We start from the raw sequence: 43,540 nt of genomic DNA on the forward strand, positions 1-43,540 counted from the left end.
GCCGAGGATCGCCCCGACCGAGCGCGACTTGACGAAGCGGGCTAGGTCCTCGATGGCCGCGATGAAGGTCAGACCCACCACCGCACCGACGCCCGGCACCGTCATCAGGCGGCGACAGACCGCGTGCTCGCGGGCGATCCCCAGCATCATGCGGTTGAGACGATTGAGCGAGGGCAGCATCGCCGCGTACGCCTGTAACAGCACGTCGAGGATGGCGGCGACGCGCGGCAGGTCGGCCGTCAGTTCGCGCACCCGTTCCGCGAACGTCCGGCGCTTGGCCGTGCCGAGCTTGATCCCGAACGGGTGCAGGGAGCCCCTGATCTGGTTCTCCACGTCGCCAATCTTCAGCACCAGCGTCTTACGGCTGGTCAGCAGGGTCCGCAGATCCATTGTCGGCGCGCCTTCACATGGACCTGCCGGAACCAGCCGGTGCGCAGCATCTGTGTGAGGCCGCGCGCATCGTTGCGGTCGGTCTTTTGGGTCATCGCGACCATTGCCGCGCGGGCGTGCCGCGCGTCCATGCACACGACGTTGGGCATGCCGAGTTCGAGCATCGCCTTGCACAGCTAACCCGCCAGCGCGCCGGTCTCCAGGCCGACGCGGGCCAGCGGCAGACCGAGAGCGCCGAGCCACGTCGCCAGTGCCTCCGGCTCGCTCGCGACCTTGGCCTCGCGGACGATCTTCCCGTCCTCATCGACAACGCACATGGAGGTCTCGGCCAGCGAGACATCGAGACCGGCATATAGCGCATGAGCCTGCTCCCGGATGACCGGTCGTGGGCTGATCCCCGGCAGACCGGATGGCAGCTCGGGCAGCTTGCCACGATCCGCGAGGCGGGGAAGGCTGGCGACGGCCCGATTACCCGATCTGTCGGATCGCCCCGAGGCGATGCGCCGTGACGGGGGGACATTACCCCTCCGCCACCTCCTCCAGTGCCAGCCTCAGATGGCACGGCCCCCTCAGCGAGGCGCCCGGCCGGTAGGGCGGGGGATTCTCGGTCAGGGACAGGCCCTTCAGCCGCCGCACCAGGGAGACCAGTGCCACCTCCGCCTCGATCCGGGCCAGCGGGGCGCCGACGCAGTAATGCAGGCCCCCGCCGAAGCCGAGATGGCGGTTGTCGGGCCGATCCGGGTCGAAGCGGTCGGGGTCGGAAAAGCGCAGCGGATCGCGGTTGGCCGCCGCGAGCAGGAGAATCACCGGCGCGTCCTTCGGGATGGTGATCCCGGCGACCGGGATGTCGGCCAGCGCCAGCCGGGTGCGGTAATGGACCGGCGGCTCGTAGCGCAGCAGCTCCTCGATCAGGCGCGGGGCCGTCTCCGGCTCGGCCCGCAGACGCTCCAGATGTTCAGGGAAGCGCAGCAGCGTCAGCATGCCGTTGGTGATCAGGTTCACCGTGGTCTCGTGGCCCGCCACCAGCAGCAGCACGGCGGTGGCGATCAGGTCGAAATCGTTCATCCCGTCCGTATCGGTCGCGAGATCGGAGAGGATGTCCTCCTGCGGGTTCTTGCGCTTCTCCTTGATCAGGCCTTGGATGTAGTCGGCGATCTCGTTGAAGCAGACCTCGTTCTTGGCCTGCGTCTCCTCGTCGCCGCGCTGATTCGGCTCCAGGGCCGTCGCGAGCTGCGTCGCCCAGCCGTGGAACTGCGCCTCGTCCTCCGGCGGCACGCCGAGCAATTCGCAGATCACCGTGACCGGCAGCGGGTAGGAGAAGTCGTCGACGAGATCGATCCGCGTCTTGCCCGCCATCTTGGCGATCAGGTCGTCGGTGATGCGTTGCGTCTTCTCGCGCATGCCGCGCACCCGCTGAGGCGTGAAGCAGCGCATCACCTGCCCCCTCAGACGGTCGTGGTCGGGCGGGTCGCGGAAGATGAAGGGCCGGTGCCGCTTGCGGATCTCGGCCCGGACCGGGCGCACCAGCAGATCGGTGATCGGATGGCCGGTCCAGCGGAATTTCTGCGGATCGGGCAGGTCGTCGGAGCTGATCCGGGGGTCGGAGATTAGCCGCGCCAGCTCGGCATGGGTGCTGACGACATAGGTGCCGTCCTCCTGCCGGGAGACCGGGATTTTCCGCAGTTCCGCGTAGAGCGGGTAGGGGTTCGCCCGGTTGGCCGGGTCGAGGATCTGTTCGAACAGCGTGCTTCCGGTCACGGGATCACGGCTCCTGCACACGGAGGCGGGGCTGGTCGAGGGCCTCCTCGATCGGCGGGAACGGGGCGCGTTCCCGGATCGCGGCCTTGTAGGCGGGCAGCCAGCGGGCGCTGTCGATGGAGGCCGCGGCGACGGTTCGGCCCTCCTTGCCGAACACGGCCACGAGCCGACGCTCCTCCAGGGAGCCATGCCTCACCGCGAAGGCGTCGGCGCCGTCGGTGAGCCCCACGAGCTTGATGGTCAGGCCGAATTGCTGCGACCAGAAATCGGGCAGGTGATCGTGCCGGCGCATCGCCGAGGCGTCGCCCGCCAGCATGTTGCCGGCGGCGGTCTCGGCCTGTGCGCGGGCATTGCCCCAATGCTCCACCGCCACCAGGGCGTCGTCGTCATGCGGGTTCGGCCAGCGGGCGACATCGCCTGCGGCGAACACGCCTCGGACCACGCTCCCGTCCCGGCGCAGGGCACGGCAGAAGGCGTCGCAGCGCAGGCCCTTGGCATCCGCCGCGAGGCCCGAGCCATCGAGCCACTCGACATTGCGCAGGGTGCCGATGGCCGCGACGAGGCAATCGGTTTCGATCCGTTCGCCGTCCTTCAGCGTCACGGCGGTCAAACGCCCGCCTTCCGCTTCCATCCGCTCGATTTCCGATGCGAGGCGCAGATCGACGCCCTTCTCGCGCGCCACTTCGCCGATCAGGCCGCCGAGGTGGGCGCCGAGGGCGGCGGCCAGGGGAGTGGCGTCGCGCACCAGCAGCGTGACCGGGATGTCGAGGTCGCGACAGGTCGAGGCGACCTCGAAGCCGATGAAGCCGCCGCCGACGAGAACGACGCGCCGTGGCTTCGCCTGAAGCCGCTGCCCGAGCCGCTGCGCGTCGTCCCGGCCGCGCAAGGTATAGAGCCCGTCGAGGGCGGCCTCCTCGGGCTTCGGCCAGGGCCGGGCCCTTGTGCCGGTGGCGATCAGCAGGCGATCGTAGGGCAGGCGGCTGCCATCGCCGAGTTCGACGAAGCGCTCCTCGGGATCGAGCCGGGTCGCGGGCAGGCCGAGGCGGAACTCGGCCTCCAAATCCGGGTGGCGGGGCAGGGTGGTGTCGGCGGAGTAGAGGCCGCGCAGCACCTGCTTGGAGAGCGGCGGCCGGTCATAGGGCAGGTGGGGTTCGTCGCCGATCAGGGTGAGACGGCCGGCAAAGCCCCGTTCGCGCAGGCCGTGGGCGGCGGCGAGACCTGCCAGGGAGGCGCCGGCGATGACGATGCGCTCGGGCGATGTCGTCACCGCGCGGCTCCGGTCTCGTCGGGAGCATCGCTGACGGCGGTGATCGCCCGGACCGGGCAGGCATGGACGGCGCGCTCGATCTCACCCCGTGCCGACTCATCCGGGGCGGGATCGTAGACCAGGGCTTCCTTGCCGTGCAGGGCGAAATGGCCGGGCGCGGCGTAGAGGCATTGCGCGTAGGCCTGACAGCGATTGAGATCCACGACGACCTTCATGGGCGCTTTCGGTCAGCCTTTGCCACGGGGAGAACAGCCACCGGAGAGGCGGCCCGACGATAGCTAGGGCAGGGCCGTCCGCGCACCACGGCGGCGGCCTGACGCTCCCGGCCGCTTGAGGAACTGCTCAAACGCCGTGTCGGATCAATCGCGGGGTCAGGGAGCGGCGGGCTCGATGGTGCCCAGGGTCCGCCGCCCGAGCGCCCGCGCCTTGAGGCGCAGGGCCGGCTTCTCGATGCCGTACCAGGAGAGAGCGGCCACGAGCAGGGCGAGCAGAAGGGCCGGCGTCAGCAGCGCGAGGGCGGAGGCCGAGGGGAACAGGGCGTGCAGGCTCTGCTGGATCGGCCAGCCGTAGAGATAGACACCGTAGGACAGGTCGGCGGGCGGATCGAGGGCGGGGCGGCTCAGGACCGGCAGGAAGGCGAGCCAGATCGCGGCGTAGCTCTCGGACAGGAACAGCAGGGTGCGGCCGGGCGGGTGCCCCTGCAGCCAGATCGCCGCGGCGAGGCCGAGCAGCGGCCAGGGCCCGAGCCGCACGCGGTCGCGCCAGAGATAGAGGCAGGCACCGGCGGCGAAGATCAGCGGCAGCCGCAGGGCGGTCTCGGTGCCCTTCGGCATGTCGGGCCGGGCGGCCTCCAATCCCGCCAGGGCCAGCGCCAGGGCGAGGGTGAGGGCCGGCACGGCCCAGCGCCGCCGCAGCAGGCCGACCAGCCCGGCGGCGAGGACTCCGACGTAGCAGATCGTCTCGTATTTCAGGGTCCAGACCGTGCCGAGCGGGCTGCGATAGGGGTTGGCCTCGAACAGGCCGGGCAGGCTCGTGTTGCTCTTGAAGGACAGCAGCGTGCCGCGCACGAAGCGCCACAGCTCCGGGCTCGCGAGGTAATCGGTGAGCGGCAGCCGGGTGAGGGCGGTGCCGAGGCCGAGGCCCACCAGCAGCACCGCCGCGACGAGGCCGGGCAGGATGCGCAGGGAACGGGCGATGACATAATCGCGCCAGCCGCGCCGGTCGTAGCTCATGGTCACGAGGAAGCCGGAGACGGCGAAGAAGCCGTTCACCGCGTGCTCGCCGAGGGAGAAGCCGGTGGCGCGGGTCAGCGGCTCGTCGAGGGGATTGCCGGAGACGACGCTGAAGGCGTGGGAGAGCACGACCATCAGGGCCAGCACCAGCCGCAGGCCGGAAAAGGCGTTGTGCGGGCGCGCCAGCGCCTCCGCCACGGTCGGGCCGGAGAACAGGGCGCTCACGGGGCGAGTTCCTCGGCCGAGACTTCCTCCGCCAAGCCTTCCTCCACCAAGCCTTCGCGGGCGAGGGCGCTCACGCCGCGCAGGGCCGCCCAGGCCCCGGCGGCGGAGCCGCCATAGCGCTCCAGGCCGGAGCGGCGGAGGACAAGGGCGGAGAGCGCCGCCTTCGGGGCGTTCGTCGTGAGCATGCCGGGGCTCGGATCGGGCAGGCCGTATTTGCGCGACACGTAGGCGCGCGACCAAGCTTGGTGCCAGCGGGTGCGGAACACCCGGCCCGGCTCCGGCGCCGAGGAGCGCCCGCGCCCGTGCAGGGCTACGGCGCCATGGACATGGACCAGGGCCCGCCCCGCATCGGCCACCCGGCGGCAGAGGTCGTCATCCTCGTAGAACAGGAAGATGTTCGGGTCGAAACCGCCGAGTTCGAGGAAGAAGGCCCGCTCGGTCATCAGGCAGGCGCCGGAGAGGAACGGCGCGCAGGCATCGCCCTCTGGAGGCGCGCGCAGGCCCTTCGGATTGGTGAGGTAGGGCGCGAGCAGCGAGCGCGGCTGGTAGAAGAAGCGCCCGTCCGGCTCGTGGATGCGCGGCGCCAGCAGCCCGGCATCGGGCCAGTCCCGCGCGGCGGTGCGGAGGGCGGCGGCGGCGCCCGGTTGCAGGACGAGGTCCGGGTTCAGGATGAGGACGTGGCGCGCCCCCTCGGCGGCCCGCACGCCGATATTGTTGGCGCGGCCATAGCCCTCGTTGCGGGCATTGCGGATCACCCGCGCCCCGTGGCGGCGCGCCACCGCCACCGAGTCGTCGCGGCTCGCATTGTCGACGACGAGGGCCGGAACGTTGTCGCGGGCAAGCGCGCCGAGGCAGGCGGGCAGAACCGCGGCGCTGTCGTGGGTGACGACGATGGCGGTCAGCGACATGCCGTGATCCGCAGGCACCCTCCCCCGCATGGGGGGGAGGGTTCAACGCTGTCCCTCACCCCTTCTTCTCGGGCAGGTTCAGGCGGATATGCAGCTCGCGCAGCTGCTTCGGCGTCGCCTCGGCGGGGGCGCCCATCATCAGATCCTCGGCGCGCTGGTTCATCGGGAACAGCACGACCTCGCGGATGTTCGGCTCGTGGCAGAGCAGCATGACGATGCGGTCCACCCCCGGTGCGATGCCGCCGTGCGGCGGGGCGCCGAGGCGGAGCGCGTTCAGCATGCCGCCGAACTTCTCTTCCAGCACATCCTTGCCGTAGCCGGCGATGCTGAACGCCTTCTCCATCACGTCGGGGCGATGGTTGCGGATCGCGCCGGAGGACAGCTCGATGCCGTTGCAGACGATGTCGTACTGGAACGCCTTGATCCCGAGGATCTTCTCCGCATCGCCCTCACCCAGGGCCAGGAACTCGTCCCGGTCGAAGTTCGGCATCGAGAACGGGTTGTGGGAGAAGTCGATCCGCTTCTCCTCCTCGTTCCACTCGTACATCGGGAAGTCGACGACCCAGCAGAAGGCGAACTGATCCGTGTCGGAGAGCTTGAGCTCGTCGCCGATGCGGATGCGGGCCTTGCCGGCGAGGGCCGCCGCCTTGGCCTCGGGGCCGGCGGAGAGGAACACCGCATCGCCCGCCTTGGCTCCGGCCTTCTCGGCGATCCGCGCCTGGATGGCGGCGGGGATGAACTTGGCGATCGGTCCCTTGCCGGTGAGCTGGCCGCCCTCCTCCTCGAACACGATGTAGCCGAGGCCCGGCGCGCCTTCCGAGCGGGCCCATTCGTTGAGCTTGTCGAAGAACGAGCGCGGCTGGCCCGCCGCGCCGGTGGCGGGAATGGCGCGGACCACGCCGCCCGCCTTGATCACGCCCTTGAACGCCTTGAACTCCACCGCGTCGTCGGCGAACTCGTCGGTCACGTCGGCGATGATCAGCGGGTTGCGCAGGTCCGGCTTGTCGACGCCGTATTTCAGCATCGCGTCGGCATAGGTGATGCGCGGGAAGACCGGCGTCACCCGCTTACCCTCGGCGAATTCCTCGAACACGCCGCGCAGCACCGGCTCGACCGCCTGGAACACGTCCTCCTGCGTGACGAAGCTCATCTCGATATCGAGCTGGTAGAACTCGCCCGGAGAGCGGTCGGCGCGGGCATCCTCGTCGCGGAAGCAGGGCGCGATCTGGAAGTAGCGGTCGAAGCCGGCGATCATCGTCAGCTGCTTGAACTGCTGCGGCGCCTGCGGCAGCGCGTAGAATTTTCCGGGGTGGACGCGAGAGGGGACCAGATAGTCGCGCGCGCCCTCGGGGCTCGACGCGGTCAGGATCGGCGTCTGGAACTCGAAGAAGCCGCCCTCGCGCATGCGGCGGCGGAGCGAATCGATGATCGCGCCGCGCTTCATGATGTTGGCGTGCAGCTTCTCCCGGCGGAGATCGAGGAAGCGGTACTTGAGCCGCGTCTCCTCCGGATATTCCTGGTCGCCGAAGACGGGCAGGGGCAGCTCGCCCGCCGGGCCCAGCACTTCGAGATCGTCGATATAGACCTCGACCGCGCCGGTCGGCAGCTCGGCGTTCTCGGTGCCGGCGGGGCGGGTGCGCACGCGGCCGTCGATGCGGATCACCCATTCGGAGCGGACGGCTTCAGCCTCCTTGAAGGCCTTCGAGTCGGAATCGATCACGCATTGCGTGAGGCCGTAATGGTCGCGCAGGTCGATGAAGAGCACGCCGCCGTGGTCGCGGATGCGGTGGCACCAGCCGGACAGGCGGACCTCGCCGCCGACATCGGACGGGCGGAGCGCCCCGCAGGTATGGGTACGGTAACGGTGCATGGCGGGCTCTTGAGAATGAGGCCGGCACCATTCACGGGAGGCGGGTGAAGTCAAGGCGAGGGAGGACCGCGCGCGGTCGCAAGAGCGATCGCGGGCGTGATTGCCCCGTCCCAGCTCGGCCGCCGGCGCATGACGCCGGGTAGGGGAAAGGGGGCCCCGCCGAGCGCGCTCGGAGCGGGGCTTGCGGCAGGGCCTACTCGGCGGCGGCGAGCGTCACCTCGGGCACCGGCACGCCGATGTCGCGCAGCAGCTCGGCATCCGCGTCGGCCTCGTTGTTGGCGGTGGTGAGCAGGCGCTCGCCGTAGAAGATCGAGTTGGCACCGGCCAGGAAGCACAGGATCTGCGCCTCGCGGGTCAGGCTCTTGCGGCCGGCGCTGAGCCGCACCCGCGCCTTCGGCATGACGATGCGGGCGGTGGCGCACATCCGCACGAGGTCGAGGGGATCGATCGGCGGCCGGTCCTCCAGCGGGGTGCCCTCGACCGCCACCAGGGCGTTGATCGGCACGCTCTCGGGATGCGGCGCATGGTTGGCGAGCACGAGCAGCATCTCGGCCCGGTCACGCACCCGCTCACCCATGCCGACGATGCCGCCGCAGCAGACGCCGATGCCGGCCTGCCGGACATGCTCCAGGGTCTGGAGCCGGTCGTCGTAGGTGCGGGTCGAGATGATGTCGCCGTAGAATTCCGGGCCGGTATCGAGATTGTGGTTGTAGGAGGTGAGCCCCGCTTCCGCGAGGCGCTGCGCCTGGCTCTGGGTCAGCATGCCCAGCGTCACGCAGGCCTCCATGCCGAGCCCGCGCACGCCGCGCACCATCTCCAGCACGGCGTCGAAGTCCGGTCCGTCCTTCGGCTTGCGCCACGCCGCGCCCATGCAGAAGCGGTGCGCGCCGTTGGCCTTGGCGGCGGCCGCCTCCTTCAGCACCGCCTCCACCGGCATCAGCCGCTCGCGGGGCAGGTTCGCGCCCTTGTGGTGGGCCGATTGCGGGCAATAGGCGCAATCCTCGGGGCAGCCGCCGGTCTTGATCGAGAGAAGGGCCGCCCGCTGGATGTCGGCCGGGTCGTTATGGGCCCGATGCACGCTGCCGGCCCGATGCACGAGATCGAGCAGCGGCATGTCGTGGATCGTCTGGATCTCGGCCAGCGTCCAGTCGTGACGGATGGCGGCGGGCGCCGGTGAAGAGGCCGAGGAGGCGAGGGGGACCACGGTATCGCTCATGCGCCTCTTTGAGAGCGAAGGCGGGGAAAAAATCAAGCCTGACCATGTGGGCGAGCCCGCCGGCTCCTCCCCGCAGCGAGCGGCCGCCGGTCAGTGGGTCGGCTCGCCGGCGGCGACCTTCGCGGTCCAGTCGTCGAAGGCGACGACCCGCTGGCGCTGCTCGCCGAGGCCGTCGATGCGCAGCACCATCTCGTCGTCGCTCCTGAGGAAGCGCGGCGGCTTCATGCCGAGCCCGACGCCGGGCGGCGTGCCGGTGGTGATGACGTCGCCGGGCTCCAGCATCATGAAGTGCGAGACGTAGGCCACGATCTGGGGCACATCGAAGATCATCGTCGCCGTCGATCCGGTCTGCATCCGCTTGCCGTTGAGATCGAGGCTCATCGAGAGGTTCTTCAGGTCGGGGATCTCGTCGAGGGTAGCGAGCCAGGGCCCGAGGGGGCCGAAGGTCGGGCAGCCCTTGCCCTTCGTCCAGGTGCCGCCGCGCTCCATCTGGAATTCGCGCTCGGACAGGTCGTTGCAGATGCATACGCCCGCCACGTAGCGCAGGGCCTCGTTGGCGTGGACGTAGGAGGCGCGGGCGCCGATCACGATGGCGAGTTCGATCTCCCAATCGGTCTTGGCCGAACCCTTGGGCAGGATCACCGTGTCGTTGGGGCCGACGATGCAGGACGGCGCCTTGTTGAAGAGGATCGGCTCGGCGGGAAGCGCGGCGCCGGTCTCGGCGGCGTGGTCGGCATAGTTCAGGCCGACCGCCACGAAGTTGCGGGTGCCGCCGACGCAGGGGCCGAGGCGGGTGCCGGGGGGCAGCAGCGGCAGGCTCTCTGGATCGATCCGTGCGAGCCGGTCGAGGGAGTCCCGTGACAGCCCCGCCCCCGCGATGTCGCGCAGGATTCCCGACAGGTCCCGCAGGCCGCCCCGGGCATCCACCAGGCCCGGCTTCTCATCTCCGCTCGCACCGTGCCGAATCAGTTTCATCGTCGGTGTCCCCGTTCTGTCGACTCATTCCCGAGGGCCTTGCCGCAGGGCCATGAGCCCGAGGCCGCGCGCCCCTCCGGCATCGACGGAGCAGGGGGCGGAGGCGAAGCCCTTCAAGACACGAAGTCCCAGCTTCGCGACCGGTTTCACCGTTCCGTGACAAAAATTCCTCTACTGACATATAATTCAGGAAACCACCTTGCGGCCTCTAGACGAGGCGCGGGCGATACCTTTCCCTGGCCGGCATAACTTGGATTCGCCAAGACGGTTCGGAGAGGAAACATGACGAGGGGGACGATCCGCGCGCTGGGCATCGCAGGGGCCTTCGCGGCCGCTTCGCTGACAGTGTCGTCGGGGGCGCAGGCCGGTGCTTTCGGCTTGCGTGAGCAGAGCGCACAGGGCCTGGGCCTGGCCTTCGCCGGCGCGGCATCGGGCGGGGCGGGCGTCTCGTCGATGTTCTGGAACCCGGCGACCGTGACGATGCGGCCGGGCTTCGCCAGCGAGCAGAGCCTGAGCTTCATCAACCTGTCGGCCAAGATCACCCCGACCGTCGGCACCGCGCCGGGGCTGCTCCCCTTCGGCTCCTCCGGCGAGATCGGCCAGGGCGCCGTGGTGCCGGCCGGCGCGACCTCCTACCAGCTCACCGACCGGCTCTGGATCGGTCTCCAGACCGGCGCGCCCTACGGGCTCGTCACCAAGCCGCGGCAGGATTGGGCCGGCTCGCCCTATGCCCGCTCCTCCCGGATCTTCTCCCTCTCCTTCAACCCGGTGATCGGGTTCAAGGTCAACGAGTGGCTCTCCGTCGCCGCCGGCCCGAACATCGAGTATTTCCGCCTCACCCTGCGCCAGGCGGTGCCGGTCCCCGGCCTGTTCCCGGCCCTCTACCCGTCGGGCTCGCTCAAGGGCGAGTCCTGGAGCGTCGGCTTCACGGCGGGTGCCACGATCACCCCCGCGGCCGGCACGGTGCTCGGCATCGGCTACCGCTCCTCGGTCCACCACGACATCGAGGGCGCCATCGGCTTCCCCGATCCGCGGCAGGCCCTGGCCTTCGGCGCGGTGCGGGCCAAGCTCAACACGCCGGAGAAGGTCAGCGTCGGCCTGTCTCAGGAGATCAACCCCGTCACCCGGATCAATCTGGGCTTCGAATGGGACAACTGGTCGAGGCTCGGCGATATCGGCATCGTCTCGACCGCCCTCGGCGTGCCGGTGAGCCAATTGCCGCTCCGGTACAAGGATTCCTTCTTCTACTCGGTTGGCGCCGAGTACGACTGGTCGCCGAACCTGACGCTGCGCGCGGGCCTCGCCTACGAGGACGGGCCGATCGATGTTTCGAACCGTTCCGCGCGCCTGCCCGACAACGACCGCTTCATCGTCTCGGTCGGCGGCAGCTATCGCTGGAGCGAGAAGCTGCTCCTGACGGCGAGCTACGCGCATCTGTTCCTGGAGCGGAGCCGCCTCCTGGCGGGGCCGGGACGCGACTACAATGTCGGCAACATTCCGCTCGCGGCCTATACCGATGCCAGTGCCGACGTCGTCTCCGTCGGGTTCCGCTATCAGTGGGACGCTCCGGCCGCCGTGGCTCCGGCCCCGCTGGTGCGCAAGTATTGAAGCGGCCGCGACGGCGAGGGGGCGGCCCGGACGATCCCGCTCGCGCCGCGCCGCGAAGGAACGCTCGATCTCTGCCTCGACAGCCCTTCTCAAGGAGGGGGTCGGGAAGGTCGAGCGCGACGGGTGGCGAAGACGAGCGATGGTAGAGCGTCGTGACCGGCGCCGCTGCATCTGTTGGAACAGGCCATCAAATATTTGGCGTCATCTCGGCACAAAAATGTGCTGACGGTACTCTGCCTAAAAACATAAGAAAAATATTTCAATGGCAACTTAAAGACGTAATTGTTGCCATAATGGATCGTTGAAGGAAGAGTTCGGAGGCGATTTCAGGAAAATCCGGCAACGGCGCTTTAATCGATCCGGCCCTAGAGCATCGATCGTTCGCCGGACGGCTCAACAATCATGTTCAAAATCATCGCCTGTCTCACCGAGGCGCACGATCTCGGGCTGGTCGCGATTTCGGCCGGCATCTGCCTGCTGGGTTGCTTCTCGACCGTGACGCTGATGGCGGAGGAGAGGCGGCTCCATCCGCAGCGCAACGGGCAGGGTTTCTGGCTGCCGCTTGCCGCCGCCGTATTCGGATGCAGCGTCTGGTCGCTCCACTTCGTCGCCATGCTCGCCTTCCGGCCCGGTGCGCAGGCCGCCTACGGCCTCGCTCCTACGGCGGCCTCGATCGGGATCGCGGTGGCCGGGACGCTGGCTGCGCTCCTGCTGTGGCGGCGCGCGGGCCAGAACGCTCTCGGCCTGACCGCCGCCGGCACGGTGCTGGGGGCAGCCATCGCCGGCATGCACTATGTCGGCGTCGGTGCGATGGCGGTGAGCGGCCTGCTCTTCTTCGATCAGACCTTCGTCCAAGCCTCCCTCGGTCTCTGCGCGACCCTGGCGGTGATCGCCCTGGCCCGGGCCGGCGACCTCACGGGGCTCCGGCGGCGCATCGAGGTGACTCTCTGGCTCACCCTGGCGATCTGCGGCCTGCACTTCACCGGCATGACCGCCCTCACCATCGCGCCTACCGCGCTGCGGGAGGGGGAGGGCGCCGTCCTCGGCTCGACGCAACTCGGACTGGCCGTGGGACTGGTCAGTCTCGCCGTCCTCGCCGCCGGGCTCGTCGCGCTGATGACGCAGCGGCACCTGATGCGGCGGCGTTTGGACGAATTGAGCCGCGTGCGCCTGCTCTGCAACCTCGCCTACGAGGCCCTGCTCATCCATCGCGAGGGCCGGGTGATGGAGATCAACCAAGCGGGCCTGCGCCTGTTCGAGACCACGGAGCGGGAGATCATCGGCCGGCCGCTGCTCAGCCTGTTCGCCGAGGCCGCCGCCCCCGCCCTGCTGCGGCGCAGCCGCTGTCACCCCGATGAGCTTTACCCGGAGGAGTTCGAGATCCGTACCGCCGCCGGCATGCCGGTGCCGGTGGAGTTCTCCTGCCGCGCCATCGAGTATCTCGGCGCGCCCGCCGTCGCGGTCGCCCTGCGCGACCTGCGGCAGCACCGCCGCGACGAGGCGCGCATCCGGCATCTCGCCCTGCACGACGCGCTCACCGATTTGCCCAACCGCACCCTGCTGGGGGAGCGCCTGAACCTAGCCCTTGAGGCGGCGGGGGAAAACAGGGCGCGGGTGGCGCTGGTCTATCTCGACCTCGACCGCTTCAAGCCCGTCAACGACTTTCACGGCCATGCGGTGGGCGATGCCCTGCTGGTGCAGGTGGCCAAGCGCATGCTGGCCGAATTGCGGCCGACCGATACCCTCGCCCGGATCGGCGGCGACGAGTTCGTGATCGTGCTCGCCCATTCCCGGACACCGGAGCAAGTCGCCGAAACCGTGGAGCGTCTGATCGTGGCACTCGCCCGCCCGTTCCAGATCGAGGCGCGGCGCATCGAGATCGGCGCCTCGGCCGGCATCGCCCTCTACCCGACCGATGGCGGCACGGCGGAGAGCCTGATGCGCGCGGCCGACCTCGCCCTCTACCGGGTCAAGGACGAGGGGCGCGGCACCCTGCGCTTCTTCGAGGCCGCGATGGACGAGCAGCTCCAGGCCCGCCGCCGGATCGAGCACGAGCTGAGCGGGGCGATTCCCCGGGGCGAGCTGCAGCTCCATTGCCAGCCGATCGTCAACGGCCGCACCGGCGTGATCGAGACCTTCGAGGCGCTGATCCGCTGGCATCACCCGGAGCGCGGCTGCGTGCCGCCGGCCGAGTTCATTCCGCTCGCCGAGCAGAGCGAGCAGATCCTGCGCATCGGGGCCTGGGTGCTCGACACGGCCTGCGCCGCGGCCGCCACCTGGCCGCAGCCGTGGCGGGTCGCGGTCAACGTGTCGCCGAAGCAGTTCCGGCAGCCGGGCTTCGCGGTCAGCGTGGCGGCCGCCCTCACCCGCCACGGGCTTCCGCCGAGACGATTGGTGCTGGAGATCACCGAAGGGGTGTTCATCCAGGATGCGGCCATGGCGGTGGAGGTGCTCACCGCCCTGCGCAGCCTCGGCGTGCGCCTCGCCCTCGACGATTTCGGGACGGGCTATTCGTCCCTGAGCTACCTGCAGCGGTTCAAGTTCGACAAGATCAAGATCGACCAGTCCTTCGTGCGCCGGCTCGGGCAGCACGCGGACACGCTGACCATCCTGCGCGCGATCACCCATCTCGGGCACAATCTCGGCCTTCAGGTCACCGTCGAGGGAGTGGAGACGCCCGAGCAGCTCGCCATCCTTCGAGAACTCGGCTGCGACCAGATGCAGGGCTACCTGTTCGCGCGGCCGGGTCCGATGGCGGCCCTGTCCGAGCTGGAGCCGGAGCGGCTGCGGGCGCTGTTCGACCCGGAGTCGCTCCAGGCCTGCGCCTGAAGGGCGGCCCGGCTCCCGCGGCCTCGAGGACGTCCGCTCAGGCGGCTTCCCGCTCCGGCACGAACCGGCGGCGGGTATTCTCCCACCAGCTCCGCTCCCGCTGCGCCTCGGCCTCCGCCGCCTTGGCGGCATAGAAGGAGGCGTTGTGCTCGCCGCGCAGGGCCTCGCGGGTGAAGCGGATCAGGTGGTGGGCGACGAAGCCCATGTTGAACACCGCCTCGATCTGCCCTCGCTTCAGGGCGTGACCCGCCGCCCGCCAGAACGGCCGGCGGTAGTCGGAGAGAAGGCCGACCCGGGTGATGATGTTGAAGCCGAGGATCAGGCCGCGGCGCAGGTTGGTGAAGGTGAGCTTGCCCGCCGTCGGCGTGACGATGCGGTTGCCGTAGGTCACGTCGCACTGGTGCTTGAAGCGCTCGAAGAGATGCTCGGGGGCGTAGGCATGGGCGATGGCCCGGCGCCAGGAGTTCACCACCGTATCGTGCGGGCGCTTGAACAGCACGTTGGATTCGAGGCTCGCATCGTGGACGAGCCGGCCCTCGCGCTCCAGCCGGTCCCAGAGCGGCGTCTTCGGCAGGGCCTGAAGCAGGTTGATCGTCAGCACGGGAATGGCCGAGCGGTCGATGAAGTCGATCAGGTTCTGTTCGGATGTGTCCGTGTCCGAGTCGAGCCCGAGGATGATGCCGGAGGTCACCTCCAGGCCGTAGGAATTGAGGGTCTCGATCGCCTCGTACATCGGCACGGCGGCGTTGTGGGTCTTGTCGATGCCCTTCAGTGCGTCCGCCTCCGGCGTCTCGATGCCGACGAACACCGTCATGAAGTTGGCCTGCCGCATCAGCTCGAGGATCTCGGGCTGCTTGGCCATGTTCAGCGTCGCTTCGCAGGCGAACTGGAGCGGGTAGTTGTTCTTCTTCTGCCACGCGACGAGATGCGGCAGCATCTCCCGCGTCGCCTTGCGATTGCCGATGAAGTTGTCATCGACGAAGTAGACCACCGCCGGATGGCCGGGCTGACTGATGATGGCATCGAGTTCGGCGCACATCTGCTCCGGGCTCTTCAGGCGCGGCTGGCGGCCATAGAGCTGAGGGATGTCGCAGAACTCGCAGCGATAGGGGCAGCCCGAGGAGAATTGCAGCGAGCCGATCAGGTAGCGCTTGAGCGGCACGGCCTCGTAGGCCGGAGCCGGGAACTCGCTGAGCGCCAGCCGGTCCTTGGTATCGAGCACCACCTGGGACGCGGGGCGGGCGAGGTCACGGTCGAGGATCTCGACGAGGCGGTCGGTGGCGTCGCCGATCTCGCCGACATGGAGATAGTCGAAATCCGGATACTTTTCCGGCGCGCCCGAGACCGAGGGGCCGCCGAGCACCGCGACCTTGCCGGCCTCGTGCGCCCGCCGGCCGATATCGTGGATCTGGCCCTCCTGGATATGCATGCCTGAGACGAAGACGGCATCGGCCCAGGCGAAGTCCCGCGCCGAGGCCGGCCGGATGTTCTCGTCAACGAAGCGGCATTCCCAGCTCTCGGGCATGTAGGCCGCGATCACCAGGAGACCCTGGGGCGGCATGAAGGCCTTCACCCCGCCCATCAGCGGATAGGCGTGGGAGAAGGTGCCAAAGGACGGCGTGTAGGCCGGGAAGACGCACAGGATGCGCCGGCGGGACGAGACGGGGAGGGAGCATCGCATGACCTCCAATCTAGCACAGCCCCGCGCGTTGGCGTCCCCTCTTTCCGCGACATCGTGATCCGAGAGCGGCCGGAACGCCGCAGGGCCGGGGCGCGGTGCGGCGTTCCGGACACAGCCGGGGCCGGAGATCGTGCCGGGGATGGCGGTATGCGGCCCGTGCATGGAGCGGCGCCCCGAACACCACCGCTGGCCGCGCGGCGCGGGGCGCCTCAACCGATCTGCCGGCGCGCGGGCGCCCATTTCCGGCGAGGGGATCTCTTCGGCAATGAAGCTGAAGACTGCAGTAAAGCATTTTTAAGCGTCAGTTTTATGACGAATTAAATTAGTAATCCAACGGATTATGCGCCGGTCCTGCACGTTAGTATAGTAATGAGATCAGAATATACTCAAATTTTATTCAGGATTACTTTTAATGATGCTGGCCCAATGCTATCGCCGCTGCCGGGATGCGGGGCGCACCGGGCCGCTAAGCGACTGAGCCGACTAACGACTTTTCCGGATGCGCCGGTCGCGCGGCGCAGGGCGGCAAGGCGTCGTTCGGCGGCCCGGGAGGCGCGCTGCTTTCGATCATCCGCAGCCCGAAAGGGCACGCGTCCAGCACAACACGGCGAGCGTCATCACGCCGGCCTGGAACGCGGCAAAGGGGGTTTGGGAGATGAAACGACGTCTTCTGGCCGCGCTGCTCGTGTCGAGCGCGCTGGTGCTGCCGGCGGCTTCGGCGCGGGCGCAGACGGTGGCGGAGCTGCAGCGGCAAATCAACGAGCTCAAGGCCATGATCAAGGCTCAGGCGGAGGCTCAGGCGAGGGGCCCGCGGCGCGCGGTCCCGGTCGCCACCCGGCCGGCCCATGCCCGCGCCACCGATGCCGGCACCTTCCCGGCGGCCGGCCGGCCGATCGAGTCGGCGGTGGGCCGGCCGGCGGCGCCCGCCCCGGTTCCGCACCGCTTCGCCCTCGACGAGCCGGACACGTGGTACGACGCGCTGGTGCCGCCCGCGCCGCAGCTCCTCGCCGACGGGCCCGGCCACGATGCCCGGCCCAAGACCTGGTTCGAGCGGCTGTCCCTGCGCGGCTACACGCAGCTGCGCGGCAACGAATTCCTGTCCGGCGACGACACCGCCCCGTCCGGCGTCTCGCGCCTGCGCTCCGTCCACGACAGCGGCATCACCGACCGCAACAACTTCACCTTCCGCCGGGTGCGCCTGGTCCTCCAGGGCGACATCCACGAGCGGGTGTTCATCTACATCCAGCCCGATTTCGCGGTGAACGTCTCCAACCAAGCGGGGACCGAGTCACGCCAGCACTACACGCAGCTGCGCGACGCCTATGCCGACGTGTTCCTCGACGACGAGCGCCGCACCAAGCTGCGCTTCGGCCAGCAGAAGGTGCCTTACGGCTGGGAGAACCTGCAATCCTCGCAGAACCGTCTGGCCCTCGACCGCTCCGACGCGATCAACAGCGGCGTTCCCGGCGAGCGCGATATCGGCATCAGCCTCTACTACACGCCCTGGCACGTGCAGCGCATCTGGGACCGGCTGGCCAAGGGCGGGCAGAAGCTGTTCGGCAATTATGGGGCCTTCGGCGTCGGCATCTATAACGGCCAGACCATCAACCGGATCGAGGCCAACAACGACCTGATGACGGTGATGATGGCGACCTGGCCCTTCGAGCTCGACGGGCTCGGCGAGATCTTCAGGGGCCAGGTGCTGGAGGTCGGCGGCTCCGCCTATCGCAACCGGTTCCGGCCCGAGGCGACCTTCGGCTCCACCACCACCCTGGCCCAGGGCTACAACGACGAGCGCGTCGGCCTACACGCGATCCTCTATCCGCAACCCTTCGGCCTGCAGGCGGAGTGGAACTGGGGCCGCGGCCCCGAATACGACCCCGTCACCCGGTCGATCCAGACCAGGCCGCTCCAGGGCGGCTACGTCCAGGCGATGGTCAAGGTCGATCATTCCCCGGTCGGCCCGTTCATGCCCTATATCCGCTGGCAGACCTATGACGGCGGCTGGAAGGTCGGGAACGGAGCGCCGCGCCTCGACACCGACGAGGTGGAGTTCGGCATCGAATTCCAGCCGATCAAGTCGGTCGAGCTGACCCTGGCCTATGCCACTATGCGCCGCCGCGAGGCCAGCATCAGCCGCTTCGGCCGGGCCGAGGGCGACCTGTTCCGCGGGCAGTTGCAGATCAACTACTGATAGGGCGCCCGCTCGATAGAGGCGGTTGCCGTATCGGCCAGCCCGCGCGGCCCCTGGGCGGAGGCCACATCCGCCCTCCCGAAGGGATCACCCGAATTAAGGTATGACCCCTTTCCGGCTCGGGACGATCATCGGCCGGGCCGGGGCTCACGCCTCGGCCCGCTTCGACAGGAGCAGGATCCGCCCTCCACCGGGGCCGCCCTCGGCATCCGGGTTGCGCAGTTCGCGCGTCTTCGGCAGGTGGCCGCCCGCGACGAACAGGAGCACGGCCAGCACCAGCAACACCTTCGAGGCCATCGCCCGACGAACCTTCACGCTCGGCTTCACGCTTGAGCGTGGCGGTGTAGGCTCGCCGCGGCCTGTCCTCAGATGCGCTGGCGCACAGGGAGGGGCCGGCGGAGCCCGCGACGGCGACAGGGTGAACGACCAGTTGCTGCCGGCGAGGCGGTCGCGCCGAAAGGGATGCGCTGAGGGAGCTTGCCTGCGACGGAAAAGTCGCGGTCCGGGTCTTGGCAGGCGGCTTGCACGCCGCTATAGACCGCGCTCCACGAATTCACCCAATTGGAAGGGATCGGCCGATCGGTCGGTTTCCATTCGAGATACCGCTCGGGCAACCGGGCGGTGACGGCCGGAAGGGTCTCGGGGCAGCCGCTCCGAGCACCGTTTCCGGCTATGTCCTGTCCGAGACTGCAGGCGCCGGGCAACCGGCTTAATCGGAGACAGCCTGCACAGACGGGGAAGACCGAATTTTTTACACCTCGCTTCGGGGCCGGTCGGCACCGGAGGGAGGCATCGGTTTGAACCAATCTCACCCGCGGGGGCCGCATGCGGCCCTTCAAGGGGACAGGGCCGTGAGACGTCGCCCAGGCGGCGGATCCGGCTTCTCAGCCGAGATCCGTTCCGGGCGGCAAGTGCAACCGGCGGACCTGCTCCAGGTTCCGCCAACCGGAGAGAGCACCAGTGGACAGGACAGCTAAAGCTGATCTCGTCTCGACGCTCAACGGCGTGTTCGATACGAGCGCCGTCGTCGTCGTGGCCCACTACAAGGGCCTCACGGTCGCCGACATGCAGAAGCTGCGTTCGCAGATGAAGCAGGCCGGCGCCACCGTGAAGGTCGCCAAGAACCGGCTCGCCAGCATCGCTCTCGATGGCACGGACGTCGCCTCCATCAAGCCCCTCCTGAAGGGCCCGACCCTGCTCGCCTATTCGAGCGATCCGGTCGCGGCCGCCAAGGTTGCGGTGGATTTCGCCAAGACCAACGACAAGCTCGTGATTCTTGGCGGCGCCATGGGAACGACCGCCCTGAACCCGGACGGCGTGAAGGCGCTCGCCTCGCTCCCGTCCCTCGACGAACTGCGCGCCAAGCTCGTGGGCCTCATCCAGGCTCCCGCGACCAAGGTCGCCCAGGTCGTCAACGCGCCGGCGGCCAAGCTCGCCCGCGTGTTCGGGGCCTATGCCAAGAAGGACGAGGCGGCCTGAGCCGTTTCCCCCTTACAAACCGACCCGTTCAAACCGATATACTGAAGGAACACACACATGGCTGATCTCGCCAAGATCGTCGAGGACCTCTCCTCGCTGACCGTTCTCGAGGCCGCCGAGCTCGCCAAGCTCCTCGAGGAGAAGTGGGGCGTCTCGGCTGCTGCCGCCGTCGCCGTCGCCGCTGGCCCGGCCGCGGGTGGTGGCGCCGCTGCCGCCGCCGAGGAGCAGACCGAGTTCACGGTCGTGCTCGCCTCCGCCGGCGACAAGAAGATCGAGGTCATCAAGGAGGTCCGCGCGATCACCGGCCTCGGCCTCAAGGAGGCCAAGGACCTCGTCGAGGGCGCCCCGAAGCCTGTCAAGGAGGCGGTTGCCAAGGACGAGGCCGAGAAGATCAAGGCCCAGCTCGAGAAGGCTGGCGGCAAGGTCGAGCTCAAGTAATTTGTCGGTGGGCCGCATCCGGCCCATCGCATCCGGCGCGCGCCTCTCGGGGCCGCGCCGGCCAGACGCCCGCGGGCTCCGGCTCGCGGGCTAACGCCGCTTCGGGCGGCCGTGCATCCGAAGGCGGGTGCGGCGGCGAACAGAAGACGAATTCGGTTCGGGTGGGCTGATCGTCCGGCGGGACGGCCCTGCAGGCCCGGTGGCGGGAGGCTTGTCGCGAGCCTTCCCCGGGCACCCTACGCTGAGGTGGTGGAGCGAGGTCTCATGGCCAACACGCTGGTCGGTCGCAAGCGCATTCGCAAGTTCTTCGGCAAGATCCGGGAAGTCGCCGAGATGCCGAACCTCATCGAGGTTCAGAAGGCGTCCTACGACCAGTTCCTGATGGTGGACGAACCTGAGGGCGGCCGTGCCGACGAAGGGCTCCAGAGCGTCTTCAAGTCGGTGTTCCCGATCTCGGACTTCGCCTCGACGGCGCTGCTCGAATTCGTGCGCTACACCTTCGAGGCGCCGAAATACGACGTCGACGAGTGCCGCCAGCGCGGCATCACCTTCGCCGCCCCGCTGAAGGTGACGCTGCGCCTGATCGTGTTCGATGTGGATCCCGACACCGGCGCCAAGTCCGTCAAGGACATCAAGGAGCAGGATGTCTACATGGGCGACATGCCGCTCATGACGGATAACGGCACCTTCATCGTCAACGGCACCGAGCGCGTCATCGTCTCGCAGATGCACCGCTCCCCGGGCGTGTTCTTCGACCACGACAAGGGCAAGACCCACTCCTCCGGCAAGCTGCTCTTCGCCGCCCGCATCATCCCCTACCGAGGCTCCTGGCTCGACGTGGAGTTCGACGCCAAGGACATCGTGCACGTGCGCATCGACCGCAAGCGCAAGCTGCCGGTCACCTCGCTGCTGTTCGCGCTGGGCCTGGACGGCGAGGAAATCCTCTCGACCTTCTACAACCGCGTCACCTACGAGCGGGACGGGGCGGATTGGCGCGTGCCGTTCGATGCCGAGCGGCTCAAGGGCTTCAAGGCCTCCGTCGACCTCATCGACGCCGATTCCGGCGAGGTGGTGCTCGAGGCCGGCAAGAAGCTCAATGCCCGCAATGCCCGCCTGATCGGCGAGAAGGGCACCAAGTTCCTCAAGGCGACTGACGAGGATCTCGTCGGCCAGTACATCGCCGAGGATCTGGTCAACGTTCAGACCGGCGAGATCTGGGCCGAGGCCGGCGACGAGATTTCCGAGAAGCTCCTCAAGAGCCTCGACGAGGTCGGCGTCACCGAGATCCCGGTGCTCGACATCGACCACGTCAATGTCGGCCCCTACATCCGCAACACCCTCGCCGTGGACAAGAACTCGGGCCGCGAGGGCGCGCTGTTCGACATCTACCGCGTCATGCGTCCCGGCGAGCCGCCGACGCTCGACACCGCCGAGGCGATGTTCCACTCGCTGTTCTTCGACGCCGAGCGTTACGACCTCTCCGCGGTCGGCCGCGTGAAGATGAACATGCGCCTCGACCTCGATGCCGCCGACACCGTGCGCACGCTGCGCCGCGAGGACATGCTCGCGGTGGTCAAGGCGCTCGTGGACCTGCGCGACGGCAAGGGCGAGATCGACGACATCGACCATCTCGGCAACCGCCGCGTCCGCTCGGTCGGCGAGCTGATGGAGAACCAGTACCGTCTGGGTCTCCTGCGGATGGAGCGCGCCATCAAGGAGCGCATGTCCTCGGTCGACATCGACACGGTGATGCCGCAGGACCTGATCAACGCGAAGCCCGCCGCGGCGGCAGTGCGCGAGTTCTTCGGCTCGTCGCAGCTGTCGCAGTTCATGGACCAGACCAACCCGCTGTCGGAAGTGACGCACAAGCGCCGTCTCTCGGCGCTTGGCCCGGGCGGTCTGACCCGCGAGCGCGCCGGCTTCGAGGTGCGCGACGTGCACCCGACCCATTACGGCCGCATCTGCCCGATCGAGACGCCGGAAGGCCCGAATATCGGTCTGATCAATTCGCTGGCGACCTTCGCCCGCGTGAACAAGTACGGCTTCATCGAGACGCCGTTCCGCCGGGTGAAGGACGGCGTGGTCACCGACGAGGTCGCCTACCTCTCCGCCATGGAGGAGGCGAAGTACTATGTCGCCCAGGCCAATGCCGGCATGGATGCCGACCGCAAGCTGACGGACGACCTCGTGGTCTGCCGCCGCGCGGGTGAGGTCATCGTGGTCGCCCCCGACCGCGTCGATCTCATGGACGTGTCGCCGAAGCAGCTCGTCTCGGTCGCCGCGGCGCTGATCCCGTTCCTCGAGAACGACGACGCCAACCGTGCGCTGATGGGCTCGAACATGCAGCGCCAGGCGGTGCCGCTGGTTCGCGCCGACGCGCCCTTCGTCGGCACCGGCATGGAGGCCGTGGTCGCCCGCGATTCCGGCGCCGCCATCGCCGCCCGCCGCTCCGGCATCGTCGATCAGGTGGACGCCACCCGTATCGTCATCAGGGCCACGGAAGAAACCGACCCGACGAAGCCGGGCGTCGACATCTACCGTCTCCAGAAGTTCCAGCGCTCGAACCAGTCGACCTGCATCACGCAGAAGCCGCTGGTGCGCGTCGGCGAGCCGGTGAAGAAGGGCGAGATCATCGCCGACGGTCCCTCGACCGAGTTCGGTGAGCTCGCGCTCGGCCGCAACGTGCTCGTCGCGTTCATGCCCTGGAACGGCTACAACTTCGAGGACTCGATCCTGCTCTCCGAGCGGATCGTGAAGGATGACGTGTTCACCTCGATCCACATCGAGGAATTCGAGGTGATGGCCCGCGACACCAAGCTGGGTCCGGAGGAGATCACCCGCGACATCCCGAACGTCTCGGAAGAGGCGCTCAAGAACCTCGACGAGGCCGGCATCGTCTATATCGGTGCCGAGGTCCACGCCGGCGACATCCTGGTCGGCAAGATCACCCCGAAGGGCGAGAGCCCGATGACGCCGGAGGAGAAGCTCCTGCGCGCCATCTTCGGCGAGAAGGCCTCGGACGTGCGCGACACCTCGCTGCGGGTGCCGCCGGGCGTCACCGGCACGATCGTCGAGGTCCGGGTGTTCAACCGCCACGGCGTCGACAAGGACGAGCGCGCCCAGGCGATCGAGCGCGAGGAGATCGAGCGTCTCGCCAAGGACCGCGACGACGAGCAGACCATCCTCGACCGCAACACCTATGCCCGTCTCGCCGACGTGCTGGTCGGTCAGTCGCCGATCGCCGGTCCGCGCGGCTTCAAGAAGGACACCACCCTCACCCGGGAGATCATCAACGATTATCCCCGTTCGCAATGGTGGCAGTTCGCCGTCGTCGACGACCGTCTGATGACGGAGATCGAGGCGATGCAGAAGCAGTACGACGAGTCGAAGAAGCGCCTTGAGCAGCGCTTCCTCGACAAGGTCGAGAAGCTGCAGCGCGGCGACGAGCTTCCGCCCGGCGTCATGAAGATGGTCAAGGTCTTCGTGGCGGTGAAGCGCAAGATCCAGCCCGGCGACAAGATGGCCGGCCGCCACGGCAACAAGGGTGTCGTGTCGCGCATCGTGCCGATCGAGGACATGCCGTTCCTCGAGGACGGCACGCATGCCGACATCGTGCTCAACCCGCTCGGCGTGCCCTCGCGCATGAATGTCGGCCAGATCCTGGAGACGCATCTCGGCTGGGCGGCTGCGGGCTTGGGTCGCAAGGTCTCGAAGGCGGTCGATGCCTATCTGAAGACGCAGGATATCGGCCCGCTGAAGGAGGAGATGAAGGCGATCTACTCCCCCGCGGAGCTGGAAGGCCTGTCGGACGAGGATCTGGCGGAAGCCGGCAACAACGTTCGGCGCGGCGTGCCGATGGCCACGCCGGTGTTCAACGGCGCCAAGGAAGCCGACATCGAGACGATGCTGGAGATGGCCGGGCTCGACCGCTCGGCGCAGTCGACCCTCTATGACGGTCGCACCGGCGAGCCCTTCGACCGCAAGGTGACGATGGGCTACATCTACATGCTCAAGCTGCACCACCTCGTGGACGACAAGATCCACGCGCGCTCGATCGGTCCGTACTCCCTGGTCACCCAGCAGCCCCTGGGCGGCAAGGCGCAGTTCGGCGGTCAGCGCTTCGGTGAGATGGAGGTCTGGGCGCTGGAGGCCTACGGCGCGGCCTACACGCTGCAGGAGATGCTGACGGTGAAGTCGGACGACGTGGCCGGCCGCACCAAGGTCTACGAGGCGATCGTCCGCGGCGACGACACCTTCGAGGCCGGCATCCCTGAGTCCTTCAACGTGCTCGTGAAGGAGATGCGCTCGCTCGGCCTCAACGTCGAGCTGACGAACTCCAAGCAGCAGGCGGCCAACGACCAGCTCGAGCCGCCGGCCGACGCCGCCGAGTAACGGCAACGATCACCTCCCGCGGCGGCGCATCTTCGGATGTGCCGCCGCGGTCGAGCGGGAGGGGGCGGGGCCTTCCGGACCTTGACGACGGCCAGCGGCGCTTCGCGGAGCGCGGCGCCGGATCTGAGTTTCAGTCACGTCAGCCCAGGCGCGGGGCGTCGTGCAGCTAAGGAGCGGATCATGAACCAAGAGGTCATGAACCTTTTCAATCAGCAGGCCCAGCCGCAGAATTTCGACCAGATCAAGATCTCGATTTCTTCGCCCGAGAAGATCCTTTCGTGGTCCTACGGCGAGATCAAGAAGCCCGAGACGATCAACTACCGGACCTTCAAGCCCGAGCGCGACGGCCTGTTCTGCGCGCGCATCTTCGGGCCGATCAAGGACTATGAGTGCTTGTGCGGCAAGTACAAGCGCATGAAGTACAAGGGCGTCATCTGCGAGAAGTGCGGCGTCGAGGTCACCCTCGCGCGCGTGCGGCGCGACCGCATGGGCCATATCGAACTGGCCGCCCCCGTCGCCCATATCTGGTTCCTGAAGTCGCTGCCGAGCCGCATCGGCCTCTTGCTCGACATGGCGCTCAAGGATCTCGAGCGGATCCTCTACTTCGAATCCTACGTCGTCATCGAGCCGGGTCTCACCCCCCTGAAGGAGCGTCAGCTCCTGTCGGAGGAGGAGTATCTGCGCGCGCAGGAGGAATATGGCGAGGACAGCTTCACGGCGATGATTGGCGCCGAGGCGATCCGGCGCATCCTGCAGGAGCTCGACCTCGAAGGCATCGCGACCTCGCTCAAGGAGGAAATCGCGACGACGACCTCCGAGCTGAAGCCCAAGAAGCTGATGAAGCGTCTCAAGATCATCGAGGCGTTCCAGCAATCCGGCAACCGCCCCGAATGGATGATCCTGACGGTCGTTCCCGTCATCCCGCCGGACCTGCGCCCGCTGGTTCCGCTGGATGGCGGCCGCTTCGCCACGTCGGATCTCAACGACCTGTATCGCCGCGTCATCAACCGCAACAACCGCCTCAAGCGGCTGATCGAGCTGCGCGCGCCGGACATCATCATCCGCAACGAGAAGCGCATGCTTCAGGAAGCGGTCGATGCGCTGTTCGACAACGGCCGCCGCGGCCGCGTCATCACCGGTGCCAACAAGCGCCCGCTCAAGTCGCTCGCCGACATGCTGAAGGGCAAGCAGGGCCGTTTCCGCCAGAACCTGCTCGGCAAGCGCGTCGACTATTCCGGCCGTTCGGTCATCGTGGTCGGTCCGGAGCTGAAGCTGCACCAGTGCGGCCTGCCGAAGAAGATGGCCCTGGAGCTGTTCAAGCCGTTCATCTACGCGCGCCTCGACGCCAAGGGATTCTCGGCCACCGTCAAGCAGGCCAAGAAGCTCGTCGAGAAGGAGAAGCCCGAGGTCTGGGACATCCTGGACGAGGTCATCCGTGAGCATCCCGTCATGCTCAACCGCGCCCCGACGCTGCACCGCCTCGGCATCCAGGCCTTCGAGCCGAAGCTGATCGAGGGCAAGGCGATCCAGCTGCACCCGCTGGTCTGCGCCGCGTTCAACGCCGACTTCGACGGCGACCAGATGGCCGTGCACGTGCCTCTGAGCCTCGAGGCTCAGCTGGAAGCGCGCGTCCTGATGATGTCGACCAACAACATCCTGCACCCGGCCAACGGTCAGCCGATCATCGTGCCGTCGCAGGACATCGTTCTCGGCCTCTACTACCTCTCGATCGTCGCCGACGGCGCGGTCGGCGAGCACAAGGCCGACGACAAGAACAACCCGATGCAGGGCGTGTTCGGCGATATCGGTCAGCTCGAGCACGCGCTCGCGGCCAAGACCGTGTCGCTGCACTCGAAGATCAAGTGGCGCTGGCGCGGCCTCGGGCCGGACGGCGAGCCCGTGTCGCGGATCTACGACACGACCCCGGGCCGCGTGATCCTGTCCGGCGTGCTGCCGCTGCACCCGAAGGTGCCCTTCGACGTCGTCAACAAGCTGATGACCAAGAAGGAAATCTCGGCGATGATCGACACCGTCTACCGCCATTGCGGTCAGAAGGAGTCGGTGATCTTCTGCGACCGGATCATGGCGCTCGGCTTCAGCCACGCCTTCCGCGCCGGCATCTCGTTCGGCAAGGACGACATGGTCGTGCCGGAGAACAAGTGGCAGATCGTCGACGACACCCGCGCGCTCGTGAAGGATTACGAGCAGCAGTACAACGACGGCCTGATCACCCAGGGTGAGAAGTACAACAAGGTCGTCGATGCCTGGGCGAAGTGCTCCGACAAGCTCGCCGCCGAGATGATGGGCCGGATCTCCGCCGTCCAGAAGGACGACAAGGGAGCCGACAAGCAGGTCAACTCGATCTACATGATGAGCCATTCGGGCGCCCGTGGTTCGCCCGCGCAGATGAAGCAGCTCGCGGCGATGCGCGGCCTCATGGCCAAGCCTTCGGGCGAGATCATCGAGACCCCGATCATCTCGAACTTCAAGGAAGGCCTCGACGTTCTCGAGTACTTCAACTCCACCCACGGCGCCCGTAAGGGCCTCGCGGACACGGCGCTGAAGACCGCGAACTCGGGTTACCTGACCCGCCGCCTCGTCGACGTGGCGCAGGACGCCGTCATCCGCGAGACGGATTGCGGCACCACCAACGGCATCAAGATGCGCGCCATCATCGATGCCGGCCAGGTCGTCGCCCCGCTCGCCATCCGCATCCTGGGACGCGCCACGGCCGAGGATCTGGTGGCGCAGGACGGCAGCGTCATCGTCAAGACCGGCGAGACGATCGAGGAGAAGCATCTCCCGGCCATCGCGGCCGCGGGCATCCAAGAGGTGAAGATCCGCTCGGTGCTGGTCTGCCAGACCAAGAGCGGCGTCTGCGCCACCTGCTACGGGCGCGACCTCGCCCGCGGCACGCCCGTCAACATGGGCGAGGCCGTCGGCGTCATCGCGGCGCAGTCGATCGGCGAGCCGGGCACCCAGCTCACCATGCGCACCTTCCACATCGGCGGCGCGGCGCAGATCGCGGATTCGTCCTTCGTCGAGTCGAGCTTCGAGGGCACGATCCGTATCCGCAACCGCTCGCTTGCCAAGAATTCCGATGGCGATCTCATCGCCACCGGCCGCTCGGTCGCGGTGGTGATCGTCGGCTCGGACGGCACCGAGCGAGCGGTCCACCGCCTGCAATACGGTGCCAAGGTCCGCGTGGACGAAGGTGACACGATCAAGCGCGGGCAGCGGATCGCCGAGTGGGATCCCTACACCCGTCCGATCGTCGCCGAGGTGGACGGCATCGTCGGCTACGAGGATCTCTACGATGGCCAGTCCATCACCGAGACCACCGACGAGTCGACCGGTATCGCCAAGCGCGTCGTCATCGACTGGCGCGGCTCGGCCCGCACCTCCGACCTGAAGCCGGCCATGCTGGTGCTGGATCAGGACGGCAAGCCGGTGAAGCTGCCGCGCGGCTCGGATGCCCGCTACTACCTGCCGGTCGATGCCATCATCGGTCTCGATCCGGGGGCGAAGGTGCGGGCCGGCGACGTGCTCGCCCGTGTCTCCACGGATTCGGCCAAGACCCGCGACATCACCGGCGGTCTGCCGCGGGTGGCGGAGCTGTTCGAGGCGCGGCGTCCGAAGGATGCGGCGATCATTGCCGAGAAGTCGGGCTCGATCCAGTTCGGCCGCGACTACAAGAACAAGCGCCGGCTGACGCTGACGCCGCACGACGGTTCGGAGCCGGTCGAGTACCTGATCCCGAAGGGCAAGCACATCCACCTGCAGGACGGGGACGTGGTCGAACTCGGCGACTACATCGTCGACGGCAACCCGGCGCCGCACGACATCCTGGCGATCAAGGGCGTGGAGGAGCTTGCCGCTTACCTCGTCAACGAGATCCAGGAGGTCTACCGGCTTCAGGGCGTGTCGATCAACGACAAGCACATCGAGGTCATCGTCCGTCAGATGCTGCAGAAGGTGGAGATCACCGATGGCGGCGACTCAGACATCCTGACCGGTGACCAGATCGACCGCACCGAACTGGCCGACTTCAACGAGAAGCTGCTTGCCGAGGGCAAGAAGCCGATCCAGGGCGTTCCGGTCCTGCTCGGCATCACCAAGGCCAGCTTGCAGACGAAGTCGTTCATCTCGGCGGCCTCGTTCCAGGAGACCACCCGCGTCCTCACGGAAGCTGCGGTCAACGGCAAGGTCGACACCCTGGAGGGTCTCAAGGAGAACGTCATCGTCGGTTCGCTCATCCCGGCCGGCACCGGCTCGCTCGCGGCGGATATCCGCTCCATCGCGCGCCGCCGCGACAGCCTGATCCTGCAGCAGCGCTCCGCCGAGAACGCGGCCAACGCCGCGGAACTCAGCGAGCTGCCCCCGGCCGCGGCCGAGTAAGCCGACTCCTGAAAAGTCTCCCCGTCCGCTACGCGGGCGGGGAGGGACGAACGAAAAGGCCCCGGCTCTCTGAGCCGGGGCCTTTTCGTTCGGCGAGAGGCCGAAGCGAGACGGGATCCGCTTGATCGGAGCGGTTCCCGTCTCGGCAAGCCCGCGCGGCGCCTGAGCCAAGCCCAGATCCGCCATCCCGAAGCGCTCAAACGGCTCTGGTATGAGAACTCAGCGTCCCGTGCGCACCCGCGTCCAGGCCCGGGTGACGAAGCGCTGGGTCGAGTCGTTCCAGGCGGTGTTGACGGAGAGCCGCTGCATCGTCGCCTCGTCCGGGTAGATGCCGGGATTGTTGCGGATCTCCGGCTTCACCAGCTTCTGCGAAGCGAGGTTGCCGTTGGCGTAAGACACGAAGTTGGTGTTGGCCGCCGCCACCTCGGGCCGCATCATGTAGTCGATGAAGGCGTGCGCCTCCGCCGGATGGGCCGCATCCTTCGGGATCGCGAAGGCGTCGAACCACATCAGCGCCCCTTCCTTGGGAATGAAGTAGGCGATCTCGATCCCGTTCTTCGATTCCTCGGCCCGCTTCTTCGCCTGCATCACGTCGCCCGAATAGCCGACCGCGAGGCAGACATCGCCGTTGGCAAGCCCGTTGATGTATTCCGAGGAGTGGAACTTCCTGACCGATCCGCGCACCTTGTAGAGGGCGTCGGTCACCGTGGTGATGTCGTCCCAGCGCTTGGTATCGGCCTTGTAGCCGTAGAAGGGCAGGATCGAGGGGATCAGATCCTCGGGCGAGTCGAGCAGCATCACGCCGCAATCCTTCAGCTTGGCCATCGAGCCGGGATTGAGCACGAGACTCCAGCTGTTGAGGACGGCATTCGCGCCCAGACGCTCCCGCACGGCCCCGACATTCACGCCGATGCCGGTGGTGCCCCACATGTAATCGACGGCGAAGGTGTTGCCGGGGTCGTAGGTCTGGAGGCGATTGGCGATCTCCGGCCAAGCATGTTTGAGGTTCGGCAGCTTGCCCTTGTCGAGGGCCAGGAACACCCCCGCCTTGATCAGGCGTTGCAGGAAGGGACCCGAGGGCACGACGATGTCGTAGCCGGACTTGCCGGCCAGAAGCTTCGTCTCGAGGATCTCGTTATTGTCGTAGGTGTCGTAGACGACCTTGATGCCCGTCTCCTTGGTGAAGTCGTCGAGCACCTTCGGGTCGATATAATCCGACCAGTTGTAGATGTTGACGACCCGCTCCTCGGCCCGCAGCCCTCCCGCCGCTCCGAGGAGAAGGGGGAGGGCGGCGAGCCCTCCCAGGAGGAGCCGCCGGATCACGGCTTGGTCCGCGCCGCGGTCACGGCGATCTCGACCCGGTATTCGGGGGCGACCAGCCGTGCTTCGACGGTGGCGCGGGCGGGCGGGTTGCTCCGGTCGACCCAGGCGTCCCAGGCGGCGTTCATCTCGGCGAAGCCGGCGATATCGGCGAGGTAGATCGTCGCCGAGAGGATGCGGGACTTGTCGCTGCCCGCGGCCTGCAGCAGGCGGTCGATCTGCTCCAGGATCTGCTGCGTCTGCGCCGTGACGCCGGTGCCGACCACGTCGGCGGCCACTTGGCCCGCCAGGAAGACGAGGTCGCCATGGGCAACCGCCTGGCTCATGCGGGGGCCGGTCTCGTAGCGTTCGATGGTCATTGGGTCGGGTGCCGGTCTCGTAGGGTGAAAGGACGGCCCCTTCTGCCGCTGCGGACGGTTGCCCGTAAAGGGGTTCGGCGATGGCCGCCGTTCGAGAACGGTGGTCATCGCCCGCTTCCGGCGGGGACCGGCCCGGATTTTTTGGCCGCTCCGGCGACTCAAGAGGCAACCGGCATCGTCGCTCGCGCGTTTGTCATCCGAATACGGCCAAGTCTTCGCGCGATCCTTCACGGCGGAGGATCACGCCGAAGACGCATCGCGAGGTTGGGACGACTATGGAAATCCTCTGGACCATCATCATCGGCTTCGTGGCCGGCGTCATCGCCAAGTTCATCATGCCCGGCGACAAGGAGCCCGCCGGCTTCATCATGACGACGATCCTCGGCATCGTCGGTGCCTTCGTCGCCACCTTCATCGGTCAGGCTGTCGGCTGGTACGGGCCGAACGAGGGCGCGCGTTTCATCGGCTCCATCGTCGGCGCCTGCATCGTGCTGGCGATCTACGGCTTCATCGCCGGCCGGACCAGCAGCCGCTCGCTCTGACGCGGTTCAGGCCTTTCGAGATTGAGACAGGGGCGCTCCTTGGGGAGCGCCCCTTTTCACGTTCGGGCTGCCGCCTTCCCGGCAGGGGCGAGGTGGGTCCCGATTCGGAGGAGGGTTCCTCAGCCGCGGGCGAGCGCCTCGGCAATCGTGCTGCGGTAGGGGGTCGTCGACCGTCCGATCAGCCGGCTCAGCTGGCCCCCGGTCTCATCGAGGGCGCCCCGCGCCGCTCCGGCATCGGAATCGGCGAGCAGGGCCGCGAAGGCCTCCGGGAGGCCCGCTCCGACCAGGGCCGCCTTGAAATCGGCCTCCGGCAGGTTCCGGTAGGCGACCGCTGTGCCGGCGGCCGCGCTCACCGCTTCGGCGAACGCGGTCAGGGTGTAGGCCTCGTCGCCGGCCAGTTCGTAGACCTGCCCGGCATGGGACTCTCCCGTCAGCACGGCGGCGGCGGCCTTGGCGTAATCCGCCCGCGCGGCGGACGCGATCCGGCCTTCCCCGGCGCTGCCCAGAAACACGCCATGCGCCAGGGCCGGCGGAATCGAAGCGGTGTAGTTCTCGGTGTACCAGCCGTTGCGCAGCAGAACGTAGGGAATGCCGGAGGCTTTCAGGGCGGCTTCCGTCTGCCGGTGCTCCTTGGCCAGGGCCAGAGGCGACGTCTCGGCGTGCAAGAGACTGGTATAGGCGATCAGGCCGATGCCGGCCCGCTCGGCGGCGTCGATGACATTGCGATGCTGGACGACGCGCCGGCCGATCTCGCTGGACGAGATCAGCAGAAGCCGGTCGATGCCGCGCAAGGCTGCCTCCAGCGTCTCGGGACGGTCGTAATCGAAGTGCCGCAGCGCGACGCCCCGGGCTTGCAGGCCGCGCGCCGCCTCGCTGTCCGGGGAGCGGACGCCCGCGATAATGGAGTCTGCCGGCACTTGCCTCAGCAGGGCGTCGATCACCAAGCGGCCGAGCTGGCCGGTGGCGCCGGTCACGAAAAGGCGCGGAGAGGCGGAGATGGTCATGGCTTTCCTCGATGCCGGTCTCACTGTGGTAGAAGGTCACTAAGTGAGACCGTCGAGGCCGTGAAGGAGGCACTTTCTTGGGACAAGGTGACGTGGAGGAAACCTCCGGCCTGCCAGGGCAGGCGGAGCTGGCGCGCCGTTTCGCCCGCTGGCAATCCGCCGGCCTCGACGCCTCCGGCTGTCCGGTGCGGAATGTGCTGGACCGGGTCGGCGACAAATGGTCGATGCTGATCCTGACCGCTCTGGCCCCCGGGCCGTCCCGCTTCAGCGCGCTCGCGCGCGGGATCCCGGACATCTCCAAGCGCATGCTGACCCAGACGCTGCGCGATCTCGAGCGGGACGGCTTCGTCGCGCGCAGGGTATTCCCGACCAAGCCGCCCAGCGTCGAGTATCGTCTGACGGCTTTGGGGATCGCGCTGCTCGATCCGCTCGCCCGCCTCATCCGCTGGGCCGAGGCGAGCCATCCGGCGATTCAGGAGGCGCGGGCGCGCTTCGATGCCGGCACCGCCAGCGAGGGCGGGCCGGCCTCGGCCTGAAGGGGACGTCAGGCGGTCAGGTCGCGCCCGCCTCCAGCCGCCGCCTTGACGGCGCAATGGCCGGTGGCGCCCCGCACCGCGAGGCCGACACCGATCACCAGGGCGGCGAGGCTCAGGAACTTGTTCGGCCGCGGCTGAGCGGCCGCGGCGGCGATGCCGAGGCCGAGGGCAACGGACACCGCCCGCTCGGTCATGCTCAGGTTCTGTTCGCCGGAAAAAATGTCCTCGATCATCGCGTTCACGGTCATCCGCTCCTTTTCACGCATCTGCGGTTCGCGGGGCGAACGCGGGGCGGCCGGTGCCGTTCCGCGCGCGCTGCCATGAAGCGGAGGATCACGCGCCGAGCCTCAGAACCGGGCCATCAGCTGGAAGCGCACGGTCCTGGGCGCACCGGGGAGGATGTTGTTGTTGTTGTGCGCGGAGACGATGTAGCGGCGGTCGAACAGGTTCTCGATGTTCACCTGCGCTCGCACCGCCTCGCTGAACTCGTAGAACAGCCCGAGATCGAAGCGCGAATAGCTCGGCAGGCGCACGGTGTTGTCGGAGGCGGCGAAGCTGTGGGCCTGGTTGAGGTAGCCCACTCCCACCGAGACACCCTCGCCGATCTCGAACTTGTTCCACAGGCTGAAGGTGTTGAGGGGCACGAGGCCGACCACGTTGCCGGCCACGACGGAATCGCTGAGATCGGCGCTGATGCGCGCATCGGTGAAGGCATAGCCGCCGGCGACGGCCCACCAATCGGTGACGTAGCCGTTCAGGCCGATCTCCGCCCCCTGCGTGCGGGTACGGCCGGCGCCGAGGACGAAGCCCGGATTGTTGGGATCGGGGATCGGTTGATTGGTGCGGTCGAGGTTGAACAGGGCCGCCGTCAGCTGCAGCTCGGGGGTAACCTCGTATTTCACGCCGATCTCGGCATTCACGAATGTCTCCGGCTCGGCCAGGGCGAGGCCCGGTGTCAGAACCCGGAACTGGTCGCCGGCACTCGGCAGGTAGGACACGCCGTAGCTGCCGTAGACGGCGAGGGTGTCGAGCGGTTTGACGACGACGCCGGCGCGGGGCGAGACGAGGTTGTCGATACGGGCATTGAGGCTGCCGTCACGCCGATCCCGCGACGCGAAGTTGAAGTGATCGTAGCGAAGCCCGGCGATGAACTGCAGGTGCTCGTCGATCTCGATCTGGTCCTGAACGAAGGCCGCCGCGAGCCCGAGGGCATAGGTGTTGTTGTTGCCGGAGGCGATGTTGCGATAGGTGGCGCCGACCGCAGTCACCGGCGAGTAGGGGTTCACCACGAGATCGCGGTTCCCGGTCGTGTTCCAGAAGCCGTCGCGCCGGAAGTCGATGCCTTGCTGATAGCCGAGCTCGAACCCTCCGACGAGGGTATGCGCCACCGGCCCGGTGGCGAATGTGTAGGTGAAGTCGGTCTGGTTGAAGAGGTTGGTGCGGTCGGTCTGGCTGTTATAGGTGCGCAGCACCACCGCCGTGTCGTCGGCATTGACCGGCCCGTTCGGAAACGCGTTCTGGTGGAACTTCCGGTAATCGGCGATCCGCGACTGGCTGCGCATGACGACGCCGTTCTCGAAGACATGGTCGAGCTGGGCAGTGCCGATCTGAGCATCGAGAGAGCCGCGTGAGATCGGCGGCGCACCGAACAGGGTCGCCGTGTTGTCGCGGTAGCGCCAGGCCCGGCCGCCCTGCGAGGGGATGCCGCGGTCGGGGATGCGGTTGTCGCTGAAGAACTCGTAGGACAGGCGTAGCGTCGTCTGCGGCCCGAGCAGGAGCGTCATCGTCGGGTTCACGCCATAACGGCGGATATCGATGAAGTCGCGATAGGTGCCGGTCTCCTCGAACACGCCGTTGAGGCGGACGAAGGCGGTCTCGGAGAGGCGGTCGCCGACATCGAGCGCCATGCGCTTGTTCGCGAACTGGCCGCCCTGCAGCAGCACTTCGCGGATCGGCACGCCGTCGGCCTCCTTGAGCACCCGGTTGACGATGCCGCCACCGCCGCCGCGGCCGAAGATCATCGCGTTGGGGCCCTTCAGCACCTCGATGCGCTGGGTGTTATAGAGATCGCGGAAATAGCGGGCGTCGTCGCGGATGCCGTTGACGAAGAAGTCGGCGTTGGTGCGCTGGCCGCGGATCAGGATCTCGTCGCGATGGCCCTCGCCCTGGGCGATGGCGACGCCGGGGACGTAGCGCAAGGCGTCGCCGAGGCTCTGGACGTTCTGATCGCGGATCTGCGCTTGCGTCACCACCGAGATCGCCTGCGGGGTGTCGATGAGCGGCGTATCGGTCTTGGTCGAGGAGCGCAGGCGCGTGGCGATGTAGCCGACCTGCGCGCCGGAGCTGTCGACCACGAGACCGCGCCCGGAGCGGGAGCCCGAGACGCTGATCGTGTCGAGGGTCACGCCGTCGACGGACGCGGCCCGAGGCAGGGCGGCTTGTGGCAGGGGATGGACCGCCTGAGCCGTCGGCGGGCCGGCCTTGATCTCCGTGACTTGCGCATGGGCCGGATGGATGAAGGCCGCGACGAGGCTTGATCTGGCGACGGATGCGAGCAGCATCGGCCACGACAAAGCGTGGCTCCCTTGCGCCTTCATCATAAATTTCCCCCTTATTTTATTAGAATAGACGGGGGAGGGCGGGCCCTAATCCGGTCGGGTTGCTGGGTTTGTCTCTGTTCCAAACTTGCAGAAAACTTATGGAAATTCGGCAATTGGCGCGTGCTTGCCTTCAGGGGCCCTGAGACGGGATCCGCTCGATCGAAGTGGAGCCCGTCTCGGCAAGCCCGCGCGGTGCCTGAGCGAAGCCCGGATCCGCCATCCCGAAGGGGTCGAACGGATCTGGTATGATGCCTGCCGGAATGATTGTGCGGCTCGCGGCCTATCCGGGCGCGCTCATCCACGGAGGCGGTTCGCGCAGGCGGTCTTGCGGGAGCGAAAAGCAAAGAGCGCGGCCCCGGGAGGGGCCGCGCTCTTCAACAAGACGATGCGAAGGAGGAGGGGCGATTACTCGCCCGACGATTCCCGGCGGCGCTCGCCGCGGTCGCGGCGCGGACCGCGATCCCCACGGTCGCCGCGATCACTCCGCTCCTCGCGCTCCGGCTCGCCGCGCTCCGCGCGCTCGGCCTTCAGCCGCTCGGTGATGTCCTCGCCGGTCTCCTGATCGACGACCTTCATCGACAGGCGGATCTTGCCGCGCTCGTCGGCGCCGAGGAACTTCACCTTGACCTTCTGGCCTTCCTTGACGACGTCGCCGACCTTGGCGACGCGCTGCGCCGCCAGCTCGGAGATGTGGACGAGGCCGTCCTTGGCGCCGAAGAAGTTCACGAAGGCGCCGAACTCCATGATCTTGACGATGGTGCCGTCATAGATCGTGCCGGCCTCCGGCTCGGCGACGATGGAGCGGATCCAGTTATAGGCCGCCTTGATCGCCTTGCCGTCCGAGGAGGCGATCTTCACGATGCCGGTATCCTCGATGTTGATCTTGGCGCCTGTCTTCTCGACGATCTCGCGGATGATCTTGCCGCCGGTGCCGATCACGTCGCGGATCTTGTCGGTGGGGATCTGCATCGTCTCGATGCGCGGCGCGTATTCGCCGAGCTCGGGACGGGCCGCGGTCAGGGCCTGGGCCATCTCGCCGAGGATGTGGGCACGGCCGTCCTTCGCCTGGGCGAGGGCGACCTTCATGATCTCCTCGGTGATGCCGGCGATCTTGATGTCCATCTGGAGGGAGGTGATGCCCTCCTCGGTGCCGGCCACCTTGAAGTCCATGTCGCCGAGGTGATCCTCGTCGCCGAGGATGTCGGAGAGCACCGCGAAGCGCTCGCCTTCCAGGATCAGGCCCATGGCGATGCCGGCCACCGGACGGCGCAGGGGCACGCCCGCATCCATCAGCGACAGCGAGCCGCCGCAGACCGAGGCCATCGAGGAGGAGCCGTTCGACTCGGTGATCTCGGAGACCACGCGGATCGTGTACGGGAACTCGTGGGCCGCCGGCAGCACCGGACGGATCGCGCGCCAGGCGAGCTTGCCGTGGCCGATCTCGCGGCGGCCGGGCGAACCCATGCGGCCGGTCTCACCGACGGAATAGGGAGGGAAGTTGTAGTGGAGCAGGAAGCGCTCCTTGTAGGTCCCCTCGAGCGCGTCGATGAACTGCTCGTCCTCGCCGGTGCCGAGAGTGGCCACCACGAGAGCCTGCGTCTCGCCACGGGTGAACATCGCCGAGCCGTGGGCGCGGGGCAGCACGCCGACTTCCGACACGATCGGACGGACGGTCTTTACGTCACGGCCGTCGATGCGGCTTCCGGTGTCGAGGATGTTCCAGCGGACCACCTTCGACTGGGCCTCCTTGAAGGCGGCCTTGACCTTCTCGGGGTTGAACTTCTGCTCGCCCTCGGCCGGGCACAGGGCGGCGACCACCTTCGCCTTCACGGCGTCGACGGCGGCGTAGCGCTCCTGCTTGACGGTCTTCTTGTAGGCCTCGCGCAGGTCGGCCTCGGCGATCTCCAGCACCGCCTTCTCGACGTCGGCATTCTCCGGCGGGGAGAAGTCGCGCGGCTCCTTGGCGGCCTTCTCGGCCAGGCGGATGATCGCCTCGATCACCGGCTGGAAGTGCTTGTGGCCGAACATCACGGCCCCGAGCATCACCTCCTCGGACAGCTCCTTGGCCTCGGACTCGACCATCAGCACGGCGTCCTGGGTGCCGGCGACGACGAGGTCGAGGGAGGATTCGGCGACCTCGGTCACCAGCGGGTTCAGCTTGTAGCTGCCGTTGACGAAGCCGACGCGGGCGGCGCCGATCGGGCCCGTGAACGGCACGCCGGACAGCGTCAGGGCGGCGGAGGCCGCCACCATCGAGACGATGTCGGGATCGTTCTCGAGATCGTGGGAGAGGACGGTGACGACGACCTGGGTGTCGTTGCGCCAGCCCTCGACGAAGAGCGGGCGGATCGGCCGGTCGATCAGGCGGGAGACCAGCGTCTCCTTCTCGGAGGGACGGCCCTCGCGCTTGAAGTAACCGCCGGGGATGCGGCCGGCGGCGTAGGCGCGCTCCTGGTAGTTCACGGTCAGCGGCATGAAGTCGATGCCGGGCTTCGGCTCCTTGGCCGCGACCACGGTGGCGAGCACGGTGGTCTCGCCATAGGTGGCGACCACGGCGCCGTCGGCCTGCCGGGCGGTCTTGCCGGTCTCGAGGACGAGCTTGCGGTCGCCCCAGATCAGCTCTTCGCGTTGTACGTCGAACATAGGTCTCTTGCCTTCAAACATGCGGGTCGGGCGAACCCGGCGCCGCCAGAGGCAAGACGGCGAGACGCTTCGAGTGAGAGAAGCGTCTCGCGATCCTGCCCTGGCGCCCTTTGCCTTCAAGCCGCCCGGGGCGGACCGGCCGGGCCCCATGCCCGGACAGTCCATAGCGAAACGCGGTCCCGAGAGGGGACCGCGCCGGATGCCTTAGCGGCGGATGCCGAGGCGCTCGATGAGGGTGCGGTAGCGCGCCTCTTCCTTGCGCTTCAGGTAGTCGAGCAGCGAGCGGCGCTGCGACACCAGCTTCAGGAGGCCGCGGCGGGAGTGGTTGTCCTTGCCGTGGGTCTTGAAGTGGGCGGTCAGGTTGGTGATCCGCTCGGTGAGGATGGCGATCTGGACCTCCGGCGAGCCGGTGTCCTTGTTGCCCTTGGCGTATTCCTTGATGAGCGCGGTCTTGCGCTCTGCCGTGATCGACATCGCAGGCCTTTCAGGTGAGGTTTGGTGAGGCGCCGCCCGCCAGGGGGAAGGGCGCCCGGAACATGCTTGCGGTCGGGCCGGTGCCGGGATGTCGTCCAGCGCGGTCTGCCACAAGCGGCATAGGCCCCGCCCGTGGCCGGGTCGAGGCGGCGCGGACCATACACGAAACCGCAGGAAGTGCCAGTGCCGCCGCCCGCTCGACAGGGCGATCGCTCGAAAGCGATCACCCTGCTGTCTTCCCGACCTCAAGCGCCGGCGGCCGCCTCCGCGGCCTTGGCTGTCGCTCCGCTCGATGCCTCGGCACAGCCGAGGGCCCGCTACGCGGGGCGCTCTTCGCGCCCGGACAGCGGGATGATCGCTTTTCAAGCGTTTGCCCCGTCGGTTCGGCCGGGCTCAGCTTCACATTGCCGCCGCTTCGGCGCGATTTTCGCGTTGCCGGCTCGTCCGAACCGACCCACGGAATCGCATGCTCCGCTTCGCCCTCGGCATCCGCAAGCCCATCGCCGCCCTCGCCACCGAGGCGGAGGGGCCGGCGCTGGCACGAAACCTCTCCGCCTTCAGCCTCGTCTGCATCGGCGTCGGCGCCACGGTGGGCGCGGGGATCTTCGTGCTCACCGGCACGGCGGCGGCGAATTTCGCCGGCCCGGGGCTGATGCTGTCCTTCGTGCTCGGCGCGGTGGCGAGCGGGCTGGTGGCCCTGTGCTACGCCGAACTCGCCGCGATGATTCCCGTCGCGGGCTCGACCTATTCCTACACCTACGCGACGCTCGGGGCGCTGCCAGCCTGGATCATCGGTTGGGATCTGGTGCTGGAATTCGCCTTCGCCGCGGCCACCATCGCCGTCGGCTGGGCGGGCTACGCCCAAAGCCTCCTGGCCGATGCCGGGGTGAGGTTGCCGGCATGGCTCGCCGCCGCGCCGGGGGAGGGCGGTGGGTTCAACCTCCCGGCGGCCCTGATCGTGCTGGTGCTCACCGCGCTGCTGATGCGCGACAACCGGCAGGCGGCGGGCGCCAACGCCGTGCTGGTGGCGCTGAAGGTCGCGATCATCTTAGGCTTTCTCGGCATCGGCGCCGCCCATGTGCGGCCGGAGTTGTGGCAGCCGCTGGTGCCGGCCAACGAGGGGACGTTCGGCGCCTTCGGCTGGAGCGGTGTCTTCCGCGGGGCGGGGGTGGTGTTCTTCGCCTATGTCGGCTTCGAGACCGTCTCGACCGCCGCCGGCGAGACCCGCGATCCGCAGCGGGACGCGCCCGTGGGGCTGATCGGCTCGCTCGTCGTCACCGCCGTGCTCTATGTGGCGGTGGCGGCGGTGCTGACCGGCCTCGTGCCCTATCGCGACCTCGACGTGGCCGACCCGATCGCCAGGGCCATGGCGGCGACCGGGCTCACCGGCTTCTCGGTGGCGATCAAGCTGGGGGCGCTGATCGGCCTGACCACGGCGGCGCTGACAGCGCTCTACGGGCAGGCGCGCATCTTCTACGCCATGGCCCGCGACCGCATGCTGCCGGATGTGTTCGCGCGCATCGGCGCGACCAGCCGGACGCCCTTCGTCGCGCAGGGGCTGATCGGGCTCGTCACCGCGCTGGTGGCGGCGCTGGTGCCGATCGACGTGCTCGGCGAACTCGTCAGCATCGGCACGCTGTTCGCCTTCATCCTGGTCTGCGCCGGCGTGCTGATCCTGCGCCGCACGGAGCCTGAGAGGGCGCGGCCGTTCCGGGTGCCGGGGGGCGCCCTGGTACCGGTGCTCGGCATCCTCGCCTGCCTTGCCCTGATGGCGAGCCTGCCCGGCGACACGTGGTTGCGTCTACTGGTCTGGCTCGCCATCGGGCTGGCGATCTGGTTCGGCTACGGCCGGCGGCGCGTCGCAGCCGATCCAGGTTTCGAAAGGACAGGTCCTTTCGCGGGTTCAGGGCAGAGCCCTGGTTGAAGGGATGATCCCTCCGGAGCCCGGATCAGTACGAGCGGTGCTGGCCGGCCGCGCGGCCGCCGCCATAGCGGCGACGCAGATAGGAAATGGCCTTGGGCAGGAGGAAGACGACGAGGATCTGGCGCAGGATCGAGCGCATCCGGATGGACTCCATGGTGAAAGATCGGATTGGAAGCCCAATGCCCGGAGGGGCGCCCGCGTTCCCCGATCACAGTTCGAGGGTGAGCGTCACCGGGGCGTGGTCCGAGGGCTTTTCCCAGCCCCGGGCCTCGCGGAACACCTCGACCTTGCGCAGGGTGCCGGCGAGGTCCGGCGAGACCCAGGCGTGGTCGAGGCGCCGCCCCTTGTTCGCCGCCGCCCAGTCCGGCGAGCGGTAGCTCCACCACGTGTAGATCTTTTCGGGTTCCGGGGTGAGGAACCGCGCCGCGTCGATCCAACCGGCCTCGCCCCGCAGCGTCTCCAGCGCCTCGGTCTCGACGGGGGTGTGACTCACCACGTCGAGCAGCTGCTTGTGCGACCAGACATCGTGCTCCAGGGGCGCGACGTTGAGGTCGCCGACGAGGATCGCCGGGCCGGAGACGCGCCGCCCGCCCCAGGCCCGTAGCTCCTGCAGAAAGTCGAGCTTGTGCGCGAATTTCGGGTTGAGGTCGCGGTGGGGCAGGTCGCCGCCCGCCGGCACGTAGAAGTCGTGCAGGACGAGGCCCGCCGCCGGCCCGGCCTCGGGCCCGAGCGCCGCCGAGATGTGGCGCGCATCCGCCCGCTCGCAGAAGCTCATCACCGCGCGGGTCAGCAGCGGAAACCGCGAGATGATCGCGACGCCGTTATAGCCCTTCTGCCCGGCGAAGACGATGTTCTCGTAGCCCGATCCCTTGAACGCCTTGAGCGGGAACAGCTCGTCCGGGCACTTGGTCTCCTGCAGGCACAGCACGTCCGGCTGGGCCTGCGCCAGGAAGCGCAAAACGGACTCGATGCGCAGCCGCACCGAGTTGATGTTCCAGGTCGTGACGGTGAGGCGCACGGGGACTGCCTGAGAAGCGTGGCGAGGGATGGCGCCCCGTTAGCCCAACCCACGCGGCGCGCAAACCGGCCTCGGCCGCCGGCTTAGGGGTTCTGCCCTTCGATCTGGCGCTGCATCGCCTTGTCCTCGGCCCGGCCGTAATTGATGAAGAACAGCGCGCCGTCGACGGCCTTGCCCTTCTGCAGGTTCGAGAGCTGCACGGTGGTGAGGTAGCCCTGCGGATCGGTGATCCGCCACTGCGACAGGGACTTCACCTCGGCGTCGAAGAAGAGCTGGATCTTCGAGGTGCCGCCCAAGGTCGAGCGGTCCTCCAGGGCGATGCGCACGCCGCCGGGATCGTTGGTCACCTCCGTCACCGTCAAGTCGCGGGTGAGGTCGATCTTGTCGCGCAGGAGGAATTTCAGCGGCGTCTGCGAGATGAAGTAGAGATCCTGCGTGCCGAGCTTGCGGTCGCGCACCGCGACCGAGGTGCCATCCGCCACGACTTCGAGGGGGGAGGGCTGGTCGTACTCGAAGCGCAGGCGGCCCGGCTTGGCCAGCGACAGCTTGCCGCCGATGCGCCGCCCGTCCGCGCCGATCTGGATGAACGAGCCGGTCAGGGTTTGGAAGCCGTTGAAATAGGCGTTGGCTGCCGCGACGATGGTGGCCGGATCGGCGTCCTGAAGCGAGGCGCCGAGATTGGGCGCGCCCACCGCCGCCACCCGCGTGCCGGGATTGGCCGCACCCGCCGGAGCGGAGGCACCGGGCTTGGCCGCCGCCTTGAGGCTGCCGGTCTTCTCGCCCGGCTTGTCCGTGGTCTTCTCGGCGCTCTTGTCCGCCCCCTTGTCGGTGCCTTTGCCCGGCTTCTGCGCCGCCTTCTTGGCCGGGGCGGGGGCCGCCTGCGGCTCGGGCGCCGCGGCCGGAGGGGCCGGCGGCTCCTCCTTGCGGCCGAACAGCCCGTCGAAGAACGAGGAGACCTGGGCACCGGCCGGCTGCGGCTGAAGCGCCAGCGCGGCGAGGAGCAGCGGACCGGCGGCGAGGGTGAGGCGTCGGCCAGTCATCGTCAGGGCATCTCCGAAAGCTGCGGGCGCGCGGGAGGCGGCGTGGGGATCAGGCCCCGGTGCGGACGCGCCTGGCGGCGGAGCGTCCGGGTCTCGTGTCCGGTGATAGAACCGGCCCCTGTGGCGAATATGCGACGGGCCAGGTTCGTGGCCCCGTCCCGAAAGCGCGCCATCGGCTTTCGGGACGAGGCTTGGGAGATCACTCGTCGTCGTAACCGCCGGAGGGCGCGCCCGCGAGGCCCTCGACCAGGATCTCGCGTTTCCCGGCATGGTTGGCCGGACCGACGATGCCCTCGATCTCCATCCGCTCCATGATCGAGGCGGCGCGGTTGTAGCCGATCTGCAGGCGGCGCTGGATGTAGCTGGTCGAGGCCTTGCGGTCGCGCAGCACCACGGCGATGGCCTGCTCGTAGAGCTCGCCGCCCTCGGCCCCGGCGGTCGCCGCGAAGGCGCCGATGTCGAAGACCGGGGCGTCGGCCTCCTCTCCTTCCGCGAAGTCGTCCTTCTCGGCCTTGGCCGCGGCCCGCGAGCCCTTGGCCGGCTTCTCCGGCTGGTCGGAGGAGCCGTCATCGGCCGTGACCGCCTCGAGATAGGAGGGCCGGCCCTGGCGCTTGAGATGGGCGACCACGCTCTCGACTTCCGAGTCCGAGCAGAACGGCCCGTGCACGCGCGTCGTGCGCCCGCCGCCGGCCATGAACAGCATGTCGCCCTGGCCCAGAAGCTGCTCGGCGCCCATCTCGCCCAGGATCGTGCGCGAATCGATCTTGCTCGTCACCTGGAAGGAGATCCGGGTCGGGAAGTTCGCCTTGATCGTGCCGGTGATGACGTCGACCGAGGGGCGCTGCGTCGCCATGATCAGGTGGATGCCGGCGGCACGCGCCATCTGGGCGAGGCGCTGGATCGCGCCCTCGATGTCCTTGCCCGCCACCATCATCAGGTCGGCCATCTCGTCGACCACGATCACGATGTAGGGCAGGGCGGAGAGATCCATCTCCTGCTCCTCGTAGACCGCCTCGCCGGTGGTGCGGTCGAAGCCGGTCTGGATCGTCCGGGTGATGCTATCGCCCCGCTCGCGCGCCTCCTTCATCCGGGCATTGTAGCCGTCGATGTTGCGCACACCGACCTTGGACATCTTCTTGTAGCGCTCCTCCATCTCGCGCACCGCCCATTTGAGGGCGATCACCGCCTTCTTCGGGTCGATGACGACGGGGGAGAGCAGG

Annotated in this window: 31 protein-coding genes and 1 pseudogene; 10 read left to right on the plus strand and 22 right to left on the minus strand. The window is 68.1% G+C overall.

Going from position 1 to position 43,540, the window contains the following annotated elements:
* The 9 genes and pseudogenes from MZTS_RS14665 to MZTS_RS14705 all read right to left on the minus strand — a co-directional run.
* A pseudogene (locus MZTS_RS14665) lies at positions 1 to 707 on the minus strand (IS110 family RNA-guided transposase); the annotation flags it as partial.
* A gap of 202 nt (positions 708 to 909) precedes the next feature.
* A complete protein-coding gene (locus tag MZTS_RS14670) occupies positions 910 to 2,148 on the minus strand; it encodes a cytochrome P450 (protein ID WP_192284408.1) in 1,239 nt (412 codons plus the stop codon).
* A gap of 4 nt (positions 2,149 to 2,152) precedes the next feature.
* Positions 2,153 to 3,415, minus strand: a complete 1,263-nt coding sequence (locus tag MZTS_RS14675; protein ID WP_192284409.1) for an FAD-dependent oxidoreductase — start codon at positions 3,413 to 3,415, stop codon at positions 2,153 to 2,155.
* Positions 3,412 to 3,630 carry a ferredoxin gene (locus MZTS_RS14680; protein ID WP_009865100.1) on the minus strand — a complete coding sequence of 73 codons (219 nt, stop codon included), beginning with the start codon at positions 3,628 to 3,630 and terminating at the stop codon, positions 3,412 to 3,414. Before MZTS_RS14680 ends, MZTS_RS14675 begins: the two co-directional genes overlap by 4 nt.
* Before the next feature lie 156 nt (positions 3,631 to 3,786).
* The gene (locus MZTS_RS14685) at positions 3,787 to 4,872 is read right to left on the minus strand and encodes an acyltransferase family protein (RefSeq protein ID WP_192284410.1); all 1,086 of its coding nucleotides are present in this window, start codon (positions 4,870 to 4,872) and stop codon (positions 3,787 to 3,789) included.
* The gene (locus MZTS_RS14690) at positions 4,869 to 5,810 is read right to left on the minus strand and encodes a glycosyltransferase family 2 protein (RefSeq protein ID WP_378738705.1); all 942 of its coding nucleotides are present in this window, start codon (positions 5,808 to 5,810) and stop codon (positions 4,869 to 4,871) included. Before MZTS_RS14690 ends, MZTS_RS14685 begins: the two co-directional genes overlap by 4 nt.
* A gap of 25 nt (positions 5,811 to 5,835) precedes the next feature.
* A complete protein-coding gene (gene aspS, locus MZTS_RS14695) occupies positions 5,836 to 7,650 on the minus strand; it encodes an aspartate--tRNA ligase (RefSeq protein WP_192284411.1) in 1,815 nt (604 codons plus the stop codon).
* Positions 7,651 to 7,843: 193 nt separating this feature from the next.
* Positions 7,844 to 8,866 carry a biotin synthase BioB gene (gene bioB / locus MZTS_RS14700; RefSeq protein ID WP_192284412.1) on the minus strand — a complete coding sequence of 341 codons (1,023 nt, stop codon included), beginning with the start codon at positions 8,864 to 8,866 and terminating at the stop codon, positions 7,844 to 7,846.
* A gap of 90 nt (positions 8,867 to 8,956) precedes the next feature.
* Positions 8,957 to 9,841 (minus strand): fumarylacetoacetate hydrolase family protein, encoded by an 885-nt coding sequence (locus tag MZTS_RS14705; protein WP_192284413.1) that lies wholly within the window; start codon positions 9,839 to 9,841, stop codon positions 8,957 to 8,959.
* A gap of 282 nt (positions 9,842 to 10,123) precedes the next feature.
* Here MZTS_RS14705 and MZTS_RS14710 point away from each other — a divergent pair, with 282 nt between their 5' ends.
* The gene (locus tag MZTS_RS14710; RefSeq protein ID WP_192284414.1) at positions 10,124 to 11,449 is read left to right on the plus strand and encodes an OmpP1/FadL family transporter; all 1,326 of its coding nucleotides are present in this window, start codon (positions 10,124 to 10,126) and stop codon (positions 11,447 to 11,449) included.
* A 402-nt stretch (positions 11,450 to 11,851) separates the two neighbouring features.
* Complete coding sequence (locus tag MZTS_RS14715) at positions 11,852 to 14,278, plus strand: bifunctional diguanylate cyclase/phosphodiesterase (RefSeq protein WP_192284415.1); 2,427 nt, start codon at positions 11,852 to 11,854, stop codon at positions 14,276 to 14,278.
* Between the two features lie 37 nt (positions 14,279 to 14,315).
* Here the strand turns inward: MZTS_RS14715 and MZTS_RS14720 are convergent, their stop codons facing one another.
* Positions 14,316 to 15,959 carry a B12-binding domain-containing radical SAM protein gene (locus MZTS_RS14720; RefSeq protein WP_192284416.1) on the minus strand — a complete coding sequence of 548 codons (1,644 nt, stop codon included), beginning with the start codon at positions 15,957 to 15,959 and terminating at the stop codon, positions 14,316 to 14,318.
* Positions 15,960 to 16,614: 655 nt separating this feature from the next.
* On the opposite strand from MZTS_RS14720, the gene MZTS_RS14725 reads away from it, so the two are divergent.
* Complete coding sequence (locus tag MZTS_RS14725) at positions 16,615 to 18,153, plus strand: porin (protein ID WP_192284417.1); 1,539 nt, start codon at positions 16,615 to 16,617, stop codon at positions 18,151 to 18,153.
* Positions 18,154 to 18,300: 147 nt separating this feature from the next.
* On the opposite strand, the gene MZTS_RS14730 is transcribed toward MZTS_RS14725, so the two are convergent.
* Entirely contained in the window at positions 18,301 to 18,468 is a 168-nt protein-coding gene (locus tag MZTS_RS14730) for a hypothetical protein (RefSeq protein WP_192284432.1), read from the minus strand.
* A 645-nt stretch (positions 18,469 to 19,113) separates the two neighbouring features.
* On the opposite strand from MZTS_RS14730, the gene rplJ reads away from it, so the two are divergent.
* The 4 genes from rplJ to rpoC all read left to right on the plus strand — a co-directional run bounded on the left by rplJ (position 19,114) and on the right by rpoC (position 28,860).
* The gene (rplJ, locus tag MZTS_RS14735) at positions 19,114 to 19,632 is read left to right on the plus strand and encodes a 50S ribosomal protein L10 (protein WP_192284418.1); all 519 of its coding nucleotides are present in this window, start codon (positions 19,114 to 19,116) and stop codon (positions 19,630 to 19,632) included.
* A 57-nt stretch (positions 19,633 to 19,689) separates the two neighbouring features.
* Complete coding sequence (rplL, locus tag MZTS_RS14740; protein WP_009861194.1) at positions 19,690 to 20,070, plus strand: 50S ribosomal protein L7/L12; 381 nt, start codon at positions 19,690 to 19,692, stop codon at positions 20,068 to 20,070.
* 264 nt (positions 20,071 to 20,334) lie between these two features.
* The gene (rpoB, locus tag MZTS_RS14745) at positions 20,335 to 24,462 is read left to right on the plus strand and encodes a DNA-directed RNA polymerase subunit beta (RefSeq protein WP_192284419.1); all 4,128 of its coding nucleotides are present in this window, start codon (positions 20,335 to 20,337) and stop codon (positions 24,460 to 24,462) included.
* A 180-nt stretch (positions 24,463 to 24,642) separates the two neighbouring features.
* Positions 24,643 to 28,860, plus strand: coding sequence for a DNA-directed RNA polymerase subunit beta' (rpoC, locus tag MZTS_RS14750; protein ID WP_192284420.1), 4,218 nt, complete (start codon positions 24,643 to 24,645; stop codon positions 28,858 to 28,860).
* A gap of 219 nt (positions 28,861 to 29,079) precedes the next feature.
* Here the strand turns inward: rpoC and MZTS_RS14755 are convergent, their stop codons facing one another.
* Entirely contained in the window at positions 29,080 to 30,183 is a 1,104-nt protein-coding gene (locus MZTS_RS14755; RefSeq protein WP_192284421.1) for an extracellular solute-binding protein, read from the minus strand.
* Complete coding sequence (locus tag MZTS_RS14760) at positions 30,180 to 30,539, minus strand: RidA family protein (RefSeq protein WP_009863599.1); 360 nt, start codon at positions 30,537 to 30,539, stop codon at positions 30,180 to 30,182. The genes MZTS_RS14755 and MZTS_RS14760 overlap by 4 nt, the downstream gene beginning before the upstream one ends.
* A gap of 275 nt (positions 30,540 to 30,814) precedes the next feature.
* On the opposite strand from MZTS_RS14760, the gene MZTS_RS14765 reads away from it, so the two are divergent.
* The gene (locus MZTS_RS14765) at positions 30,815 to 31,081 is read left to right on the plus strand and encodes a GlsB/YeaQ/YmgE family stress response membrane protein (RefSeq protein WP_192284422.1); all 267 of its coding nucleotides are present in this window, start codon (positions 30,815 to 30,817) and stop codon (positions 31,079 to 31,081) included.
* A gap of 119 nt (positions 31,082 to 31,200) precedes the next feature.
* On the opposite strand, the gene MZTS_RS14770 is transcribed toward MZTS_RS14765, so the two are convergent.
* Positions 31,201 to 32,085 carry an SDR family oxidoreductase gene (locus MZTS_RS14770; RefSeq protein WP_192284423.1) on the minus strand — a complete coding sequence of 295 codons (885 nt, stop codon included), beginning with the start codon at positions 32,083 to 32,085 and terminating at the stop codon, positions 31,201 to 31,203.
* Positions 32,086 to 32,162: 77 nt separating this feature from the next.
* Between MZTS_RS14770 and MZTS_RS14775 the strand changes: the two genes are divergently transcribed.
* The gene (locus tag MZTS_RS14775) at positions 32,163 to 32,621 is read left to right on the plus strand and encodes a winged helix-turn-helix transcriptional regulator (protein ID WP_192284424.1); all 459 of its coding nucleotides are present in this window, start codon (positions 32,163 to 32,165) and stop codon (positions 32,619 to 32,621) included.
* An 8-nt stretch (positions 32,622 to 32,629) separates the two neighbouring features.
* Here MZTS_RS14775 and MZTS_RS14780 read toward each other — a convergent pair whose 3' ends face one another.
* The 4 genes from MZTS_RS14780 to rpsO all read right to left on the minus strand — a co-directional run bounded on the left by MZTS_RS14780 (position 32,630) and on the right by rpsO (position 38,338).
* On the minus strand, positions 32,630 to 32,869 hold the full coding sequence (locus tag MZTS_RS14780) for a YgaP-like transmembrane domain (protein ID WP_192284425.1): 240 nt from the start codon (positions 32,867 to 32,869) through the stop codon (positions 32,630 to 32,632).
* Between the two features lie 99 nt (positions 32,870 to 32,968).
* Positions 32,969 to 35,218, minus strand: coding sequence for a TonB-dependent receptor (locus MZTS_RS14785; protein WP_378738720.1), 2,250 nt, complete (start codon positions 35,216 to 35,218; stop codon positions 32,969 to 32,971).
* Positions 35,219 to 35,626: 408 nt separating this feature from the next.
* Complete coding sequence (gene pnp, locus MZTS_RS14790) at positions 35,627 to 37,864, minus strand: polyribonucleotide nucleotidyltransferase (protein ID WP_192284427.1); 2,238 nt, start codon at positions 37,862 to 37,864, stop codon at positions 35,627 to 35,629.
* 204 nt (positions 37,865 to 38,068) lie between these two features.
* Positions 38,069 to 38,338, minus strand: coding sequence for a 30S ribosomal protein S15 (gene rpsO / locus MZTS_RS14795; RefSeq protein ID WP_009864833.1), 270 nt, complete (start codon positions 38,336 to 38,338; stop codon positions 38,069 to 38,071).
* A 466-nt stretch (positions 38,339 to 38,804) separates the two neighbouring features.
* Here rpsO and MZTS_RS14800 point away from each other — a divergent pair, with 466 nt between their 5' ends.
* On the plus strand, positions 38,805 to 40,262 hold the full coding sequence (locus tag MZTS_RS14800) for an amino acid permease (protein ID WP_192284428.1): 1,458 nt from the start codon (positions 38,805 to 38,807) through the stop codon (positions 40,260 to 40,262).
* Positions 40,263 to 40,287: 25 nt separating this feature from the next.
* On the opposite strand, the gene MZTS_RS25490 is transcribed toward MZTS_RS14800, so the two are convergent.
* The 4 genes from MZTS_RS25490 to MZTS_RS14815 all read right to left on the minus strand — a co-directional run.
* Positions 40,288 to 40,416, minus strand: coding sequence for a hypothetical protein (locus MZTS_RS25490; protein WP_281397054.1), 129 nt, complete (start codon positions 40,414 to 40,416; stop codon positions 40,288 to 40,290).
* Between the two features lie 54 nt (positions 40,417 to 40,470).
* Positions 40,471 to 41,280, minus strand: coding sequence for an exodeoxyribonuclease III (gene xth, locus MZTS_RS14805; RefSeq protein ID WP_192284429.1), 810 nt, complete (start codon positions 41,278 to 41,280; stop codon positions 40,471 to 40,473).
* Between the two features lie 83 nt (positions 41,281 to 41,363).
* Positions 41,364 to 42,320, minus strand: coding sequence for a LolA family protein (locus MZTS_RS14810; protein WP_192284430.1), 957 nt, complete (start codon positions 42,318 to 42,320; stop codon positions 41,364 to 41,366).
* Between the two features lie 199 nt (positions 42,321 to 42,519).
* A partial coding sequence (locus MZTS_RS14815; RefSeq protein WP_192284431.1) for an FtsK/SpoIIIE domain-containing protein occupies positions 42,520 to 43,540 on the minus strand: 1,021 nt, incomplete at its 5' end.

Origin of the sequence: Methylorubrum zatmanii, assembly GCF_014845115.1 — a bacterium.
GTDB lineage: Bacteria > Pseudomonadota > Alphaproteobacteria > Rhizobiales > Beijerinckiaceae > Methylobacterium > Methylobacterium zatmanii.

What these genes read in the sequence shown, in the direction of transcription:
- MZTS_RS14690 (WP_378738705.1), bottom strand. Translation starts at nt 5,810, where the DNA reads ATGCGGGGGAGGGTGCCTGCGGATCACGGCATGTCGCTGACCGCCATC.
- rpoC (WP_192284420.1), top strand. Translation starts at nt 24,643, where the DNA reads ATGAACCAAGAGGTCATGAACCTTTTCAATCAGCAGGCCCAGCCGCAG.
- bioB (WP_192284412.1), bottom strand. Translation starts at nt 8,866, where the DNA reads ATGAGCGATACCGTGGTCCCCCTCGCCTCCTCGGCCTCTTCACCGGCG.
- MZTS_RS14725 (WP_192284417.1), top strand. Translation starts at nt 16,615, where the DNA reads ATGAAACGACGTCTTCTGGCCGCGCTGCTCGTGTCGAGCGCGCTGGTG.
- MZTS_RS14785 (WP_378738720.1), bottom strand. Translation starts at nt 35,218, where the DNA reads ATGAAGGCGCAAGGGAGCCACGCTTTGTCGTGGCCGATGCTGCTCGCA.
- MZTS_RS14780 (WP_192284425.1), bottom strand. Translation starts at nt 32,869, where the DNA reads ATGACCGTGAACGCGATGATCGAGGACATTTTTTCCGGCGAACAGAAC.
- MZTS_RS14765 (WP_192284422.1), top strand. Translation starts at nt 30,815, where the DNA reads ATGGAAATCCTCTGGACCATCATCATCGGCTTCGTGGCCGGCGTCATC.
- MZTS_RS14770 (WP_192284423.1), bottom strand. Translation starts at nt 32,085, where the DNA reads ATGACCATCTCCGCCTCTCCGCGCCTTTTCGTGACCGGCGCCACCGGC.
- rpoB (WP_192284419.1), top strand. Translation starts at nt 20,335, where the DNA reads ATGGCCAACACGCTGGTCGGTCGCAAGCGCATTCGCAAGTTCTTCGGC.
- MZTS_RS14720 (WP_192284416.1), bottom strand. Translation starts at nt 15,959, where the DNA reads ATGCGATGCTCCCTCCCCGTCTCGTCCCGCCGGCGCATCCTGTGCGTC.
- MZTS_RS14715 (WP_192284415.1), top strand. Translation starts at nt 11,852, where the DNA reads ATGTTCAAAATCATCGCCTGTCTCACCGAGGCGCACGATCTCGGGCTG.
- pnp (WP_192284427.1), bottom strand. Translation starts at nt 37,864, where the DNA reads ATGTTCGACGTACAACGCGAAGAGCTGATCTGGGGCGACCGCAAGCTC.
- MZTS_RS14710 (WP_192284414.1), top strand. Translation starts at nt 10,124, where the DNA reads ATGACGAGGGGGACGATCCGCGCGCTGGGCATCGCAGGGGCCTTCGCG.
- rplL (WP_009861194.1), top strand. Translation starts at nt 19,690, where the DNA reads ATGGCTGATCTCGCCAAGATCGTCGAGGACCTCTCCTCGCTGACCGTT.
- MZTS_RS25490 (WP_281397054.1), bottom strand. Translation starts at nt 40,416, where the DNA reads ATGGAGTCCATCCGGATGCGCTCGATCCTGCGCCAGATCCTCGTCGTC.
- rpsO (WP_009864833.1), bottom strand. Translation starts at nt 38,338, where the DNA reads ATGTCGATCACGGCAGAGCGCAAGACCGCGCTCATCAAGGAATACGCC.
- MZTS_RS14760 (WP_009863599.1), bottom strand. Translation starts at nt 30,539, where the DNA reads ATGACCATCGAACGCTACGAGACCGGCCCCCGCATGAGCCAGGCGGTT.
- MZTS_RS14705 (WP_192284413.1), bottom strand. Translation starts at nt 9,841, where the DNA reads ATGAAACTGATTCGGCACGGTGCGAGCGGAGATGAGAAGCCGGGCCTG.
- MZTS_RS14680 (WP_009865100.1), bottom strand. Translation starts at nt 3,630, where the DNA reads ATGAAGGTCGTCGTGGATCTCAATCGCTGTCAGGCCTACGCGCAATGC.
- MZTS_RS14810 (WP_192284430.1), bottom strand. Translation starts at nt 42,320, where the DNA reads ATGACTGGCCGACGCCTCACCCTCGCCGCCGGTCCGCTGCTCCTCGCC.
- MZTS_RS14800 (WP_192284428.1), top strand. Translation starts at nt 38,805, where the DNA reads ATGCTCCGCTTCGCCCTCGGCATCCGCAAGCCCATCGCCGCCCTCGCC.
- aspS (WP_192284411.1), bottom strand. Translation starts at nt 7,650, where the DNA reads ATGCACCGTTACCGTACCCATACCTGCGGGGCGCTCCGCCCGTCCGAT.